Genomic DNA, 53,506 nt, shown 5'->3' with positions numbered 1-53,506 from the left:
CGGCGTTCGCGTTCTGCGCCCGGCCCGACGCGCACGCGGCGGCCATGTCGCTCGCGGCCGCGTACCTCGTGGGTTCCGGTGGTGTGCCCGTAGGCGCGGAGCTGACCGCGGAGTCCTCGCGCCGCGCCCGTGGCTTCGCGGTCTGGGCGGGCCTGCGGGAGCTGGGCCGCGACGGCGTCGCCGCGCTGGTGGAGCGGTGTTGCGCGCTAGCCCGGCGGTTCGCCGACGGGCTGAGCGCGGCCGGGTTCGAGGTGGTGAACGACGTGGTGCTCAACCAGGTGCTTGTCGGGTTCGGCGACGACGCGCGCACCGACCGGGTGGTGGCCGCGGTGCAGGCCGACGGGACGTGCTGGGCCGGTGGGACGACGTGGCGGGGACGGCGGCTGATGCGGATCTCGGTGTCGAACGCGACCACCACTGAGGCCGACGTGGACCGTTCCGTGGCGGCTATCGCCCGGCTGGCCCGCTGAGCGGCGTCAGCCGGGCAGACGCAGCAGGTGCCGCCCGGGGAACGGGCCGCCGTGCTCCCGCTCCCAGGTGGCGAGGTGGCGCTTCTTCTCCTCGGGCGAGGGGGCGAGGAAGTCGAAGTAGGTGAGGATCACGGTGCGGGCCTCGTCGACCGTGTACGACGCTCCCGACGGCACCGGGCCGAGGCTGTCCACGCTGACGCCGGTCGGCGTGCAACGCACCACTGCGGAGTTGCCCTCGTACTCCTCGTAGTCCGAGCGCCCGGACATCACGTCGTCGATGCACTGCAGCAGCTCGAGGCAGTCCGGGGCGTACGTCTGGATGTCGCTGACGAGCTGGGAGGCGAAGGGGCGGAAACGCGCGTCACCGCTGGTCATGGTGGGCGCGCCGTTCTGATTGCGCCCGAACTGGATGTCACCCACAGCTAGCGTCCCCCCACCGGCCAAGCCGAGTACCACGTCGTACCACCGGGATTGTAGAAGCCCTCGACGAGCAGCCCGTTCGCCCTCCCCTGCCATTTGTTCGGGTCGTCCGGGTGCGGGCCGCCGGACCGGAACGCGCCCTCGATCGTCTCGTCGACCCGCTGCGGCGTCCAGTTGTCCGGGAAGAAGGTGCTCGAACCGCGCTTCTGGCGCCAGACACCGCCGTCGTCCTGCACGTCGACGCGGGCCCGGTAGGTACCGTCGGCGTGCCGTTCGAGGATCATCTCGCGGCCGTCCGCGTCGACCCGGACCCGGGCACCCGGCGGGTTCTCCCCCATGAACCGGTGGTGGAAGCCGGTGCCCCGGGGCGGAGTGGCGTTGGTGTTCACGTGGCCGCGGAAGATGTGCGCGTAGCGGCGGTGCCGCATCCGGGCCCGGAGCCATTTCTCCACCGGCGTGAAGAGACCGGCCTTTCCCCGCTTACCCACCGAGCACCGCTTCGGTGGCCATGGTGAGCAGCTGGTCGAGGAGGACACCGGTGATGAGCTTGAAGATCGGGATCTCCAGCAGGGAGGCACCGAACGTGACAGCGGCGGTGGCGACTGCCTGCGCGATCTGAATCGCGAGGAGCGTCAGCTGCACGATCACGTTGATCTTCAACGCGAGGACGATCCCGGCGCACACCATGAGCCCGGTGCCGATGAGCGCCGCCGCGGACGCGCCGTCGTCCAGGTTGGTCTTCGCCGAGTCGGCGGCCTGCCAGCTCGTCTGGAAACGTTCGATGGCGTCGTCGCGGTTCTGGGTCCACATCTGCTGCGCCGACCGGTCGGCGTCGGCCACCGGAGTCCGGAGCCGGTCCGGGAAGGCGAGCCACGCCTGACCCATCTCCAGCAGCTTCGTCTCGTCGGCCTCGGGCCAGGTGTAGCCGAGCATGCCGAGAAGCGACACCAGCTCGCCGGGCAGGGTCATTCCCATGTCAGCCGAGCACCTCACGGAAGCGGCCGAGACTCTCGGTGATCATGCGTTCGGTCTCCTGGTAGTTGAGGCCCATCACCCGGCTCAGCTTCCCGATGTCCTCGATCTCGACGAGGTTCGCGTCGTAGCTCTCCAGCGCCAGGTCGCGGATCGTCTCGTACACCATCCCGATGAGCGAGCCGAGGTCGTCGTTGCCCCACGGGGCGCCGAAGGCCGCCAGCTCGGCGTCGAACGCGGACAGTGCGGCGCGCATACGCTGCGCCGAGGCGACGATGTCGTCACCCGCACCGATGATCGACTCGGGATCGATCTCGATCTCGCGGGCCATCAGCGCTCCCCTCCGTCGGTCATCGTCCCGGTTCCCGGATGGTCTGCATCACGCCGGTCAGTGCGCCGGTGAGCGCGGACATCTGGCGGACGCTGGCCTCCTGCAGCTCGCGCAGCCGCGCGTCGAGCGCGGCCGAGCCGAGCCCCTGCGGCGCCGCCGCCGGGGGGATCTGCTCCAGCGCGCGGTTGACCGCGACCACCACCGACTCGCCCAGCTCCGCCGAGGACAGCCGGCGGGGTGGGCGGGTGACCTCCAGCCGGGTCAGCCGGGCCGAGCCGTCGACCTCCGCGCGCACGGTCCCGGCGTCATCGGACCCAGTCCACCGCTCGTCCCCGCCGTCGTCGGGCGGCGTCCCGCCGGTTGCGGTGCCCAGCACGTCCAGGACCTGGTGCAGGAGGTCCGCCGGGCCGTTCGCCGGGACGTCCCCGCCGAGCCCGGTCGCCGGTCCGGCGGTGGCGACGGCGTCAGCGATCGCGCCGTGGAGCCGGCGCATCGCCGCCTCGCTCTCGGCCAGGACGGCCCCGAGGCTTCCGGTCAGCGCGGACAGGTCGGGCACCGGTTCGCTGCCCGCCAGACTGCTGCGGGACGCGGTCAGCGCGTCGTTCACCGCCTGCTCGACCAGGGGGCCCAGCTCGTCCTCGGACAGCCGCATCAACGGCGCGGCCAGCTCGACGGAGCGCAGCCGCCCGTCCACCGCCGTCACCTCGACCTGGCCGTCGGCGGCCCGGCCGCGCGCCTCGGCGGTCACCCCGCCGGCGGTGTGACCGTCGGCGGTTACGCCGCCAGCGGGGTGCACGCCGGCGCGCAGGGCCGCCAGCTCCTCGCGGTAGCCGGAGACGCGCAGCGCGTAGTCCTCGGCCGCGGCGTCCTGTGTCATCCCGTTGCCTCCCCGTCACGGTCAACCAGACCCTAGCAACGCCCGGCACGCGGAGACGTCCCTCCACAGGGGAGCATGTTCGTCACCGGGCCGTCACGGGGCCCACACTCAGCGCGACCGGTTGCTACCGTGTCGGGCACCGTTGTCCTCTGGGGAGGGTCGTCATGTGGGCGGACGAAGCCGCGCTGGACGCGGCGGCACGACGGCTCGACGAGTGGGAGTCGTCGCTGACCGACCGGGCGGCACGTGCCCGTGACCTGTCCGCCCGCACGCAGGCGTTGACCGGCACCGCCCGCAGCGCCGACGGGCTGGTCGAGGTCACCGTCGACGCGTCCGGGCTGCTCACCGGCCTGCGGCTCGACGAACGCGTCCGGCGGCACTCCGCCGCACACACCGCCCGGCAGATCCTGGCGGTCACCCGGGACGCCCGCGCCGACCTGCTGCGACAGCTCACCGAGGCCACCACCGAGACGCTCGGCGCGGACGACCCGGCCGCGCGGGCGATCGTCGAGTCCCACCAACGGCGGCTCGGCCCCGACCCGGACGCGCCGGATGCCGCCCGGTGACGGCCTCCGGGTCGACCCGGACGACCTGACCGCGCACGCCGCCCACCTCGGGCGCTGCGCCGACAGCATCGACGCCGCGCGGCAGGCCGGCCGGCACGTCCGGCTGAGCGCCGACACGTACGGGCAGCTCTGCGCGATCATGCCGGTCCTGCTCGACGGTCTCCAGCGGACGCTCACCGACGGCATCGGCACCGCCGCCACCTCGGTCCGGGACACCGCCGGGAAGCTGCGGTCCAGCGCCGAGCACTACCGCGCCTCCGACGCGCACGCCGCGCACCTGCTCGACCGGGTACGACAGCGTCGGTGACCACGAACCCGCTGGTCGCCGCCGCCTCGGACACCGCGCCGAGCGCCTGGGCGGGCGTGTGGATCTGCGAGGACATCGAACTCATCGCCGAGGGCGTACGCACCGGCAGCTGGATCGACGGCAGCCTCGGCGTCGTCAGCGCCGGCCTCGACGCGCTAGCCCTGGTGTCCGACCCGGCCGGGGTGCTCCTCCAGTACGGCATCGCCTGGCTCATCGAGCACGTCAAGCCGCTCAGCGAGGCCCTCGACGGGCTGGCCGGTGACCCCGCCGAGATCACCGCGCACGCGCAGACCTGGCGCAACGTCGCCACGTCGCTGCGCGAGGACGCCGCCGAGCTGGCCCACGCCGTGCGTACCGAGGTCGCCGGGTGGACCGGCACCGCCGCCACCGGCTACCGCCGCTGGGCGGCCGAGCAGCAGCAGGCCGTCACCGGGCTGGCGCAGGGCGCCGAGGCGATGGCCGCGATCACCGAGGGCGCCGCCGGGCTGGTCGCGGCCGTGCGGCTGCTGGTCCGCGACGCCATCGCCGCCTGCGTGTCCCGCCTGATCGTGTACGCGGCCGAACTGGTCGCCACGGCGGGATTGGCGACGCCGCTGGTGGTGGAGCAGGTGACGACGACCGTGGCGTCGTGGGCGGCGCGGATCGCGCGGTTGTTGCGGGGGTTGCTGGCGAGTCTGCGGCGGCTGATGCCGGAGATGCGGCGGCTCGGCGACCTGATCGGCAAGCTGAAGGAGGCGCTGAGCCGCCTCTCGTCCGCCGGACCGGAGAAGACTGCTGGCAGCGGTGGCCCCGGGCGCCATAACGGTCACCCGACGAGGCCCCCGGACTTCGACCCGGGCAAGCAGCATGGTCCCCTCGGCGCCGACTTCCGGCCCGAGGTGAATGACCCTCGCGGCTTGTTCGACGATAAGGAAAGAGCGGTCGGTGACCGCCTCGCCGAGGAAGGGGACATGGTCCATCCACGGGAACGTGACAACAGCCTGTACAAGCTCAAGAATCCGGACTCGATGGTGCGGTCTGGTCCAGACGATCCCGGCGTGGTGACCGAATTCAAGACCCTCGACCGCTCCAGCAGCGAAGCCGTACGCCGTAACATCATGGCCGCCGGCAAGCAGGTCGACCAGACCGGCGGCGGCAACGCGGTCATCGACGGACGCCCGGTAAACCTGAGCGAGGAGGAGGCCCGGCGGGGTTTCGCACGAGCGCTGGGTCAGCACAGACAGCACGGCAGCGCCATGCCCGGCCAGGTCCGAATCATCCTCGGCGACAACCGAATAATCACGCTTCCCGACTAGTCTGGTGTCGCACATGTCGACTTTGGAACACATTTTTTTCCACGCTGCGGAGGAGCCGAAAGCGGTGGCCGACAGGATTGCTTCGGCGATCGGGTTGCGAGCTTCGATCGGTCCTGAGGGAGGAATTTATTTGAGCCGTCCCGCGCAGTGCAGCCCAGACGGGGAGGTCGGCGGCGAGGTTGCCCGCAACTATCTCGCCTATCCCTCCGACGTTCCGGAGGAGCAGTCGCTCCTGGACGCCTATGAGATCCTCTGGGATTTCGGGTACACGGGCAGAGACCGGGATGTCCAACTGCGTGAAGCCCGCCGCGTCTTCGAACAGCTCTCCGCGGCGCGGCTGTGGCCGGCTGTGCTGGTGGCGGGTCTCGACACGCTGATCGCCGCCTGGGATCCGGATCTCGGGTCCACCTGGTTTCCCTCGGGGACGTCACCGGACGCGGTCGATCGGGACGCCTGGCAGGCGTATCTCGCCCGTCTCCGCCACTGATCGTGGACCCGTACGAGCTGGTAGAACTCAGGGATGCCGTGCCTGAGGAGAATCTCCCCGCCGGAGCGGTCGGTGCCATCGTGCACGTGTTCCACCGCCCCGACCTCGCCTATGAGGTGGAGTTCGCCGATCAGGACGGCCGGCCCCTCAGTGCTGTGGCCCTGACGCCGGACAAGAGCCAGAAGGTCGACACCACGGGTGGCGACGGACAGTCGGCAGCACAGTAGTGGCCGGCCTCGTCGTTCTGCGGCCCGGGGTCGACTGGACAGCGACCGGAGGGTTATTCGACTGGACCTTGGAGTTCCTGATCGCTCGGCTCACTGGCAGAGACGCCGCAGCGCATCTTCAAGAGATCGTCGACAACAACCTCGGTTCATTCCGGTTGGATGACCTGTCGCCGGAAGCCCAGCGCGAGGTCGTCGCCCATTTGCGCGAGGGTCTGGTCGCGGCGGGTGAACAGCATCTGCCGGAGACAGCCCAGAAATCTGTTGTGGTGGCACATCTCCGAGAACTCGTCGCCGCGACTCACAGCTTGCCGGTGGAGTAAGGATGGTCGGAAAGGGGCGACATGGGAATGATGGTGGCCGCCCGTCGGATCGAGGCTCCGGCGGACGAGGTGCGGTATGCGTTTGGTTTTGAGGACAGGTTCGATCGTATCGTCGTCATCGACCCGCAGACGTTGCAGGCACGAGTCGAGGACGACGACTTCAACGCCGCTGCCAGCGCCATCACCGCCAAAATCGTCAATGCCTGGCGCGACCGGGGCGACTTCCCGGAACGCATGCTCGTCGCGAGTTAGCTGGGAACCCACCACTCAGACCGGAGGAGTAGCTGGTGGCTTCATTCGACGAGTGGCTCGACGCGTACGAAATCGTCTACCGCACCCTGCCGGCCGAGTCCGACCACCAGTGCCCGAACTGCGGTCACCGGACCCTGCGCATGGTGTTCACCACGCCGCCCGGCGCCGGGTACGGCTACGTCTCGTTCTGGTGCGACACCTGCCTGGAGGGCATCCACGTCTCGCGGGCTCCGGTTCCCGCCGGAGTGACCGCCCTGTCCACTGCCGCACCGATCGAGGAACGCACCAGGGGCATTCCCAACTACCGCCTGGTGACGTAGCTGAACCCGTCCGGTGATCGGCTATGAGCCGAGGATCCCGCACTGCAACCGGACGGTGACCCGCTCGGTCACCACGTCCACCCCGCCGAGAGCGTCGCGCACGTCGGCGGCGAGCGCCGCGCGTTGTTGCAGGGTAGGCAACCGTTCGGCGGACATGGCGGAGAGGACGCCGCCCACCATGTCGTCGACCGTCAGCGGGGCGTCGTACCGCACCGACGTCTCCTCGTACCGGTAACCGGCACGGACGAGCGCCTCCCGGTTGCGCCGGCGCCCGTCCTCGTCGGTCTGGCATCTCCCCGTGACGGGGTGGCCGAGCATCCGTTCCAGGCATCCCCGCAGCGCGCGTGACCATTCGGTGTCCTGCATCCACAGGGGTTCGCCGTTCGTGACGACGGCGATGCCACCTCCGGGGCGCACCAACGGCTGGGCCGCCTGGAACAGGGTGTCGCGGTCCATGAAGTGAATGGCGACGGCGACGGTCAGCGCACCGACACTCCCCCCGCCGAGCAGCCGGGACAACGCGGGCACATCACTGTCGCCGCCGAGCACCCACGTGGCGTTGGCGGTCCCCCGGTCCACTGCGGTGCGCCGGGCGATCACCAGCATGTCCGGTTCCGGGTCCATGCCGATGACCGCGCCCACCCGGTCCGCGAGCGGAATGCTCAACTGACCGGTACCGCAGCCGAGGTCGACCACCGTGTCGTCGGCGCCGAGGCGGAAGGCTGCCGCCAGCGCGTCGAGCACCTGGGGCGGGTAGCCGCGCCGATGCCGTGCGTAGTAGGTCGCCACCTCACCGCCGAAGCCCGTCGCCATGCCGGCAGCCTGCCCGCCGCGACCGTCCCGAGGCCAGCAGTTCTGCTCAAGGCACGCCCCCACCGCCGGACCGGCGACGGCTTCGTCGTCCGGGGGCGGACCCCACCGGGAGCGCGTCGTGACCACGCCGATCCGGGTGCTGGCCTGCGACGACCAGGCTCTGATCCGTACCGGATTCACCACCGTCATCGACGCGCAGCCGGACATGGCTGCGGGAGTCGGAGGTGCTGCGGCTGATCGCCGACGGGGTGTCTATTAGCGAGATCGCGGCGCGGCTGGTGATCAGCCAGGAGACGGTGAAGGCGTACGTGTCGCGGATCCTCACGAAGCTGGACCTGCGTGACCGGGGGCAGGCGGTGGTGTACGCGTACCGCACCGGCCTGGTCACCTGAGCGCGTGTCAGACTGCCCGCGTGGACGAGTTGACGGCCCGCGTACGGGCGTTCGCGGAGGAACGTGACTGGCAGCAGTTCCACACGCCGAAGAACCTCGCGATGGCACTCGCCGGCGAGGTCGGGGAACTGGTCGCCGAGTTCCAGTGGCTGACCCCGGAGCAGGCCGCCACGGTGATGGACGACCGCGAGGCGGGCGCACGCGTGCGAGCGGAGATCGGCGACGTCATGATCTACCTGACGAGGCTGGCGGACGTCCTCGGCATCGACCTGACGGAGGCCGCCCTCACCAAGTTGACCGAGGTCGCCGTCCGCTATCCCGCCGAGGATGTCAGGGGCTCCGCGGCCAAGCGGTAGCAGGGCGTGCCATGCGGATGATCTCTCCGCTACAGTCCACCCGTACAAGCGCGTAACGACGGGCTTCCGGTCGTCGCCGGACACGCCCCCCATGCGCACGATCATTTCGTGCTGCCCGGGGGCAAGTCGTGTCAGCCTTTCGCACCTCCGCCGACGGACTGCTGCGCTACGCGGCCGGTGGCGCCCTCGCCGACCGGATCGCGGAGCACGTCGGGCACAACGTGAGCGCCTCCGAACGGCGGTCCTGGGAGCGGAGCCTGCCGGTGCTCGCCCAGGACCTCGCCGACGCGGGTCTCAGGCAGGTCGAGATGCTGGTGGAGTACCAGCTCCCGCTGACCAGCAAGCGGATCGACGTCGTCCTCGCCGGAACACATCCGAAGACGGCCGAGGACTCCTGCGTCGTCGTGGAGTTGAAGCAGTGGTCCCGGGTCGAGTCGTACGAGGGATCCGAGAGCCTGGTCCTGGTCGAGCACGCCGCCACCCCTCGGCTGCATCCGGGCGTACAGGTCGAGGACTACTGCGAATACCTCGCGGACTTCCTCGGGGTGCTCGCCCATTCGCGTAACCCGATCGTCGGGGCCGCCTACCTGCACAACGCCGTCGACCGCGACATCGACGACCTCTTCGCCCGGCGGGCGACGGAGCAGAGCCGGATCTTCACCAAGCAGCGCCGCGGCGGGTTCCTCGACTATCTGCGCAGCCACCTGGCCCCCGGCTCCGGCGCGGCCGCCGCGGATCGCTTCCTCACCAGTTCGGTACGCCCCAGCAAGCACCTGCTGTCCTACGCCGCCGCGGAGCTGAAGGACCGGTCCCACTTCACCCTGCTCGACGAGCAGCGCCTGGCGTACGAGCTGGTGCTGCACGCCGTGGAGCGCGCACGCAGCGCCGACCGCAAATCGGTAGTGGTGGTGGCTGGCGGGCCGGGCAGCGGCAAGAGCGTCATCGCACTCTCGGTGCTCGGTGAACTCGCCCGGCAGCAGCGCTCGGTCATGCACGCCACGGGCTCCCGCTCGTTCACCCAGACGCTGCGGCGTTACGCGGGCAAGGGCTCCACCCGGTTGAAGAACCTGTTCGGGTACTTCAACAGCTTCATGACCGCCGAGCGGAACGGCCTCGACGTGCTGATCTGCGACGAGGCGCACCGGATCAGGGAGACGTCGGTCAACCGGTTCACCCCGAAGGGGAAGCGGGACCGTGCCCGGCCGCAGATCGACGAACTCATCGCCGCGGCCCGGGTACCGGTCTTCCTCCTCGACGAGCACCAGGTGGTCAAGCCGGGCGAGCTGGGGAACGTCGACGTCATCTCCACGTACGCGAGACAGCTCAATCTGGACATCGAGGTGGTGTCGCTGCACGACCAGTTCCGGTGCGGCGGCAGTGAGGCGTACGAGCAGTGGGTCGTCGACCTGCTCGGCCTCGACGGCGGCAAGCCGTCGGTGTGGGCCGGAGACGGGCGCTTCGACCTACGGCTGGCGGATTCGCCGGAGGAGATGGAGGCGTTCCTGGCCGCGAAGCAGGAAGCCGGGGAGACGGCGCGCATGTCGGCCGGCTACTGCTGGCCGTGGAGCGATCCACGGCCGGACGACTCGCTGGTGGCCGACGTACGGATCGGTGGTTGGGCGCGTCCCTGGAACGTCAAGAGCGACCGCAGCGTCGGCGACGCGCCGGGCAGCGCGTTCTGGGCAACCGATCCGCACGGTTTCGGCCAGGTCGGTTGCGTGTACACCGCACAGGGCTTCGAGTACGAGTGGTCCGGTGTCATCCTCGGACCCGACCTGGTCGCCCGGGACGGACGGCTCGTCACCCAGCGGGCGGAGTCGAAGGATCCGGCTTTCCGTAGCCGCAAGTCGCTCAGTGACGCGGAGGCGGACCGCCTGATCCGCAACACCTACAAGGTGCTGATGACGCGCGGCATGCGCGGCACCATCCTCTACTCCACAGACGCCGAGACGAGGGAGTGGCTCGGATCGCTCATCCGGGTACGGCGCGGTCTGGAGACGGTCTACGAGTCGAAGACGGGCTGAGAGTCCCGGCGGCGATCAGCCACGACGGCAGCGGTCGCGAAGCTCGGCGAGGAGTGCCTTCTCGCCGACGTTGACGTCGCCGTCCACGGTGGCCACCCGATCGGCCATCTCGATGATGTCAGCGAGGTCCCCGGCTCGGCGTCCAAACGTCGCCACACCTCGGACGCGTCGATGTCGACGAGCTGCTCGAGCCGCCCATCGATCACCTGGTGCCGGTCCCGGACCAGCCTCACCAGGTGCCGGATCAAAAGCGCCTCATCGTCGGCGATCCCGTGGTCCGCCATGACGACGAGCCACGCGACCCACAGCATCGACTGGGGGTGACGAGTGCGCTCACTCAGCCCTTCGGCTAGTTCGATCACCCGCGCCTCGTTCCGGAAAACGGCTCGCGCATGTCGTCCGGCGAGCAGCGTCGTGTACCGGTTCATCACCACCGCGAGTGGAACACCGACCACAGGGATGCCGATCTTGATGATGTTGCGCTGCAGGAGAAACCGTCCGACGAACGGGAGTCCCCTGGCCGCGTTCAGCACCGCTCCGGAGTAGAAGCGCTTGATCAGGGGCCACATCATGATCGGGACCGCCTTGGCCACGCCTTCCCGGGCCATCTCTCCGCCCTTGATCGTGAAGGCCACGCGACTGAGCTTCCACATGTCTTCGGGATCGGACAGGTCCAGCGGGACTCGATAGAGGACGGCCACATCGTAGGCCAGGCGAAGCTGGATGCGCGTGATGAACGCGACGTCGACCATCATGGTCGCGACGGCGGCGGGGACGGTCGCCGGCGACGCACCACCGAGGCTGCCGACCGTGGCCGTGTAGGCCCCGGCGGAGAGTCCACCCTCGAGTGCGGCATATCGAGCCGCCATCTTGATCCGTTGATCCACGACGGCGTCCGCAGGTACGCCTGTATATCGCTCCTGGAAGTACTGCCAGTCGACCTTGTCGGTGTAGGAGCGCAGGCCCTGGGCGACGAGCTTCGTGAACCAGCCGCCCGATTTGATGTCGTCCGGGCTCAGCCCTTTGATGAAGTCCCGCAGCTCGGCCCGCTCGTGCTCGACGAGCTTCCGGTCACCGTCGTCGACAGCGTCGATCGCAGCTTCGGTCATGATGAATCCTCTGAGGCGGTGCAGCGATCACAAGGTTGTCAGGTGTTGGGATCCCGCTGACCCGCCACCCGCGGAGTCTCCCTCGGCCCTTCGGACTGATTCGTGGTCATCGAGGCCTGAAGTTCGGTTAGCCGGGATCTCCCTGCGGTGATTGTCGGTGTTTCCCGCACGTTCGGAGTGTGTCACACCCGCCAAACATAATTCTTGTTGACACAGTTCACGGACGATGCTCTTATTGACGTCGCCACGTTCACAGCAGGAGGAAAACGATGCGCAAGACCACCACGCTCGCCCTGATCGCCGGCGCCCTCGTCGCCCTGGGCTGCGGCGCCGGCACCACCGGCGACACCACCGGCAGCAAGGCCGATTCCGGCACCGAGGCGGCCGCCGGCGACACCGACGGCGGCAAGGCCGACACGGGCAAGAGCGACGACAAGCCGAAGACCGCGAAGATCGGCCAGCCGGCCCGTGACGGCAAGTTCGAGTTCACCGTCAAGTCCGCCAAGTGCGGCGTCAGCAAGGTCGGCTCGTCGGCGTTCGGTGCCAAGGCGCAGGGCCAGTTCTGCCTGGTCACGCTCAACGTGAAGAACATCGGCAAGGAGTCGCAGATGTTCGACGGCAGCAGCCAGAAGGCGTACGCCGCCAACGGCACCGAGTACTCCGCCGACGGCTCGGCCGCCATCTACGCCAACAAGAACGCCGAGACGTTCCTCAACGACATCAACCCCGGCAACCAGGTCACCGGCGTGGTCGTCTTCGACATCCCGAAGAACGTCAAGCTCGCCCGCCTGGAGCTGCACGACTCGCCGTTCTCCGGCGGCGTGACCGTCTCCCTGAGCTGACCTGACCTGCGCCGGCCGGGGCGGGATCCGCGAACCCCGCCCCCCGGCGCCACTCCGCCGCACCACCGCCAGCCCGATTCTCTACGCGAGGAGATCGACATGCGCAGTGCGAACAATCCGGACGAGTCACCGCTGGCCGACGACGGGCAGCCGCTGTCCGGCATCTACCCGACGACTGTCTACCGTCTCACCGTTCCGGCCACCGAAGACGGCATACGTTCCGCGCTCAATGTGGACTACCTGCGGCGGCACGACTTCGAGCCCACCCCGCACCGGGTCCTCGACGCACCGGCGCTACTGGTGCACGGCAGCGCGCCACGAGACCGGGCCGAATGGTGCGGCGTCCTGTCCGGCCTGGTCGGCAGTGACGTGACAATCGGCTACAGCAGCGGCGGCGGCGCCCTGCTGCTGGCGGTCGACAAGCGGGCGTACGCCCTGACCTTCGGCACCCTGGGCCGGTTCATGATCGAGCTGGAAAAGGTGGACCCGACGTTCGGTGTCTCCTTCGCCGTGCGGACGCTTCACCCCGACGGGATCCGCCACGTTCGCCGCCGGGTGGTGGGTGCCAGCGGCCGGGTGGACCGCAGCCTGGTTCCGGGCGGCCAGCCCATCTGGAGGTACGGCATCGACAAGTGGGGGGAGATCGTCGGCCAGGTGTGCGGCCGCGTCGACAACCCGAACCTGACGGCGTGCCAGGGTACGCGCGGTGCGGCGAGGGTCGAGGGCAGCGACGCGCTGCGCATCCCTCTCGGCGTCTCCCCCGGGCGGCTGCTCGCCGATCTGCGGGAGATCGACCGGGTGTGCCGGCAGGAGTCGCCGCTCGCCGACCTGGAGTTCATCGAGCAGATCCGGCCGCTGCGCCCCAACGATTCCCGGCACCCGGTGCTGATCGAGGTTCTCGACCGGCGGCTGGGCCTGCCCGACCCTCCGGATCTCGGCATAGCGGTGCCGGGCAGCCTGGTGGCCGACGTCGAGCACGTCGCTTCGTACCGGGTTCGCGTGCCCCGCTCCGGGCGACGCCCGATCCTGACCACGGATCTGGACCTGTCGACCATCCTGTCGCACACCGTCCACGCCCTCGACGGTGACCGGTGGACCGGGCTGCGCAACGGCACGCTGACGCTCTACGGCGACGCCGCCGGTACCGAGGAGATGACATCGACGCCGGTGTCCCGGTGGATAACCGCCGAGGTCGCCGTCGGTGGCAGCCACATGCTGCTGCACGAGGGTCAGTGGTACGAGATCGGCGACCGCCACCGCGAGTTCCTGCGCCAAGAGGTGGCTCGCATCCTGAATCGGCCGTCCAGCGTCGTGTTGCCGCCGTGGACGGAGGATCTGGCAAACGAGGACTGCTACAACCGCGAGGCAGCAAAGAAGCATCCGGGCCTGGTGCTGCTGGACAAGAAGCTCCTCCGCACCCGGCAGCATCCCCGGGGGATCGAGGCGTGCGACCTGCTCGGGCCGAACGGTGAGCTGATCCACGTCAAGCGGGCGTCGGGCAGCTCGCCGCTCAGTCACCTCTTCGCGCAGGGCGTCACGTCGTTCGACGCGTTGCGCTACGACAAGCAGGCGCGTAACCGGTTCCGCGACCTGGTGCGCGCGCAGCCGGGCGGGCCGGACCTGCCCGAGGACTTCCGCCCGCGCACCGTGGTCTACGCCATCGCCCTGAGTGCCGGCCGCACCGTCACCGTGGACTCGTTGTTCACGTTCGCGCAGGTCGCGCTCTACCAGGCGGTGAAGACGCTGCGCACGGAGGGCGTCGACGTCGAGATCGTCGCCATCCCGCCCGCCTGACCGGCACCGCTTTCGGACCCGACCGGCGCACCGCGCGCCTGCCTGCCGCCGCGCGATCGACAACCCAGGAGGAACGATGCGACCCGACGAGTTCCGCCATGCCCTGAGCCTGCTCCCCGCTCCCCTGCGCGCCCACGCCCTTCCGCTGGGCCGGTGTGCCTTCCACACCGCCTGCCCGCAGTGCCAGCGCGTCGGCGACGCTGTCACGCTCGCGCTCACCGCGGCCCACTACGGCCGGGTCGCCTCGGCCGGGCACCTCCTCGACAACGCCGTCCGGCTCGCCGAGGAACACGGCACCATTCGTCCCCCGCAACCCGATCCGTCACCCGGCCACGGCCTGCCCGTCCAGTGGACGGCGGTGCCCGCGCCGGTCGTCGCCAGGACTGGCGCCAGGCGGCGGCGCCGCACGGGTGGCATCGGGTACGCGACCGGACGGTGGACCCGCCGGTCACCAGTCGCGGGCCCAGTCCGGCGGCGGTACGACGGCGAGCTGCGGCTCCCCGCTGATCGGTTCGAGCGCGTGCACGATCCGCAGGTCCCCGTCGGCGGCTGCGTCGGGGTCGGTCAGCACCCGGCCGCTGCTGCCGTCGGTGCTCACCAGCACCCACCGGTCGGGGTGGATGCCGCCGTCGTCGACGAGCGCCCGTACGCCGAACGCGCGGGCGAGGGTGACCGCGAGGTCATGTTCGCGCAGGCCGGTGGCGTCGGCCAGTTCGGTGTCACCGGTGAGGATCCAGCCGAATCCCTCGTCCGCGTCGGGCGGGGTGAGCATCGCCACCGGCCGTGGGTCGTCGACGGCCCGGTCCTCGATCCGCCCGACGAACACGCTCTCCGGCGCGACGCCGTACTCCGTCAGCAGGAACGCACGCACGGCGTCCGTCGGCAGCTCGGCCTCGAAGTGGATCCGATACCGCACCCCTACCCCTCTCCGAAGCCGAGCCCGATCCGCCACAGTCTCTTGCCCCGGCGGCCCGCCGGGGAGTTGGCTGTCGCGTATGGCCCGCATCGCGTACCACGACGCCGACGCCGAGGCGTTCGCCGCGACCCGGCACCTCACCGACGACGGTCTCACGGCCTGGCGGGCCGCCGTCGCCCGCCATCTCACCCCGCGCCCGGGGATGCGACTGCTCGACCTGGGTGCCGGGACCGGTAGCTGGGCGCGCGCGTTCACCGACTGGTTCCCCGGCGTCGAGGTGGTCGCCGTCGAGCCGTCGGCGGCGATGCGCGCCCGCTGCGTGTTCGCGCCGCTCGTCGCAGGCGATGCCGGGCACATCCCGCTCGCCGATGACAGCGTCGACGGCGCGTGGCTGTCCACTGTCATCCACCACGTGCCCGACCTGGCCGCGACGGCACGCGAGCTGCGCCGGGTGCTGCGGCCCGGCGCCCCGGTGCTCATCCGGTCCGCGTTCGCCGGACGGCACGAGGCGATCACGCTGTTCGACTACTTCCCCGAGGCGGTCCGCGTGCTGGACACGTACCCGAGCATCGCCGACGTCGAGGGCGCCTTCGCCGCCGCCGGCTTCGCCACCGCGGCGGTCGAGGCAGTCCCGCAGGTCACCGCAGCCTCGCTGCGGGAGGCGGCGGCCGGCCTGCGCCGGGAGGCGCACACGCCGCTTCAGCTCATCACCGACGCGGAGTACGCCGCCGGCGTCGAGCGGTTGCGGGAGGCAGCAAGGACGGTCGACGGCCCGGTCGTCGACGCCCTCGATCTGCTCGTGCTGCGCTGACACACGCGGTTAGGGTGGGGCGATGGGTCATCGTCAGTGGACGGTCGTCGGAGCGCCGTCGAGCGCCGGTGCCCACACCCCCGGCATCGAGCGCGCACCCGCCGCCCTGCGCGCCGCGGGCCTGCTCGACCTGCTGGGCGCCGACGCCGAGGACGCCGGTGACGTGCCGGGCTTCCGGTGGCGGCCGGATCCGGCGTACCCCAGGGGTCAGAACGCGGGCGCGGTGGCCGCCGTCGCCTCGGCGGTGGCCGATCGGGTCGCGGCGGCGCTGGGCCGGGGGCGCGCGCCGCTGGTGCTCGGCGGCGACTGCACGGTGACTGTCGGCCTCGTCGCGGGTTGCGCGCGGGCCGGGCTGTCTCCCGCGCTGGTGTACGTGGACGGCGGGCCGGATCTCTACACGCCGGAGACCCGCGCGAACGGCAACCTTGATGCGATGGGGCTGGCGCACATGCTCGGCCTGCCGGGGACGCTGCCCGAGGTGGCGGGTGTCGGGCCGGATGTGCCGCTGCTGTCACCGGAGCGCGTGGTGGTGTACGGGGACTCGCTGCCCCGGGGTGACCACGAGCGGGAGCTGGTGGCGGAGCTGGGGCTGGCGTACGTGCCTGCTGACGAGGTGCACGCCGACGCGGGGGCGGCGGCGCGCCGGGCCCGGTCGGTGGCCGAGGGCGCGGCCGATCGGTTCGTGGTGCACGTCGACGTGGACGTGCTGAGTTTCGTGGACACGCCGCTGGCGGACGTGCCGGAGCCGTTCGGGCTCAGCCTCGGCGAGGCGGCGGCGACGCTGGCGGAGCTGGTGGCGAGCCCGCGGTTCGCCGGGTTGTCGGTCACCGAGATCAACCCGGATCATCTGCCGGACGACGAGTTGCTCCCCCGGTTCGCGGGCGTGCTGGCCGGGGCGCTGACCGGGCGTTAGGCGGTCTCCGCGAGGTGCAGCGGCAGCACCTTCTCGGCGCTCACCGCCAGCTCGCGGTCGAGCACCTGGTCGCGGGGCACGAAGACCATCGCCTGTCCCTCGCCGAGTACCACGTCCTCCTGCCGGGCGTCGGTGGCGCCGCGGAAGACGTACACGGTGACGGTGTGCGGAAAGCCGTCCTCGTGCGGGCGGGGGCCGCTCCACAGCAGGTGCAGGTCACCGGCGGTCAGCCCGGTCTCCTCGCGTAGCTCGCGCCGGGCGGCCTGCTCCGGTGTCTCGCCGGGCTCGATGCTGCCGCCGGGCAGGCTCCACTGGTACGGCGACACCGGCGCGTTGCCGTCGCGGTGCTGCATGAGGATCGCGCCGGTCGGGTCGACGAGCAGGACGAGGGCGACGTCGTATGCGGCCACGTCCTGAGCCTGCCACGGGGCACCGGCGACGCGCAGCCCCCACTTTCCGCCACGCCGACGGAAAGTTCGATTCGGAGCACCGAAAGCCATAGACATAACGACATGGCTTTTGTAGCGTCGGCGCACAGGCGACGAAGGAGTGTGACCATGTGCTACGGACATGACGGACACGCCGCGCTGCAACAGTCACTGGACCGGCGTGGCCTGCTGCGCGGCTCCCTGGCCGCGCTCGCCGGGATCGGGCTCGCCACCGGGCTCGCCACCGGGCTCGGCGCGACTGCCGCCCAGGCCGGTGGGCATCACCACGGCCGGCGCCCGGTGCCGAAGGAACTGATCAGCCTCCAGCTCTGGACGGTCCGCGACGCGCTCAACGGCTCGCCCGGATACGACGCTACGCTGGCGCACCTGGCCCGCATCGGCTACCCCCGGGTCGAGCTGGCGCTCGGCTACTTCGGCCGCACCGCGCGGGAGCTGCGCCGGCTCCTGGACGGCATCGGCATCAAGGCCAGCTCCAGCCACGACGGCATCGCCGCCGACGCCGCCGCGCTGGAGCAGAAGATCGCGAACGCTCGGGCGCTGGGCCAGCGGTTCATGGTGGTGCCGTACCTGAACTCCGACCGCGAGGACGACTGGAAGCGCTGGGCGGAGCAGATGAACGTCGAGGCCGCCGCCGCGCGCAGGGCGGGCCTGCGGTACGGCTACCACAACCACGCGCACGAGTTCACCATCGACTTCGGCAACGGCCGGCGGCCGTGGGACGTGCTGACCGAGGAACTCGACCCGCGCCTGGTCCACCTGGAGATCGACATCTACTGGGCGGTCACCGGCGGCATCACCTCCGGCGAGGGCGTCGAGAACCCGGAGGGCTTCACGCTCGACGTGATCCGCTCGGCGCCGCAGCGGGTGTTGCAGTACCACGTCAAGGACCGCGACCCGGCCACCGGCGACATGGCCGACCTGGGCACCGGGATGATCGACTTCGCGCGGATCTTCCGGGGGCACCAGGTGATGGAGTACATCGTGGAGAACGACACCCCTGATGTGACGCCGCAGCAGACCGCCGCCGTCGGCTACCGGTACCTGCGCCACCTGCGGTTCTGACCTCCGGCGGGGGCACTGATCGCCGTCGGACGTGACACGCTCGGGGGTGGCCGCGCCGACCGAGGGGGTACGCGATGACCGACGAGCCGGACGACGTCCACTACGACCGCCTCTACCGCGACGCCGAGCGGCCGCCCTGGGAGATCGGCGGCCCGCAGCCGGCGCTCGCCGAAGTCCTGGACACCGGGGTACGCGGCCCGCGCGTGCTCGACGTCGGCTGCGGCACTGGTGAGCTCGCGCTCGCGCTGGCCCGCCGCGGCCACGACGTGACAGGCGTCGACATCTCACCGGTGGCGATCGGCCAGGCCCGGGCCAAGGCCACCGCGGCGGGCCTGCCGGTGCGGTTCGAGGTGTGCGACGCGACGGCGATCCCGGTGCCGCCGGTGCCGTACGACTCGGTGTTCGACTCCGGCCTGCTGCACTCGCTCGACCGGCGGGGCGCTGCCGTACGCGACTATCTGGCGTTACTGCCGCGCCTGACCGCGCCGGGCGGAGCGGTGTTCGTGCTGGCGGTGTCACCGGACGCGGGCGAGGGCTGGGGCCTGGACGCCGGCACGCTGCGCGCGGCCTTTCCCGAGCCGCTCTGGACGCAGGTGACTGTCGAGCCGATCGACGTGCTCGCCCGGGTCGGCGGCGCGGACCTGCGGCTGGCCGGCAACCTGTTGCGCGCCACCCGCTCCCCCGCCGGTCCGTAGCGCGCCCGCCGCGACGCCACCGCAAGGACGGCGAGCGGCGTCAGCGACGCCAGTGCTGGCGTGGGGCGTAGCCCTCGCGGCGCAGCCAGTGTTCGGTGTAGACGATCCGGTCGGCCTCGATCACGACGAGCGGGTCCGCGGGCGGCTCGGACAGCGACCGGCCCCGCTCGGCGTGTTCGTTCTCCCAGCGGAACGCGGCCCAGTGGCGGGCCCGGTCGGGGTGCTCCGGGCCGAGTACCCGGGCGGTGCCGAACACCTGCGCGCCGCGGCTGCTGGCCAGGCCGACAAGCGGCGCGAAGACGCCGACCGACACGCGCGGGTCGGCGGCGATGTTGCGCATCTTCGGTGAGCGCGGCGCGGCGGTGAACATCAGGGTGAAGTCGAGCGGGTAGTAGCGCACCGGCGTGGCGAGCGGCCCGTCCGGTCCGGCGGTGGCGAGCACGCACATGTTCTGCGACGACAGCAGGTTGAGGATGCGTTCCTCCAGGCGGTCCCGGTCGAGCTTCCTCGTCGGCGTCGGTCCGGTCAGCCAGGGGTTCGTCAGCGGCACGGCGCGTCCTCGATCATGACGGCACCCTACCGGCCGGGTTCAGGCCACAGGCGCGGTGCTGGCCCGCAGCACCACCTCGCCGGACAGGCGCACGATCCGGCGGCGGCGACCGGTGTTCTCGGTCAGGGCCAGCTTCATCGCCTCCTCGCCGAGCCGGTGCAGCGGCAGCGCCACTGTGGTCAGCGGCGGGGTGAGGTCGCGCACGACCGGGATGTCGTCGAAGCCGGCGACCGAGACGTCGCCGGGCACCGACAGCCCTCTGTCGCGCAGCGCCGCGTACGCGCCGACGGCCATCACGTCGGTGCACGCGAACACGCAGGTGGCGTCGAGCCCGCGGTCGAGCAGGTCGGTCATCGCCCGGTAGCCGCCGTCGCGGGTGAACGCCGCCTCGGCCACCGCGCCCGGGTCGAGCGGCACACCGGCGGCGGCCAGCTCGTCGCGGAACCCGCCGAGCCGGTCGGCGACAGTGGTCAGCTCGGGCGGGCCGGACAGCACCGCGAAGCGGCGGTGCCCCAGGCCCAGCAGCGTGCGCGCCAGCTCGGCGGCACCGGCCCGGTTCTCCGGCAGCACGCTGTCGACCTTCAGGGTGCGGTGCCGGCTGACCACCGCGACCCGGCCGCCGCCGTCGAGGTAGGGCGCCAGCTCGGCGGCCATCGCCCGCTCCCAGCGGGGATCCTCGAAGCCGGAGCCGATGAGCAGGATCGCCGGGGCGCGTTCGGCGCGCAGCATCGACACGTACGCGATCTCGCGTTCCGGGTCGCGGAAGGTGCTGGCGAGCATGACCAGCAGGTCGTTGTCGGCGGCGACCCGCATGACGCCGCCGGCGACGGCGGCGAAGTAGGGGTCGGTGACGTCGTGGCAGACCACGCCGACGCTGCGCCGGGACGCGCCGGCCAGCGCGCGGGCGTGGGCGTTCGGGGTGTACGCGAGCCGCGCGGCGGCGGCCAGCACACGGTCGTGCAGGTGCGGCGTGACGCGCCGCCCGTTGAGCGCCCGGGAGGCGGTGGCCAGGGAGACGTCGGCCGCTCTGGCCACGTCTTCCAGCGTCACGTGCGACATCGATGCGTCTCCCTGCGGAACGTCTTGACCCGGTGTTCCGGCGTGGCTACGGTAGCACCCTGAAAGCGCTTACTGAAAGCGCATTCACCTGCGGGGAGGCCCAGTGGAACGCACGTCCGTCGGCATCATCCTCAACGGCGTCACCGGCCGGATGGGCTACCGGCAGCACCTCGTCCGGTCCCTGCTCGCCATCCGGGACCAGGGCGGCGTGCCGGCCCGCGACGGCAGCCGCATCTGGCCCGAGCTGACCCTCGTCGGCCGCGACGAGAACCGGCTCGCCGCCATCGCCGCCCGGCACGAACTGACGGCGTACACGACGGACCTGGACGCGGCGCTCGCCGACGACGCCCACCAGATCTACTTCGACGCGCAGGTGACCACCCAGCGGGAGAAGGCGATCCGGGCCGCGATCGAGGCCGGCAAGCACGTCTACACCGAGAAGCCGCTCGCCGAGGGGTTCCTCGCCTCGCTGGAGCTGGCCCGGTTCGCCGCCGCCAAGGGCGTCCGCAACGGCGTCGTGCAGGACAAGCTGTTCCTGCCCGGCCTGCGCAAACTCAAGCGGCTCGTGGACGGCGGCTTCTTCGGCCGGATCCTGTCCGTGCGCGGCGAGTTCGGCTACTGGGTGTTCGAGGGCGACTGGCAGGCCGCCCAGCGTCCGAGCTGGAACTACCGCGCCGAGGACGGCGGCGGCATCACGCTGGACATGTTCCCGCACTGGCACTACGTGCTGGAGCAGATCATCGCCCCGGTCACCGCCGTCACCGCCGTGACCGCCACGCACATCCCCGAACGCGTCGACGAGTCCGGCACCCGCTACCGGGCCACCGCCGACGACGCCGCGTACGGCATCTTCGAGCTGGCCGGTGGGATCGTCGCGCAGGTCAACTCCTCCTGGGCGGTCCGGGTGCACCGGGACGAACTGGTCGAGTTCCAGGTCGACGGCACGCACGGCAGTGCCGTGGCCGGGCTGCGCGACTGCCGCATCCAGCACCGGGGCGCCACGCCGATGCCGGTGTGGAACCCCGACCTGCCGGTCACCGAGCCGTTCCGCGCGCAGTGGCAGACCGTGCCGGACAACGGCGAGCACGACAACGCGTTCAAGGTGCAGTGGGAGGCGTTCCTGCGCCACGTCGTCGACGACGAGCCGTTCCCGTGGGACTTCCTCGCCGGTGCGCGCGGCGTGCAACTCGCCGAGGCCGGGCTGCGCTCGGCCCGCGAGGGGCGGCGGGTGACGATCGAGGAGATCCCCCGGTGAGCGCACGCATCACGCTGCCGACGCCGGGCGGCGGCACCGAGAAGCTGACGCTGCGCGAACCGCCCGCCTGGCACCGGCCGTCCGCGCCGCCGGCGCGCCGGATCGCGTACGCGGCCGCACACGTCGTCGCCGACCCGTACGCCGACAACTCCCCCGGCCGCCCGGCGGGGCTGGACTGGGACGCGACGCTCGCGGTGCGGCGTGACCTGTGGTCGTGGGGCCTCGGTGTGGCCGAGGCGATGGACACGGCGCAGCGCGGGATGGGGCTGGACTGGGCGGCCACGCGGGAGCTGATCCGGCGCAGCGCCGCCGAGGCCGCCGCCTGCGGCGGACGCATCGTCGCCGGGGCCGGCACCGACCAGCTCACCGGCACGCCGCGCACGCTCGACGAGGTGGTCGCCGCGTACACCGAGCAGGTCGCCGTGGTCCAGGAGTGCGGCGCCACGCCGGTGCTGATGGCCAGCCGGCACCTCGCCGCGCTCGCCACCGGCCCGGACGACTACCTGCGCGTCTACGAGCGGGTGCTGCGGGAGGCCGGCTCGCCCGTGGTGCTGCACTGGCTCGGCGAGATGTTCGACCCGGCGCTGTCCGGCTACTGGGGCTCGACCGACCTGGACGAGGCCACGGCGACGTTCGCCGCGCTGGTGCACGCCCACGCCGACCTGGTCGACGGCGTGAAGGTGTCGCTGCTGGACGCCGGTCGGGAGGTGCGGCTGCGGGAACTGCTGCCGCCGGCCGTGCGGGTCTACACCGGCGACGACTACCACTACCCGGAGCTGATCGAGGGCGACGGGAAGCGGTTCAGCCATGCGCTGCTCGGCGCGTTCGCGGCGATCGCCCCGGCCGCGTCGGCCGCGCTGGGCCGGCTCGACGCGGACGACCGGGCCGGGTTCCGGGCGATCCTCGACCCGACGGTGCCGCTGTCCCGGCACCTGTTCGCCCCGCCCACGCCGTACTACAAGACCGGCGTCGCGTTCCTGTCCTGGCTGAACGGACGGCAACCGGGCTTCACCATGGTCGGCGGCCTGCACGGCGGGCGCGGCGTCCCGCACCTGGTCCAGGCGTTCCGGCTGGCGGACGCCGCCGGGCTGCTGGGCGACCCGGATCTGGCGGCGCGGCGGATGCGCGCGTACCTGGACGTCGCGGGCGTGCCCGGATGACCGCCGACCCGCGGCTGGCGCGGCTGTCGCTCAACCAGCGCACCACGCAGCGCTGGTCGGTGGCGCAGGCGGTCGACGGCTGTGTGCGCGCCGGCATCCCGGCGATCGGGCTGTGGCGCGAGCCGGTGGCCGAGATCGGCGTACCGGCCGCGGCGCGGCTCGCCGCCGACGCCGGGCTGCGGGTGTCGTCGCTGTGCCGGGGCGGGTTCCTCACCGCCGCCGACGAGGCCGGACGGGCCGCGGCGCTCGCGGACAACCGGCGCGCGATCGACGAGGCGGCCGAGCTGCGTGCCGCCTGCCTGGTGCTCGTCGTCGGCGGCCTGCCGCCCGGCTCCCGCGACCTGGCGGGCGCGCGGCAGCGGGTCGCCGACGCGCTGGCCGAGCTGGCGCCGTACGCCACTGCGCGCGGGGTACGCCTCGCGCTGGAGCCGCTGCACCCGATGTACTGCGCCGACCGGGCGGTGCTGTCCACGCTCGGGCAGGCGCTCGACCTGGCCGAGGCGTTCCCGGCCGAGCAGGTCGGCGTCGTGGTGGACACGTTCCACGTCTGGTGGGATCCGGACGTGTGGCGGCAGATCGCCCGCGCCGGGGCACGGATCGCGAGCTTCCAGGTCTGCGACTTCCTCACCCCGCTGCCGGCCGACGTGCTGCTCGGGCGCGGCATGATGGGCGACGGGCACATCGACTTCCCGCCGCTGCGCCGCGCGGTGGAGGCCGCCGGATACACCGGTGACGTCGAGGTGGAGATCTTCAACGCCGAGGTGTGGGCCACCGACCCGGACCTGGTCCTCACCACCATGATCGCCCGGTACGCGGAGCGCGTGCTCACCGACTGACCCCAGCGTCACGAATCAGGCCTGTCGGATGAATCGGGTGGCCGCTCCCCCGGATCCGGGGGCAGGATCGGGATCATGGCATCCCCGCACCTCACCACCCCGATCACCACCGACCTGCTGCGCGGCGCGCTCGACCTGGAACAGACAGCGGACGGGGTGCTGCCGCACCGGCTGCCCGCGTGGGCCCGGGCGCAGAACACCGACCCGCAGCTGACGATGGCCGAGGCGATGCCGTCCGGCGTACGGCTGGTGTTCCGGACCCGCGCCACCACCGTCGAGCTGGACGTCCTGCCGACGAAGATGGTCTACCGCGGCACCGGGCCGCGCCCCGACGGCCGCTACGACCTGGTCGTCGACGGCCGCCTCGCCGGTCAGGCCACCGCCGACGGCGGCAGGGTGCTCACCGTCGACCTCGCCACCGGCGCGGCCGGCGTCGAGCCGGGTCCGGTCGCCACGGTGCGCTTCGCCGGCCTGCCCGCCACCGACAAGGAGGTGGTGATCTGGCTGCCGCAGCGGGAGATCACCGAGCTGGTGGCGCTGCGCACCGACGCGCCGGTCAAGCCGGCCGGTACGGGCGGCCGCCGGGTGTGGCTGCACCACGGCAGCTCGATCAGCCACGGCTCGGACGCGGAGAGCCCCACCGGCACCTGGCCGGCGATTGCCGCCACGCTCGCCGGCGTGGAGCTGGTCAACCTCGGGTTCAGCGGCAGCGCCCTGCTCGACCCGTTCACCGCCCGCGCGATGCGCGACACTCCGGCCGACCTGGTCAGCGTCAAGATCGGCATCAACGTGGTGAACAGCGACCTGATGCGGCTGCGCGCGTTCGGTCCCGCCGTGCACGGCTTCCTGGACACCATCCGCGAGGGGCACCCGCAGACCCCGCTGCTGGTCGTGTCGTCGATCCTGTGCCCGGTCCAGGAGGACACGCCGGGACCGGGCGCGGTCGACCTCGTCAACGGCCGGGTGCGGTTCCGGGCCACCGGCGACCCCGCCGAGCGGGCCACCGGCCGGCTCACGCTGCGCGTCATCCGCGCCGAGCTGGCCCGGATCGTGGCGTCCCGGGCCGGGGCGGACCCGAACCTGCACTACCTCGACGGGCTGGAGCTGTACGGCGAGGCCGACTACGCCGAGCTGCCGCTGCCCGACGAGCTGCACCCCGGCCCGGCCGCCGACCGGCGCATCGGCGAGCGGTTCGCCGCGCTGGCGTTCGGCCCGAAGGGACCGTTCGCCGCGGCGGAGTGACGGACACCTCCCCACGGCGCGGTGTGACCCAGGTCACGCCGCGCCGTGATCCGTCCGGGGTGCCGTGCACGACCATCTAGGCGTGGGAGGAAGCCAACAGGACGAGGAGCGGCTGCTGCGGCGGGTCGCACGCGCCGACCTGGACGCGTTCGACGAGCTGTACCGGCGTACGTCGCCGTGGCTCGCGATCCGGCTGCGGCGGCGGTGCGCCGACGACGGCATCGTCGCCGAGGTCCTCCAGGACACGTACCTCACGGTGTGGCGGGCCGCCGGCTCGTTCAGCGGGCTGCGGCGCTCCGGGGGCGCGGACGCGCCGGGTGGCTCGGCCGCCGGCTGGATCTGGACCATCGCGGCCCGGCGCCTGGTCGACGCGCTGCGCCGCCGCGCCCGGGTGCGGGAGGTGCCGACCGACGTCCTTCCGGTCCGCAGCACGCCGGCCGCCGAGGACGAGGCGCTGGCCGGGTCGTTCGGCTCGGAGGTGGGAGCCGCGCTGGACGCGCTGGCCCCGGAACTACGGGCGGTGCTCGCCGCGATGGTCCTGGACGGGCTGACCGTCCGGGAGACCTCCGTCCTGCTGGGGGTGCCCGAGGGCACCGTGAAGAGCCGGGCGCGGCGTGCCCGCAACGCGCTACGGGAGGCACTGGCATGACCGCTCACGTTCCCCCGCCGGCCCTGGCCGCGTACGCGGCGGGCGGCCCTGACGACGCCACCACCTGGACGATCGAGGTGCACCTGGAGGGCTGCGCCGAGTGCCGCGACCGGCTCGGCGAGCTGGCCGCCCCGCCACTGCGGGCGCTGCTCGGCGACGCCCGGGAGACGATCCTGGAACAGGCCCGCACCGGGCCGCAGCCGGTGCGCCGGCGCCCGCTGCGACGGTGGTGGCTGCGCTGGACCGACTGGTCGCTGCTGGCCTGGGCGGCCATGACGGGCACGGCGATCCTCGCCGCGGTACTGCTGGACCGCAACTACCCGGAGCAGCCCTCGGCGGTGCTGCTGCTCGCGCCGGTGGCGCCGCTGGCAGGGCTCGCGGTGGCCTGGTCCCGTCGCGCCAACCCGAACTGGGAGGTGGTCGCCGGCACCGCCCGCGCCGGGCTGGACCTGCTGCTTCGCCGTACCCTCGCGGTTCTGCTCCTGGTCGCGCCGGTGCTCGCGGCGGCCGGGCTGGCAGTCGGCCGCAACCCCGCGCTGTGGCTGCTGCCCTGCCTGACGTTCACCGCGGCGACGCTGCTGCTCGGCAGCCGCGTCGGCGTGCCGGTGGCCGCCGCCGTCCTCGGCGGCGGCTGGCTCACCGCGGTCGCGGCCGTGCCGTACACCGGCACCGCCGACGCGGCCCGCGCCGCCGCCGCGACCGAGGCCCTGCTCCGGCCCGCCACCATGCCCGCCTGGGCGGCGGCCGCCGTCGTGCTCACTCTGCTGACCGCGCTGCGCGCCGAGCACCTGCGGCGGCCCGCCGGCTGACGCCGGCCCCCGGAACCACGCCACGGCGCCCCGCCGGCGCCGCGGACCACCCTGCCCCGAGAAGGAGACGACATTGGTACGCGCAGTGAGCGCCGACGAGGTGGCGCCGACCCGGCACGCCTGGCGGATCGAGGCGGTGGAACTGTCGGTGAAGGCCGGACGGCACCTGGCCGTCGACAACCTCGGGCTGACACTCGGCGCCGGCGTGCACGGGCTGCTCGGCCCCAACGGCGCCGGCAAGAGCACCCTGATGCGTGCGCTCGCCACTGTGGTCAAGCCGCACGCCGGTGTGCTGCGGCTGCTCGGCGCGGACGCCACCGCCTCCCGCGAGCTGCGGCCGGTGCGCCGCCGGCTCGGCTACCTGCCGCAGCAGTTCGGCTACTACCCCCGGTTCACCGTCCGGGAGTACGTCGAGTACGTGGCCTGGCTACGGGAGATGCCCGCCTCGGCGGTGCCGGGCGCGGCCCAGCGGGCCATCGACCGGGTACGCCTCACCGACCGGGCCGACGCCAAGCTCAAGTCGCTGTCCGGCGGCATGCTGCGCCGGGCCGGCATCGCCCAGGCGATCGTGAACGAACCGGACCTGCTGCTGCTCGACGAACCGACAGTCGGCCTGGACCCGGAACAGCGGGTCGAGTTCCGGGAGCTGATCCGGGAACTCGGCGCGGACGCCTGCGTGCTGGTCTCCACCCACCTGGTGGAGGACGTGGTGGCGGCCTGCTCCGACGTCATCCTGATGGACCAGGGCACCCGCGTGTTCCAGGGCCTGCCCGCCGACCTGGTCCGCCACGGCGAGACCGGCGGCGTCGGCGACAGCGCCGCCGAGCGCGGCTACTCGTACCTCCTCCAGCAGCACCGGAGCGCCTGATGATCCGACAGGTACGCGTCGAACTGCGCCGCTCCAACGCGCCGGTCGTGACGGTGCTGCTGCTCGCCGTCGGCGTCCTCGGCACGGCCAGCATGTACCGCTTCTGGCAGGGACAGTGGCTGCGGCTGGGCTACGTGCACGCCTCCGACGTGTTCCTCCTGATGCCGCTCGCGCTCGCCGGTGGCGCGGTGCTGGGCCGCCGGGACCGGCGTACCCGCGCCGACGAGCTGATGAACAGCACCGGCCGGCCCCGCTGGCAGCGCGCGCTGCCCGCGATGACAGCGCTCGGCGTCGCCGTCGCGGCCGCGCACCTGCTCGTGGTCGCCGCCAGCGCGGCGGTGGTCGCCTCCGGCGGCGCCTACCTCGGCGTACGCGGATTCGCCGGCCCCCTGATCGACGTGCTGGTGCTGGTGGGCGCGGCCTGGGTCGGCGTGGCGGTCGGCCGGCTGTGGTCCTCGCCCCTGCTGCCGCCGCTGCTGGCCGCCGCCGGACTGGTCGCGCAGGAGGGCACCGCCATGCTCGGCGGGTCGGACAGCCGGCTGGCGAACGCGTCCCTGATGATCTCCTGGCCGCCGGACACACCGTGGGAGACGCTGTCCGACCGGCTGCTGCTCAGCCGCCTCGTCCTGGGGGCCGGCCTGGTCCTCGCCGGCCTGCTGCTGGCGGCGGGCAGGTCGTGGCCGGTCCGGGCCGGCGCGGCGGCGAGCCTCGCCGGTGGCGTCGCGGGTCTCCTGCTGATCGGCGTACCGGGCCCCGCCGGCATCTGGCAGCTCGATCCGGAAGCGCGCCGCTACGTCTGCGCCGACGGCACGCCGCAGGTGTGCGTCACCGCCGTCAACGCGCACCTGCTGCCGCAGATCACTCCCGAGGCCCGCCGTGGACTGCGCGCGCTGGCGAAGCTGCCGGACGCGCCTACCCGCGTGGTGGAAGTGCGGCTGGACACCATCGGCAGCAACGACAGCGAGCAGTGGCACCGGCCCAAGCCGGCACCCGGCACCGTGCAGTTCCTCCTGGAGGTCGACCCGGACACCGGCCTGGCCGCGGACGTGGCCGAGCGCGTCGCCCTCGGCGGCGGCACCACGTGGTACGGCTGCGGGCGCAGCGGCGACGACATCGCCCCGGCGATCGCCGCGGCCTGGCTGCTGGACACCGAGACGGTACGACTGTGGGACTCCTGGACCGGCTACCGGTACGCCGACACGAAGCAGGAGGAGATCCGGGCCGGGGTGCGGCAGTTGCGCGCGCTGCCCGAGCCGGAGCAGCTGCGGCGGGTCACCGCGCTGCGGGACGCGGCCGCGCGGTGCGAGCCGGACCTGATGCCGGCGCTCACCGGACGGGCCGCGCCGTGACCCGCTGGCTGCCGCTGTACGTGCGGTCCCGCCGGATACCCGCCGCCCTGGCCGGATCCGCGGTCGCGGTCGCCGTGATGGCCGTCGCCTGGTCCGCCTTCGCCGACCGCCCCGAGGTGCCCGCCGGGCTCGCCGTCCTCACCACAGCGATGGCGGTGGCGCCGCTCGGGCCTACGCTCGCCGGCACCGATCCGGCGCTGGAGAGGACCGCCGCGTGGCAGTGGGCGCCGCGCCGGGCCGGGCACCTGCTCGGGTACGGCGCGGTGGTGGTCGGGCTGCTGGCCGCCGCCCGCGTGCTCGGCGCCGACTTCGGGCCGCTGTCCGTGCTGGCCCGCGACACGGCCGGGCTGACCGGGCTGGTCGGACTCGGGGCCGCGCTGGCCGGCGCCCGGGCCGCCTGGCAGGTGCCGACCGCCTGGGCCGCGCTGGGGGCGTTGCTGGCCGTGCCGGGCGGGCCGGAGTGGCGGCAGGTGGCGCTGTGGATGGCGCAGGAGCCGGGCAACCGGATCGCCGCCGTCACCGCCACGACGTTCCTCCTCGGCGGCGTCGTCGCGTACGCGCTGCGGGTGGGACCGCAGGTCGCGGCGGCCGAGGCGGCGCTGGAACAGTGACGTGCCGGACCTCGTCGCGCGCCCACGCGCGCGGCGAGGTCCGGCCGGTGTCAGGTCAGCGGCACCCAGGCCAAGGTGGTCATGCCGGCCAGGGCGGTCGCCTTGAGACCGGCGTCGGAGACCGTCCACAGCACGCCGTCGATCATCAGCGAGCGGCGGATCGACGCCCACTCACCGCCGTCGACCAGCGCGCCCGGGTGGTCGACGGCGCCGGCCACGGTGAAGCCCCTGTCGCCGACGCGCAGCGCCAGCACACCGCCCGACGGCGCGCGTCTGGTGCCGTCGGCGCGGTCGGTGACCACGCCCGGCTGCTGCACCGGGAGCACCACCAGGCGCTCCGGCTCCCAGTACAGGAACGCGTGCGGGTCGTGCTCCGCCTCGGACCAGCCGCCGGGGACGTGGTGCTGGGCGATGCGCGCCGGCCGGGCCGGGTCGGCCACGTCGAACAGCGACACCTGGGTGCCGGTCACCCGGCCCTGGCCGGTCGCGTCCTGGCCGACGCCGATCAGGCGGCCGTCGCCGGCCGGATGCAGGTACGCCGAGTACCCGTTGATCTTCAGCTCGCCGGTGACCCGGGGTGCGGCCGGGTCGCGCAGGTCCACGCCGTACAGCGGATCGGTCTGCCGGAACGTGACCATGTATCCGGTGCCGCCGACGAACCGCACCGCGAAGATCTGCTCGCCCTTGCCGAGGCCGGTGACCGCACCGACCCGCTTCAGTGTGGCCCCGTCGGCGCGCAGCACGTAGACGCCGGACTGGGAGGACCTCTGCCGCACCCACGTGTCGCCGGTGGTGGTGGCGACCCGCAGGTGACCGTCCCACTCGGACAGCGCGTACTGGTTGATCAGCCAGCCGGGCACGGACCCGGCGGCGACGAAGCGTGGCGTGCCCGCCTCGGTGTCGAACTGGTAGATCTCGGTGCCGGTGTCACGTGTCCCGGACGGTCCGCCACGCCACGTCCGCCAGCGGTCGTCGTTGGCGACGTAGAGGCGTGCGCCGTTGCTGTAGACGGTGTCGCCGTCGGCGAACACGGTGACCGGGTCACCGGCGCCGAGCGCGGACGCACCCAGATCGAAGCTGAGCACCGTGACCATCGACGCGCCGGAGAAGCCGGCCGGCCGGTTGACCCGGTCGCAGCCCACCCGTCCGGTGCCGACGGTCCGCACGTCGTCGCGGATCTCGTAGCGGGGCAGCCAGTCGTCGAGCGTGGCCTTGTCGATGACCGCGCGGTTGGCGGCGATCCGCTGGGCGTCGGGACGGCGGCCGGGCAGGTAGGGGAAGTCGAGCCGGGGCGCGGACCGGATCACCACACGGGCGGTCGTACCGGACTGCCGGGCGTCGACCAGGAGGCCGTCGATCCGGTACTCCCCGACCACGCGGGGCGCTCCGGCGAGGTCCAGCAGGACCAGCCGGGCCTGCGGGGTCCTGCCCGGGCGGGTCTGCCCGCCCGGCACCGGGCCCTTGACGGTCCGACCCGCGTGCAGCAGCACGAGCGCCCGGTCACCGTGCAGCAGCAGGCTCCCCTCGTCGCCGGCGAACCGCTCGGCGCCGGGATCGAGCGCGAGCCGGCCGGTCACGCGGCGGCTCGCCGCGTCGACCACCGACAGCACGCCCCCGGTGACAGTGACGATCCGCCGCCCGTCGGTCTTGACCAGGTCCGGTTCGTCCACACCGGCCTCGTGCACGTTGGTGCCGGAGAAGTCCGGCGCGGACGCCGGCGTCGCGCCCTCGGCGGCGCCACCGACCGCCGCCCGCTTCGCGTCGAACTGCCGCATGTAGCCGCCCGGGCCGAGACCCCACGGGCCGACCGCCGCCTTCGCGGCCGTACGGAGCTGCCGCAGCGCCTCGTCGCAGCCGTCGAACGCCACCAGCCGCAGCCCGCCGGCCGGCACGACCTGCCCGGCGGGCGGCGGGCCGGCGGCCGGCGGGTCGGCGGCCGGCGGTGACGCGGTGCAGCCGGCGAGAGCCAGCGCGGCGGCCATCGTCCATCCAAGCGTCCGGGGTACGTGACCTGTCATGCCGGTCAGACGTGGCGGTGACGGGCGCGGTTCCCGGCCGTGCCGCGCAACCGCCGATCGTGCCGCGCAACACCCGATCGCGCGGCGCGACCGCGTGCCGTGCCGCTCAGCCGCCGGCCATCGCGCCGAGCACGATGAACGGCTCCTTGCCGGCGACCACCTCCGCCGGCAACGGCGCGTCCGGGGACTCGTTGGACAGGTCCAGTTCGCAGGCGTAGAAGCGGACGAACGGCCGGCGCTTCCCGCTGTGCCGGTCGCGGATCGTGCCGAGCAGCATCGGGTACGCGGTCTCCAGCGCGTCGAGCACCTCCCGCTGGGTGGGCGGCCCGGCCACCTCGACGCGTACCTCGCCGGCGACGTGCGCCAGGTTCTTCAGGTGCGCCGGCAGCACCACCCGGATCACGGCAGCACCTGGACCTCGACCGAGAGCACGGCCGGCAGATCGCGCACGATCGGCGCCCAGGTGTCGCCGCCGTCGGCCGAGTGGTAGACCTGACCGCCGGTGGTGCCGAAGTAGACGCCGCACGGGTCGAGCGTGTCCACGGCCATCGCGTCGCGCAGCACGTTGACGTAGCAGTGCGACTGCGGCAGCCCCTCGGTCAGCGGCTCCCAGTGCTCGCCGCCGGTACGGCTGCGGTAGACGCGCAGCCTGCCCTCCGGCGGGTAGTGCAGCGAGTCGCTGGTGATCGGCACCACGTAGACCGTCTCCGGTTCGTGCGCGTGCACCGCGATCGGGAAGCCGAAGTCAGTCGGCAGGTCGCCGCTGACCTCCCGCCAGCTCGCGCCCGCGTCGTCGGTGCGCATGACGTCCCAGTGCTTCTGCATGAACAGCGTGTCCGGCCGGGACGGGTGCTGCGCGAGGCGGTGCACGCAGTGCCCGACCTCGGAGTCGGTGTCGGGGATCTCGCCCGAGCGCAGCCCCTTGTTGATCGGCAGCCAGCTCGCGCCGCCGTCGTCGCTGCGGAACGCGCCCGCCGCCGAGATCGCCACGTAGATCCGGTCCCGGTCGGCCGGGTCGAGCAGGATCGTGTGCAGGCACATCCCGCCCGCGCCGGGCTGCCAGGACGGGCCGGTCGGGTGCTGCCGCAGGGCGGTCAGCTCGGACCACTTCTGACCGCCGTCGGTGGTCAGGTAGAGGGCGGCGTCCTCGCCGCCCGCGTACACCGTGTCGGGGTCGTGGCGGGACGGCTCCAGGTGCCAGATCCGCTTGAACTCCCACGGCCGTGGGGTGCCGTCGTACCAGAGGTGCTGCCCCACCTCGCCGCTGTAGGCGAAGTCGTTGCCGGCCGTCGTCCACGTCCGGCCGCCGTCGTCCGAGCGCTGGATCAGCTGCCCGAACCAGCCGCCGGACTGGGACGCGTACAGCCGGTCCGGTTCGACGGGTGAACCTGTCAGGTGGTAGATCTCCCAGCCGCCGAAGTGCGGACCGTCGACGGTCCAGTCGTCGCGCTTGCCGTCCGAGGTCAGGATGAACGCGCCCTTGCGCGTGCCGACAAGTACTCGTATGCCGCTCATGTCTCGTCCTCTCGTCCGAGGGGGTTCTCCCGGCAATGACCGTGCGGCTCGCCGAAACTCATCGCTGTCGTACTCCCCGGCTACGACATTTCCTGGTCGGACGGCCTGTGGCGGGGTCGCCACGCCGGTGCGGCCGGAATGTCGGGGGCTGCGGCTAGCCTGCGCGCATGACCGGCCCCGGAGACGTCCCACCCGAGCACCTCGACCGCCTGCGGCCGATCTGTCTCGGCCTGCCGGAGACCTACGAGGAAGCGGCCTGGGTGGGCGTGCGGTGGCGGATCCGCGGCCGCACGTTCGCGCACGTGCTCACCGTCGACCCGGGCCACCAGGCGGCGTACGCGCGGGCCGCGGCCACCGACGAGCCGGTCTGCGTGATGACGTTCCGCTCCCCCGGCGACGAGATCGCCGGGCTGCTCGCGGCCGGGCCGCACTTCTTCAAGCCGGACTGGGCCGCCGACGTGGTGGGCCTGCGGCTGGACGCGGACACGGACTGGACCGAGGTCGCCGAGCTGCTCACCGAGAGCTACTGCGTGCTGGCCCCGAAGAAGCTGGTCGCGCTCGTCGACCGGCCCGGCTGAGTCAGCCGAGCTTCTTGCGCAGTGTCTCGAACGCCAGGTCCGGCCGCAGCGGCACACCGAACCGCTCGTCGCCGTACGGGAACGGGCTCAGCTCGCCGGTACGGATGTAGCCGCGCCGCTCGTACCAGGCGATCAGGTCGTCGCGCTGGACGATCACTGTCATCCGCATCTCACCGGCGTGCCACTGCTCGGCCGCGTAGCGCTCGGCCTCGGCCAGCAGCTCCCGGCCCACGCCGCCGCCCTGCCGGCCGGGCGCGACGGCGAACATGCCGAAGTAGACGTGGTCGTCGCGGCGTTCCAGCTGGCAGCAGGCCACCAGGTCGCCGTCCTGCTCGGCGATCAGCACCACGCCGCCGGGGCCGGTGACGGCGGCGGTCACCATCTCCGGGTCGGTGCGCTGCCCGGCCAGCAGGTCCGCTTCGTGGGTCCAGCCCTGCCGGCTGCGCTCACCCCGGTACGCCGACTCGATCAGGTCGACGAGGGCTGCCGCGTCCTCGGGGCGGGCGACCCGGACGGTACGGGATGCGGGGCTGGTCATGGCGGTTCTCCACGGTCGCGGCGACGTACCTGGTCAGCGTACGCACGCGGGTGTCCCGGACGGCGGCCGGGACCACCGGGCGGGACGGTTCGTGGTTCACTGCCCGGCATGGAGACGACGGTCGGCGCGGCAGGACTGCCCGCGGTTCTCGACCTGCCGGCCGGGCCGGTACGCGGCGGCCTGGTGGTGCTGCACGGCTCGCACGCCGAGCAGCGGTCCTACTTCCTCTACGAACACCTGGCCCGTCTGTTGCCTCCGGCCGGGGTCGCGGTGCTGCGCTACGACCGCCGTCCCCGGGTCGACGGGCACGACGTGCCGCTGGCCGACCAGGCCGACGACGCGTCCGCCGCGCTCACCGAGCTGCGCCGGCACGTCGGGGCGGCGCCGGTCGGGCTCTGGGGTTTCAGCCAGGGCGCGTGGGCGGCGGCGCTGACCGCCGTCCGGCACCCGGTCGACTTCCTCGTCCTCGTCGGGTGCAGCGCGGTGAGCCCCGCGGTCCAGATGCGCCACGGCACCGCCGAGCAGCTCCGCCGCAACGGCTACGGGCCGGCCGACCTGGCCGAGCTGGCCGAGCTGCGCCGCGTCGCCGAGGGGTACCAGCGCGGCGAGGTGCCGCGCCCGGTGGCGCAGGCGGCGATCGACGCGGCGGCGCGGCGGCCGTGGTTCCCGCTGGCGTTCCTGCCCGAGCAGTTGCCCGCCACGCCCGGTACCTGGACCGACATGGACTACGACCCGGCGCCGGTGCTGGCGCGGCTGACCTGCCCGGTGCTGCTCTGCCACGGCGAGACGGACGCGTGGATCCCGATCGAGGACAGCCTCGCGGTGTGGCGGCGGGCGGCACGCGACGCCGAGCTGACGGTGGCCCGGCTGGCCGGCTGCGACCACGCCCCCACGCTCGGCGAGGGCGAGGAGCTGGACAGCGTCAGCCCGCAGTACGAGCGGGAGCTGCTGGACTGGCTCGGCCGGCGACTGCCGGGTGACGGCTGACCCCGGCCGTCAGTCCCGGGACCGCAGCCCGGCCAGCAGCAGGCCGACCAGCCGGCGCGCGTCGTAGCGGGGATCGCTGTCCGCGCCGATGCAGAGGTTCCCGACGCCGCGCAGCAGCTGGTACGCGTCGACGTCCCGGCGGATCTCGCCCGCCTCGGCCGCGGCGCCCAGCAGCTCGGCGCAGACCGGTACCAGCCGGTCGACGAAGTAGCCGTGCAGCGCGTCGAACTGCCCGCTGTCGGCGCGCAGCGCGGCGGCCAGCCCGTGCTTGGTGACCAGCAGGTCGACGAACTGGTCGATCCAGCGGGTGAGCGCCGCGTACCGGGTGGGCGCCTGCGCCAGGCAGACCGGGCCGGCCTCGGCGCACGCCTCGACCTGGTGCCGGTACACCGCCACCACGAGGTCGGCCCGGGTCGGGAAGTGCCGGTAGACCGTACCCACGCCGACACCGGCGGCGGCGGCGATGTCGCGGACCGGGGCCTCGACGCCGGAGCCGACGAAGACCGCGGCGGCGGCGTCGAGCAGCGAGCGCTGGTTGCGCCGCGCGTCGGCCCGGCGGCGGTCCGGCCCGGTGGTGTCGGTCACGTTCGGCGTCCTCTCCTCGACTGCGGTTGTCAACCGGAACAAGGTTCCGTATCGTTACCGGAGCAATGTTCCGCATAGCCATCATGCCAGGCGGGACGAGAGATCACCGAGTCAGGCCGCGCCGTCGCGGCCACCGGAGGGACACCCCATGCAGTACCGCACCCTGGGCCGCACCGGCGTACAGGTCAGCACGCTCGCGCTGGGCGCCATGAACCTCGGCCCGATCGGCGGCACCACCCAGGACGAGGCCACCGCGCTCGTCGGCGCCGCCCTCGACGCCGGGATCAACCTGATCGACACCGCCGACGCCTACGGCACCGGGATCTCCGAGGAGATGGTCGGCCGGGCGATCGCCGGCCGGCGCGACGACGTGGTCCTGGCGACGAAGGCCGCCCTGCCGATGGGCGAGGACCGCAACCGCCGCGGCGGCTCCCGGCGCTGGCTGGTCACCGCACTGGAGGACAGCCTGCGCCGGCTCGGCGTCGACCACGTGGACCTCTACCAGATCCACCGCTGGGATCCGGCCACCAGCGACGAGGAGACGCTGTCGGCGCTGACCGACCTGCGGCAGGCTGGCAAGATCCGCTACTTCGGCACCTCCACCTACCCGGCGCACCGCCTCGTCGAGGCGCAGTGGGCGGCCCGCGAGCACCACCTCGGCCGGTACGTCACCGAGCAGCCCAGCTACTCGATCCTGCAACGCGGCGTCGAGGCGCACGTCCTGCCGGTCACGCAACGGTACGGACTCGGCGTCCTGGTGTGGAGCCCGCTGGCCTCGGGCTGGCTCTCCGGAGCGATCCGGGCCGGCCGCGAGATCACCACCCACCGGTCCACGTTCATGCCGCAGCGCTTCGACCCCACGATCCCGGCCAACCGGGCCCGGCTCGACGCGGTGGAACGGCTGGCCGCCGTCGCCGACGACGCGGGCCTGACGCTGATCCAGCTCGCGCTCGGCTTCGTCACCGCGCACCCGGCCGTGACCAGCGCGATCATCGGACCGCGTACGCCGGAACACCTGCGCAGCCAACTCGCCGCCGCCGACACCGTGCTCACCGCCGACGTCCTGGACGCGATCGACGCGATCGTCGCCCCCGGCGTCGACCTGGCCCCGCAGGAGAAGAACGACACCCCGCCCGCGCTGCTCGACCCCGCGCTGCGCCGCCGCTGACGGCTACCCTGCCCGGCATGGACGCCGACCTGCCCACGTTCGAGTTCGCGTTCCCCGGCCCGCTGCGCGACCAGCTCGTCGCCGCGGTGCTCGACGGGAGCAAGACCACCACCACCGGGCTGCTCCAGGACTACGAGATCGACGGAGAGCCGCTGCCCGCCGCCGGCACCCGCTTCGCGGTGATCGACTCCGGCGGCCGGCCGGTGGCGGTGATCGAGCTGGTCGAGGTCCGCGTCGCCCGCCTCGGCGACGTCGACCTCGACCACGCCCGGGACGAGGGCGAAGGGTTCGAGACGGTCGCCACCTGGCGCGCCGGCCACGAACGGTTCTGGCACGGCGACGACTACCGCGGCTGGCTCGGCGACCCGGCGTTCACCGTCGACGACGACACAGCGGCCGTGCTGGAACGCTTCCGGCTGGTCGAGACGCTCTGACGGCGGCCGGGGCTGGTCACTCCGCGGCGAGCCAGGCGCGCAGTTCGGCGCCGTGCTCGTCCAGCTCCGGGGGCGGCAGATCGTAGCGGGGCGGCGCCCCGGACAGGCCGATCGGGTTCCGGATCCCCGGCACCCCGCCGATCGTCACCACCGGGTCCAGGCCGAGCCGGTGGGCCAGCGCCACCCCCTCGGCCACCGAGTTGATCGGGCTGCACGGCACGCCCGCGGCCCGCAGGTCGGCGAACCACTCCGCGCTTCCGCGCCGGGACAGCGCTGCCACCAGCAGCGGCCGCAGCTCGTCGCGGTGCGCGACCCGGTCGGCGTTGCGGCCGAACCGCGCGTCGCCGGCCAGCTGCGGCACGCCGAGAACCCGGCAGAGGGTACGGAACTGGCCGTCGTTCCCGGCGATCACCACCAGCTCGCCGTCGGCGGTGGGCAGCGGCTCGTACGGCACGATGCTCGGGTGCGCGTTGCCCATCCGGTGCGGTGCCGCCGCACCCGCGACGTACGCGCTGGTGTGGTTGACCAGCCCGGACAGCGCCGAGGAGAGCAGGTCCACCGTGACGTGCTGCCCGCGCCCGGTGGACTCCCGGTGCCGCAGCGCGGCCAGGATCCCGACCACCGCGTGCAGCCCGGCGATCACGTCGAACACCGCCACCCCGGCCTTGTAGGGCGGCCCGTCCGCGTCCCCGGTGAGGCTCATCAGCCCGGCCGCGGCCTGCACCATCAGGTCGTACCCGGGCAGGTCGGCGCCCCCGGCGTCGCCGAAGCCGCTGATCGAGGCGTACACCAGGCGGGCGTTGCGGGCGGTGACCGTGTCGTGGTCGAGGCCGAAGCGGCGCAGCGCGCCCGGGCGGAAGTTCTGGATCAGCACGTCCGCCCGGTCGGCCAGCCGGTGCGCGAGCGTCAGGTCGCCGGGATCGGTCAGGTCGAGCACCAGCGAACGCTTGTTGCGGTTGACCGCCAGGTAGTAGGTGGAGACGTCGTCGCGCACCGGGGGCCGCCAGCCGCGGGTGTCGTCGCCGCCGGGCGCCTCCACCTTGACCACGTCCGCGCCGAGGTCGGCCAGGAGCATCGTCGCGTACGGGCCGGCGAGGATCCGGGAGAAGTCGGCGACCAACACCCCGCGCAACGGACCCGACATGCCACCCTCCCTCGCCGCCGACCACGATGACACATACCCGACGGCACGCCCGGCAGGGGTGGCCGGCCCGGCTACGGTCGCGGTACCTCGGGCGGACATACCGGGAAGGGGTGCGCATGTCGCTGCTGAGCGGGCTCGCCGGGTCCACCGACGAACGCCCCGGCGCGGTCCGGGTGGGCGACCGATCGCTGTCCTGGGTGGAACTGCGCCGGGCGGCCACCGCCGTCGCCGACGACCTGCGCGGCGCGACCCGGGTCGCGGTGCCCGCCACCGCCGGCCTGGAGACGGTGGTCGGCATGGTCGGCGGGCTGCTCGCCGGCGCGGCGGTGGTGCCGGTGCCGCCCGACGCGGGCCCGATGGAACGCGACCACATCCTGCGCGACTCCGGCGCGGAACTGCTGCTCGCGCCACCCGGCACGCCGGTCACCGGCTCGCCGCCCGTCGTACCGCTGGACCTGGCCCGGCGCGCGGACACCACACACCCCGAACCGGACCCGGCGGCCACCGCGCTGATCCTCTACACCTCCGGCACCACCGGCGCGCCGAAGGGCGCGGTGCTGTCCCGCCGCGCGGTCGCCGCCTGCCTGGACGGGCTCGCCGACGCGTGGGCCTGGACCCCGGACGACCTGCTGGTGCACGGGCTGCCGCTGTTCCACGTGCACGGGCTGGTGCTGGGCGTGCTCGGCCCGCTGCGCGTCGGCAGCCGCCTGCGCCACGTCGGCCGGCCCCACCCCGAGCGGTACGCGGCAGCCGGCGGCTCGCTGTACTTCGGCGTACCCACGATCTGGTCGCGGATCGCGGCGCAACCCGCGGCGGCGCGGGCGCTGCGCGGTGCCCGACTGCTCGTGTCCGGCAGCGCGGCGCTGCCCGAGCCGGTCTTCGCGGCGCTGGCCGGGCTGACCGGGCACCGGCCGCTGGAGCGGTACGGGATGACCGAGACGCTCGTCACGGTGAGCGCCCGCGCCGACGGTCCCCGGCGGCCCGGCACGGTCGGCGTGCCGCTGCCCGGCGTGCACACGCGGGTGGTGGACGAGCACGGCGGCCCGCTGCCCGCCGACGGCGCCGCCATGGGTGAGCTGCAGGTACGCGGCGGCACGCTGTTCGACGGCTACCTGAACCGGCCGGACGCCGACGCGGCCAACCGCACCGGCGACGGCTGGTTCCGCACCGGCGACGTCGCCACTGTCGAACCGGACGGCGCGCACCGGATCGTCGGCCGGGCCGCCACCGACCTGATCAAGAGCGGCGGCTACCGGATCGGGGCCGGCGAGGTGGAGGACGCCCTCCTGGCCCACCCGGGCGTCCGGGAGGCGGCGGTGGTCGGCACACCCCACCCCGACCTGGGCCAGCAGGTGACCGCGTACGTGGTCGGCGACGGCGTGGCCGAGACCGAGCTGATCGACTTCGTGGCGCGGCACCTGTCCGCGCACAAGCGCCCCCGGCAGGTACGGCTGGTCGGCGCGCTGCCCCGCAACGCGATGGGCAAGGTGCAGAAATCCCGCCTGACCGAGGCGTGACGGGCCCTGTCAGCGGGCCGCAGCCGCCCGGCGGACCTGCCGGCGGGCCTCGTCCGGCGGCACGCCAGTGGCACGCAGCAGGTCGTTGGCGACGGTCCGCAACTGCGACACCACGACCGTGCCGGAGAAGCCGATGTCCTGCCGGTACGCCTCGCCCGCGTCGCGGACCGCGCACAGCACCCGCTCCCGGGCGGCGACCGGCTCCTCGGCGGCCAGGAACTCCCGGTGCAGCAGCCGGATCGCCTCGCTGAAGTGCTCGAGCGCGGCTGGCAGCTGCGGCGGCACCGGCTCCCGGTCCCGCAACGCGGTGCCGACCCGGCGAACCATGCCGCGGCTGTTGCGGAACGCCCGGTCCAGGTGCACGGCGCCGTGCCGGTACGCGGCCAGGGCCCGCCGTCGCCGCCAGCGCACCGGGGAGAACCGGACCACCTCGTCGGCGGCGGTGACCATCTCGTCGATCTGGTCCAGCTCCGTCTCGGCGGCGCGCATCCGGGCCAGCACCTCGTCGGCCGCGCGCACGTCGGCCCGCGCCAGCGCCTCCGCCGACGCGGTCATCTGGCACGCGAACGTGTCGAGCGCCGGGTCCGCGACGCGGCGGACCGCGCGCAGCGGGTTCAGCGGCGCGATCACCAGCACCACGAGCAGGCCGGAGACGCCGCCGACGAGCGCGTTGACGGTCCGGGGCAGCTCCAGGTCGGGCGACACCGGGGTCAGCGTGGCGACCAGTACCGCCGTACCGCCGGCCTGGGTGACGAGCGCGCCGGTGCCGCGGACGAGCACCGCCGCGGAGACGGCCAGGAACACGATCACGCCGGTCTGCCACGGCCCGGTGCCGAAGAGACGGATCAGCAGGTCGCCGACGACGATGCCGAGGACCACCCCGATCACCAGTTCCACGGTCCGCCGGGTGCGGTTGCCGAGCGAGGCGGCGATGACGCTCACCGCCGCGGCCGGCGCGAACGTCGGGTCGGGGTTGCCGAGCACCTCGCGGGCCACCGTCCAGGCCAGCGCGGCGGCCAGACCGGCCTGGACCGCCACGAGGAAGTACGTCCGCAGCCTCCGGTGGCCGGACCGGCCCGCGTCCCGTACCCGGTCGACGGCGTCCCGCATGCGCCGGGGTACCCGCGGTCGCCCGCTCGAACCTCATCCGGGGTACGCCATCGTGCCGGTCAGCGCCACCACGCCGGGCAGCCGGGTGTCCTGGCGCAGGAACTGCACCACCACCGGCACCGGGGAGCGCAGCACGCAGCCGTACGGGCGGTCCAGCCGCACCGCCTCCGGGTCGATCAGGTCGTTCACCCGTACGTGCCGGATGCGGCGCGCGCCGACCAGCAGCCGGTACGGCCCCACCGGCTCGGTGTCCTGGTAGTAGAAGTCCAGTTCCACAGCGGCGTCCCGGTAACCGGCGTTGAGCACGCAGAGCTGGTCGAAGGCGGTGAACGCCGGTTCCGGGCCGTGCGCGGGGAACGGCACGTGCCCGCCGGGCACCACCCACACCCGGGCGCCGACCGGCGCGGTCACGACTCCTCCAGCAGCCGGGCCAGGTCCGGGGTGAGGAACACCCCGTCCGGGTCGAGCCGGCGGCGCACCGCCTGGAAGTCGTCCCAGCGGGGATAGAGGGGACGCAGTTCCCGCGCGCCGAGCCAGTGCTTCTTGCCCCAGTGCGGGCGTCCGCCGTAGTGCCGGAACACCGCCTCCACGTCCCGGAAGTACTCCTCGTACGGCAGTGAGGTGTTCTGCAGGCAGGCGATCGTGGTGGTGGGCCGGCCGTAGGCGTTGCTGAGCCAGATGTCGTCGGCGGCGATGGTGCGGACGAGGACCCGCCAGGCGGCCACCCGGCGGTGCCGGTCGCGCACCCGGCGGCGTACCTCGGCGAAGCAGGCCGGGAACGCCTCCGACGGCAGCATGTACTCGATCTCCTCGAAGCGCAGCTCCCGGTCCCGGGGAATGGTGCGGTGGGTCGGCCCGACCTGGCTCTGCCGGGGCTCGCCGTCCGGCAGCCGGGACTGCGCCCGTTCCGGCGCGGCGTCCGTGTCGGTGCGGTTGATCACCCGGATCTGCGTCTGGTCGCTGCGCGGGTACCAGTAGAAGTCCATGTTGCGGTTGGTGTGCTGGAGTTCGGCGAGGTGGTCCAGGGTCCAGTCGAGGTGCGCGCACCAGGAACGGCGGTGCAGCTGGTAGGTCGGCTGCACGTCAAGCGTGATCCGGGTGACCACGCCCAGCGCACCGAGGGAGAGACGGACGGCGGGCAGCAGGTCCGGGTTGCGGCGCGCGTCCACGTCCAGCACGTCGCCGGTTCCGGTGACCAGGCGTACGCCGGTGACCTGGGTGCTCAGGTTCCCGAATCCGATGCCGGTGCCGTGGGTGCCGGTGGCGGTCGCCCCGGCGATCGACTGGTAGTCGACGTCACCCAGGTTGTCCATGGCCAGCCCGGCGTCGTAGAGCCCCTCGCCGAGCGCCCGGAGCTTGGTGCCGGCCCAAGCGGTCGCGAGCCGCCCGTCGTCGGAGATCACGCCGGACAGCCGGTCCAGGCTGAGTAAGATCCCGTCGGTCCGCACCAGCGGGCTGGACGAGTGCCCGGAGCCGACCGGCCGGACGGTGGCGCCGGCAGCCCGGGCACGGCGCACCAGGGCGCACACCTCGGCCTCGTCGGCCGGCTCGGCCCGGTCCGCCGGCTCGAAGCGGAGACTACCGGACCAGTTCACGAATTCGCGTGTCACAGCGGCCCCTCCCGGGCGGGCTTACCCGTACCCGCCGGGGGTAGTCGCCGGCACGTCCGACGCGCCGTGACCGTCGCCGCCGGGTGACGCGGCGTGACCCGCACCCCGCCGGGAACCAGCGCGGCTCTGGCGACGACTATCCCTACATGGTGTGTGAGCAGTGGCGGGAGATCCTGTCGGCACAGCTGGACGGTGAGGCGTCCGGCTCGGAGATCGAGGCGGCCGAGGCGCACCTGACCGGCTGCGCCGGCTGCCGCGGCTGGTTCGACTCGGCGGCGTCGGTGACCCGGCGGGCCCGTACGCAGCTCGCCCCGCGGGTGCCCGACCTGGTCGACGCGGTCCTGGCCGCCGCTCCCCCGCCCCGGCCCAGCCGCCGCCACCGGATCACGCTCGGCCTGCGCGGCGCGCTCGGCCTGCTCGGCGCGGTGCAACTCGTCCTCGGCCTGGCCCAGATCGGCCGGGAGGCGGTCGTCGAGCACGCGCACGCCTCCGGCCAGCACCTGTGGCACGAGTCGGCGGCGTGGAACGTCGCCGTCGGCGCCGGGTTCCTCTACGTGGCCGCGCGCCGGTCCGCCCCGTCCGGCCTGCTGCCGATGCTCAGCGCGTTCGTCGCCACGCTCGTACTGCTGTCCGTCAACGACCTCATCACCGGGCAGGTGGCGATGACCCGGCTGGTCAGCCACGGTTTCCTGCTTGTCGGCTGGGCCGTGATGCTGGTGCTGTCCCGCCTCGGCCGGCGCCCCGGCGACACCCCGCCCGGGCAACGCCGGTCGGAGGGCTCGCGGTGGGCGCTGCCGGCCGAGGAACCGGCCGCGCCGGCGCTGCGGCTGGTGCCGCCCGGCCCGTACCCCGCACAGGCCCGCGACCGGCGCGCCGCCTGACGGCCCGCCGCGCGGGTCTCCGGGTCGCGGCCTTCCCGGCCGGTCGTGGTCCCGGCAGGGCACGGTGGTCGTGGTGTCAGCGGGCCCGGCGGTCGCGGACGTCGCCGGACCAGGCGGCGACCAGATCCTCCCGGGCGCGGGCCACGCGGGAGCGGATGGTGCCCACCGGGCAGCCACACACCTCGGCCGCCTCGGCGTAGGACAGGCCGAGCACCTGGGTCGCCACGAACGCCTCCCGCCGGTCCGGTGCCAGCGTGGCGATGAGACCGCGCAGCACCACGCCGTCGTCCCCGCCGCCGGTCACCGCGCCGGCCGCCTCGGCGGCGGCCTGCCAGTCCGGCAGCGCGGCCACCCGGGGCCGGGCGGTCGCCGCCCGCACATGATCCACCGCGACGCGGCGGGCGATGGTGAAGATCCAGGTACGCGCCGACGACCGGCCCGCGAAGCCGGGCAGGCTGCGCAGCGCGCGCAGGAACGTCTCCTGGGTCAGGTCGTCGGCCTCGGCCGGCCCGGCCAGGTGGGCGAGGAAGCGCCACACCGGCGTCTGGAGGGCCCGCACGAACGCGGCAGCGGCCAGCTGGTCACCCCGGGCGGCGCGGCGCGCCCACCCGGTGACCTGCTCGTCGTCGGCGTCCGGGCTCATCCGCGGCCGGCCCGCCGGTCCGGCATGCTCATGCCGGACGGTACGGATGCGCGCCCCGCTCGGTTCATTCCGCGTCCCTCCTGACGGGGCCGCGGTGCCGCTCGCCCTCCGGTTGGTCGGCCGGCGGGCGGGGAAAGTTCCCTCGCTGTCGGTCGTCGACGGACACGGTGACCGGTCCGACCCGCAGCACGCCGTCGGTGAGCGGGGCACACCGGACGCCGCCGCGGCGGCGCATCGCCTTCCACGTACCGGGCGCGACCACCACGTCGAGCCAGGCGCAGGGCGGCGCGGCCCGATGCACGCGCAGTCTGACCGGGCCGTCGCCGGAGTCGAGCGTGAGCACGTGCCCGACCAGATCGTCCACCGGGATGCCCTCGGTCAGTACGTTGCGCCGCAGCTGGGTGAGGTCCGCGCCGGGCGGCAGCGACTCCCGCGCGATCAGCGTGACGCTCGCCTGCCGGTGCGCGGGACGGCCGAAGTAGCGGTCGCCGACGATGCCGAGCCCGGCGCGTAGCTCCACCCGGTCGACCAGTTCACCAGGTGGCGCGGGGGCGGGTCCGTCCGCCGGGCGGCCCACGTACCGGTGCACGGGCGAGGCCAGCAACTGCACGATCCGCGGCATGCCCCGAAGTCTAATCGCGGGCATACCACCGCCAACACGGACGATAGCCGCGCTCACGTATCCGGGTTCTCCGCAGGGCGTTGTACCAGGCGTGATGGCGAGGCGACCCGACGCGATCGGGGCTCATCCGCAGCGGCGACTGGCCTGGGCGCGGCGCGAGAACGAGCGCCGGCGCCAGGCGTACGAGGCGGCGGCCCGGACCTGGCGCCGCCGCGCCGACCACCTCGACCGGCTGTCGATGGAGGCGGCGGGCTTCCGCGGCTGCCCACTGCCCGGCACCGCGCTGCCGGTGCCGCTGGACGACGGCGAGGTCGTCTACCGCATCCTGCCTACGGTCGACCTGGTCGAGGCGACGGCTCGGCACCTGCCCGGGCTGCCGGTGCCGGGCCGCGCGCTCGCCGGTTGTCTCGACCCGGCCGACGGCCCGCTGCCGGCGGGACTGCGCGTGGTGGACAGTGGTGCCGCCGTGGTGACCGACCGGCGGGTGGCCTTCGCCGGGCCCGACGCCCGGCGGGACTGGCCCCTGCGGGATCTACGCGGCCTCGGGCACCACCCGGACCGTCCGGTCACCCTGCTGCACGACGCCGACGGCGGCGCTCCGGCGGGCCTGCGGATGCCGGCCCCGGGCGCGGCGAACGCCAGGTTCTACCTCACGCTGGCCCACGCCGACGCCACCGGTACGCGGGAGGCGTTCGTCGAGGACGTCGAGGCTCTGCGGTCCGCCCACCGGGCCGCCCGGCCCCGGCCATCCCGGCCGCTCGGCCCGTGGGACGCCCCGGCCGACCGGGCACTCCCCCAGCGGCTGGCCGCGGCGGGCGTCGCGGCGGTGGCCGTGCTGCTGGGCGTCACCTCCGCCGGCACCTGGACGGCGACAGCCGGGCAGACCGATCCGGCGCACGGACAGGCGACCGCGCCCGCCACCACGGCCGCGCCTCCCGCTCCCGGGGTGCCGCCCGTGACGAACCCGGTCGATCCGCCGTCGCCGACGGTCCGGCCGACCCGGCCCGCGCCGCCACCGAAGCGCCCCCCGAACGCGACCGTGGAGTCCGGGGCGCGGATCCTCACCACCGCACCGCCCGTCGCCGGGTCGCTGCCGGCACGCGTCGGGGAGCATCCGTCGACGCCCGCCGAACCGCCCAGCCCCCCTCCCGGCGACCAGGTGACTCCAGCGCCGACCGCGAGCCCGACCGGCGACCCGGACCCGACCGGGGAGCCCGGCCCGACCGGGGAGCCGAGCCCGAGCGTCTCGTCCGAGCCGGCCCTGTTGGACCAGGTGGGCCGACGGCTCGGCCTGGCGGTAAGGCTCGGCGCGACAGCCCAGGTAGACGCGGCCCTCTCCTGACCCCGCGGTGCCGAGTGCCAGCCGGGGATGACGGTGCCGCCATCCTCGACGTACCGGCCGAGGATGGCGAACGAGGTGGCCACGCCCAGGCTGCTGATCGGCGTGCCCGGACGGTTGCCGTGGCGGTCGCTTGATCGACACCATTACGCCGAGGTGGCGGCATCCGGCGGGCTCGGACCCCGCCACCTCGGCGAGCTGGCGTGGATCAAGCCGAGGTGTCCCCGAGTCTCGACGAGCGGGGTGAAGGGCGGGGCGGGCGGGGAGGACTCGGTCAGGGGGTCTGGGGAGTCAGGAGGTAGTCGCCGTCGTCCGGGCTCCAGCGCAACTTCACCGCGCCGCCCGTCGCGGCAGCCTTGCAGAACTGGAGGAAGCTGCGGTAGCCGAGCTTCTTCTCGCTGAAGTCGGGCCGCGCCCGCCGGAGCTGGTCCTTGAGGCCGGACAGCGCCACCGCGCCACCGTCCGCGGCGAGGTCCACCACCACGGAGCGCAGCAGCCCGAACGCGACCTCCCGGTCGCCCTGCTCGGGAAGGGACACCTCCGGATCGCCCTTTGCCGGCCCGGCGGCCAGCTCGACCACGTTGTGCGCCGCGAGGTGGCGCAGGAGCTCACCGAAGGTCCGGAAGCCGTAGTCGGACTCGCTGAACGTGGGGTCCTTGCGCAGCAGCGCGCGCTTGAGCGCGGAGGCGGTCACGTCACCGCTGGAGCTGCCCTGCATGCCTGCCACCGTCTGCACGAGCTGCACGGCGAGCGTGTCGACGTCGCGGGACGACTCCTCCTCGGCCGGTGCGGTCTCGACGGCGGGCTCGGGCGCCGGCTCCGCCGGTGAGGGCCGGGCCGGACGCGACCGGCGGGCGGCCGGTGGCGGTACGTCCACGCCTTCGAGCCGGTCGTAGTAGAGGAACTCGTCGCAGGCCGGCGGCAGCAGCGCGGAGGTGGACTTCTCCACCCCGACGCCGATCACCCGCTTGTTGAGTTCGCGCAGCTTGTGCACGAGCGGGGTGAAGTCGCTGTCCCCCGTGCAGATCACGAACGTGGAGATGTAGCCGCGCTCGAACGCCAGCTCGACCGCGTCCACCGCCATCTTGATGTCTGCGGCGTTCTTGCGCGAGGCGCCCATCCGCTGCGGGATCTCGATCAGCTCGACGTGTGAACGGGTGAGCATGCGCCGGTCCTCGTCGAAGTACGACCAGTCGGCGTACGCGCGGCGTACCACCACGCGTCCCCGCTCGGCGAGTGCGTCGGCGATCGGCCGGAAGTCGAACGGCCGGCCGCCGTGATGGTCCCGTACGCCGAGGGCCAGGTTCTCGTAGTCGAGGAACAGCGCAATCCGGTCTTCGTGATCCACACCGGCAGCCTAGCCCGGCCGGACCGCCCTACCGGTCAGCGCCGCTCGTCGCGGTAGACGGTCTCGCGGCGGGCCACCCGCTGGATCGCGTAGCTGGTGACCAGCAGTAACAACGCGAGCACCACCTCGACGCCGGCGACGGTGCCGGTGGCGACGGTGAGGCCGAGCAGCAGCAGGATCAGCCCGACGACGGCGAGCAGGCCCGCGAGCAGCAGCCGGTTACGCCGTCGCGCCGACCGCTGCGCGTCGTCTGCGCTCACGCTGGCCGCCTTCCTCCGGTTCCGTCTCCGATCCTAGGCGCCGGCCGTGGCGGGGGTGGCGGATCGCGGCGCCGCAGACGGCCCAGGGCCGGACGCATGTGCGTCCGGCCCTGGATCACGGCGGCGGTCAGTGGATCGGGACCGGCACCGGACGCTTGTCCTCGCCCGGGTCGCCGTCGAGCAGGTGCGAGGGCTCGCGGCGGCGGGGCAGGAACGCGGCCGGGATGAAGGTCAGCAACACCAGGCCGAAGGCGACCCAGAACGTGGTGGAGAAGGAGTTCGCCGCGTAGTCGAGCCCGCGCTCGATCAGCGACGGCGGCACCGGGAACTGCTGGATCAGCTCCGGCCGCTGCTGGGAGGCGATGGCGAGCTGGGCCTCGGTCAGCGGGGTGCCGGTGGCCGGGTCGGTGACGCCGGGGATCGGCCGCGAACCGTTCAGCTCGCTGGTGAGGATGACCGACATGACCGCGGCGCCGACCGAGCCGCCGATCTGCTGGAGGATGTTGACGAGCGTGGACCCGCGCGCCACCTCGGCCGCGCTGAGCGTCTTCAGCGCCGAGGTCATGATCGGCATCATCGTGCCGCCCATGCCGAGGCCCATCACGAACAGCGAGCCGCAGAGCAGCCAGTACGACGTGTCGGTGCCGAGCTGGGTGAAGGTGAAGAACCCGGCCGCGATGAGCACCAGCGCGAACGGCACCGTCCGGCCGACCGGCACGCGGTCGGCGAGCATGCCGGCGATCGGCATGGTCAGCATCGCGCCGATGCCCTGCGGCGCGATCAGCAGGCCCGCGGTCAGCGTCGTCTCGCCGCGCACCTGGAGGAAGTAGCTGGGGAACAGCAGGCCCGCGCCCATGAACGCGATGATGAACACGAACATGGTGACGGCGGCGATGGTCAGGTTGCGGTTGCGGAACAGCCGCAGGTCGAGCAGCGGGTGCCGGGGCCGGAACGAGTAGAGCACGAAGGCGACCACGAGCGCGCCGCCGGCGAGCATCGGCAGCCAGACCTTGGTGTCGGCGACGGTGCCGGTCTCGGGCAGCGTGGAGATGCCGTAGAGGAACAGCGCGAGACCCGGCGAGAGCATGAGCATGCCGAGGAAGTCGAACGACTCGGACGGCTCGGCGTTGTCCTTGGGCAGGGCGAGCTGGGCGTAGACCAGGGCGACCACGCCGATCGGCAGGTTGATCAGGAAGATCCAGTGCCAGCTCGCGACGTCGATCAGCCAGCCGCCGAGGATCGGGCCGGTGATCGGGCCGAGCAGCATCGGGATGCCGAGCACGGCCATCAGGCGGCCGATGCGGTGCGGGCCGGCGGCCCGGGTCATGATCGTCATGCCGAGCGGCATGAGCATGCCGCCACCGAGGCCCTGGACGACCCGCCAGGCGATCAGCTCGCCGATCGAGTCGGCCGTGGCGCACAGCCCGGAGCCGATGGTGAACAGCGCCAGCGCCACCATGTAGAGGCGTTTCGTGCCGAACCGGTCGGCGGCCCAGCCGCTGAGCGGGATCACCGTGGCGAGCGCGAGCGTGTAGCCGGTCATGGTCCACGCGACGCGGGCGTACGTGGCGTCGAACTCGCTCTGGAACGTCGGCAGCGCCACGCTGACGACTGTCACGTCGAGGATCGACATGATCGCACCGAGCACGACGACGCCGGCCACCTTGAGTACGGCGGCGTCGAGTGTCGTCGACGTCGCTACGGGTTGCTGGGTCACTGACGGTCTCCTGGATCCGGTCCGGCACTGGGAGGCGGTGGCGGCGCCGCGCGCCGTCTGCGGAGCGCGGGCGGAACGCGCGGCGGGCGACGTCCGGGCGACAGCGTAGCCATGACCTGGGACGAGAGGCGGCCGGTTTTGCCGACGGGAGAACCGCGGCGACACCCGAACCGGCCGCGCCACCGGCCCCGATCTGCCCGGGCGGCTCACGGAAAGGGCTGGTGCGCGCCGATTCGCCGGCCTTGTCGGAGCGCGGCCGGCGGGCGCGACCGTGACGAAGGTCATGTCCGTCCGGACGAATCCAGGACGTCCATGGGCCCGCCGCTCAGCCCAGGCCGGCCATCAGCTCGACCTCGGCCGTGCGGGAGCGGTCGACGCGGCGGGCGAGGTCGCGTACCCGCTCGCTGGTCCCGGCGGCGACCTGGGCGCGGGCGAGGTCGGCAGCGGTGCGCTGGTGCCGGGTGAGCACGTCGAGCAGCACCCGGTCGGCGTCGGCGGGCGCGGCGGCGCGCAGCCGGGCCAGTCCGGCGGTGGCGTCGCTGTGCCCGGAGTGGTCGTGCCGGGCGGCCGCGGCGGCAGCCGACGGGCCTGCTTCGCGCAGCCAGCCGCGCATGGTGGCCAGTTCGTCGGTCTCGGTGGACCGGACGGCGGCGATGAGCGTGCGGACGCGCGGGTCGCCGGCGCGGTCGAGGCCGAGCCGGACGATCTCCAGCGTCTGCTCGGTGTGCGCCACCATCATGGCCAGGAACAGCGCGTCGATCCCACTGATCGTGGTGTCCGCGCCGGCCGGGACCGGGGCCGTGGCGGACGGGACCGGCGGGGACGGATCGGCGGTCGGCGGGCCGCCGCACCCGGTCAGGGCCAGCATCACCGTGAGTAGCGCCGTGGCGGGGCGGGCGGACGCGCGGCGGAGCCGGGGACCGGCCGGCTCCGCCGCGCGGGTACGCGGGCTCAGATCTGCTGCCACAGCGCCGGTACGTTCGGCGGCTCCCAGCCGGCGATGGCGGTGTGCGCCTGGCGGCAGCGGTAGCTGCGGCCGTCGTAGGTGACCGTGTCACCGACCTGGTAGGCCCGCCCGGCGGTCCACGTGCCGCCCGGCGCCGGGGTGCTGGTCCGGGTGGGCGAGGGCGCGGGCGTGGTGGGCGCAACGGTCGGGGTGGGCGCAGCCGTCGGGGTGGGTGACGGGGTGGGGTTGCCGCCTCCGCCGCCGATCTGGAGGTCGACGCAGGAGTAGAACGCGTTGGCGGTGTCGGAGATGTTCCAGATGGCGAGCAGCTTCTGCCGGCCGGAGAAGCCGCCGAGGTTGACGGTGTGCGACACGGTCGCGCCGGGCTGGCGGCCGCCGCCGTCGACCACGGCGACCCGGGTGCCGCCGATCCAGTACTCCCAGTTGGCGGTGGCGTGGCGGGCGGTGTTGACCCAGGTGAACGTGACGGTGCTGCCGACCGATGTGGCCGGCCAGTTGCGGCTGTCGTCGTTGAGGACCGCGAACTGGGCGATGCCGGCGTGGCAGCTGCGCAGGCCCTTGGGGCCTTCGACGCTCTGCGGCTCGTACTTGATCTGACCGCAGTCGGGCACCCGGTTCTGCGCGCAGAGCGCCTGCCGGCTCGGCGGCGAGGAGACGTAGCCGTGGGCCTGGGCGGGCGCGGCGAGCGCCAGCGTCCCGGTGACGGCACCGGCGGTGAGCAGCGGGAGGGTGATTCTTCGGCGCATGGTGGCAACTCCTTCGGGGGGAACGGAAGGTGCCCCGAACATAAATTAAACATTGTTAACAGTAAAGACTCCTGTCTATAAATTAAGCCCTGCACTCCCCCGCGCCGGGCGTATGATCCTCATCGATGGCTCGCCGCGCGGAGCCGATCGTCGTTCGTGGGCACCCGCCGCCGTCACGGCTCCGGGAGGACGACGCAGACCGGGCATCGCCTCGTCGTCCCACTCCGAAGGACACCCCCGCATGAGGAGAACCACCGCGTTCGCGGCCAGCCTGCTGCTGCTCGCCACCGCGCTCAGCACCGTCGGCGGGCCGGTCGCCGCCGCCGACCCCACCGACCCGGTCACCGTCACCGTGAACACCCGCGCCGGGCTGGCCACCGTCCCGGCCACCGCGCTCGGCGTCAACCACGCCATCTGGGACTCGCAGCTCGGCAGCGCCGAGACGTCCGACCTGCTCAAGGCCGCGGGCGTGAAGATGCTGCGCTACCCCGGCGGCTCGTACGCCGACATCTACCACTGGGAGACGCACACCGCGCCCGGCGGCTACGTCGCGCCGAACACCGACTTCGACACGTTCATGGCCGGCGCCCGCCGCGTCGGCGCCGAGCCGATGATCATCGCGAACTACGGCACCGGCACGCCCGCCGAGGCGGCGGCGTGGGTCCGCTACGCCAACGTCACAAAGGGCTACGGCGCCAAGTGGTGGACCGTCGGCAACGAGAACTACGGCAACGGCCACTACGGCTCGGCCTGGGAGGCCGACGACCACCCGGACAAGAGCGCCGCCCAGTACGCGCGGCTGGTGGTCGAGTACGCCGACGCGATGAAGGCGGTCGACCCGAGCATCAAGGTCGGCGCGGTGCTCACCATGCCCGGCAACTGGCCGGACGGCATCACCGCCGGATCGGATCCGGGGCCGTGGAACCAGACCGTGCTGTCCATCGCCGGCCCGAAGATCGACTTCGTGGACGTGCACTGGTACCCGGGCGGCAGCGCCGCCGACTCACTGGCCCGCACCAACCATCTGCCCGACGCGGCCTGGCTGCTGCGCCAGCAGATCGCCCGGCACGCCGGCCCCGGTGCGGACCGGATCGGGATCAGCTTCACCGAGCTGAACGTGGACGCCGGCCGCACCACCGCGCCGGGCGCGCTGTTCCTGGCCGACGCCTACAGCGGCCTGCTGGAGCAGGGCGTGTTCACGGTGCAGTGGTGGAACGTGCACAACGGCATCGGCACCGTCTCCGAGGTGGCCGGGCAGACCGACTACGGCGACTTCGGACTGCTGTCCAGCGGCAACTGCACCAGTGACGGTGAGGTGTGCCAGCCGGCGTTCAACACCCCGTTCGCGCCGTACCACGCGTTGTCCATGATGAACCTGTTCGTCCGGCCCGGTGACCAGCTCGTCCGCGCCGGGACCGACCAGCCGCTGGTCGCCGCGCACGCGGTCCGCCGGCCGGACGGCAGCGTCGCGGTCCTGCTGCTCAACAAGGATCCGGACACCGCGTACCCGGTGGCGCTCGACTACGCCGGGTTCACCCCGGCCGACGAGGCGCCGACGGTGCACACGTTCACCAACGGCGCGACCGCGATCAGCACCGCCCGTTCCGGCAACGCGGCCGCGCGGACGCTGCCGCCGTACTCGCTGACCACGCTCGTGCTGCGACCTGCCAGCAGCTCGGCCGGGCGGCCCGGTGCCCCGGGCCGGCCGACGGCGAGCGCGGTGACCGACCGCGCGGCGACCATCTCCTGGCCGGCGGCCACGCCGGGCGCCTCGCCGATCGCCAAGTACGAGGTGCACAGGCAGTACGGCGCGGTGAGCGAGCAGCTCGGCGAGACCGCAGGCACGTCGCTCACCGTGGGCAACCTCGAACCGGGCGCCCGCTACACGGTCAACGTGCTGGCCCGGGACACCGCCGGGCGGGTCTCGTGGTCGTCGCCGCCGTTGACGTTCGCCACCGGCAGCCCCGCCGAGAGTTCCTGCGCGGTGCGGTTCAACGACGACAACGACTGGGGCAACGGGTACGTGGCGAACGTCGAGGTCATCAACACGGGTGCGAAGGCCGTCGACGGCTGGACGCTGACCTGGACCTGGCCGACGGCCTGGCAGCAGGTGAGCAGCGGGTGGAGCGCCACCTGGGACCAGCAGGGCCGCGACGTCCGGGTGACGCCGACCGCCGACAACCGGCGGCTCGCCGCCGACGGCGGGAGCACGACAGTGGGCTTCGTCGGCGCGTACAGCGGGCCGAACGTGCCGCCGGGGGCGTTCCGCCTCAACGGCACGGTCTGCACGCTGCGCTGAGGATCCCTCAGCCGCGGCCGGGTGGCCGCAGCCGTACGTCTGTCCGGTTGCGCCGATCGTCGCGAAGCGTCC

At 73.3% G+C, this 53,506-nt stretch carries 60 protein-coding genes and 2 pseudogenes (1 of these 62 cut by a window edge); 35 read left to right on the top strand and 27 right to left on the bottom strand.

All coding sequences use genetic code 11. The annotated features are described in order from the left end of the window. Positions 1 to 470, top strand: the 3' end of a protein-coding gene (locus ACPCK6_RS11490) for a pyridoxal phosphate-dependent decarboxylase family protein (protein WP_423481091.1). It extends 898 nt beyond the left edge of the window; only the last 470 of its 1,368 coding nucleotides appear in the window; its start codon lies off the left edge, out of view; its stop codon occupies positions 468 to 470. A 6-nt stretch (positions 471 to 476) separates the two neighbouring features. Here ACPCK6_RS11490 and ACPCK6_RS11485 read toward each other — a convergent pair whose 3' ends face one another. The 5 genes from ACPCK6_RS11485 to ACPCK6_RS11465 are packed head-to-tail and all read right to left on the bottom strand — an operon-like array spanning position 477 to position 3,070. After that, complete coding sequence (locus ACPCK6_RS11485) at positions 477 to 890, bottom strand: hypothetical protein (protein ID WP_396883062.1); 414 nt, start codon at positions 888 to 890, stop codon at positions 477 to 479. A 2-nt stretch (positions 891 to 892) separates the two neighbouring features. Next, positions 893 to 1,342, bottom strand: coding sequence for an EndoU domain-containing protein (locus tag ACPCK6_RS11480; protein WP_139135500.1), 450 nt, complete (start codon positions 1,340 to 1,342; stop codon positions 893 to 895). 28 nt (positions 1,343 to 1,370) lie between these two features. Next, positions 1,371 to 1,865, bottom strand: coding sequence for a WXG100-like domain-containing protein (locus ACPCK6_RS11475; RefSeq protein WP_396883063.1), 495 nt, complete (start codon positions 1,863 to 1,865; stop codon positions 1,371 to 1,373). Between the two features lies 1 nt (position 1,866). Further along, complete coding sequence (locus ACPCK6_RS11470; protein WP_151499447.1) at positions 1,867 to 2,193, bottom strand: hypothetical protein; 327 nt, start codon at positions 2,191 to 2,193, stop codon at positions 1,867 to 1,869. 19 nt (positions 2,194 to 2,212) lie between these two features. Next, entirely contained in the window at positions 2,213 to 3,070 is an 858-nt protein-coding gene (locus ACPCK6_RS11465) for a hypothetical protein (RefSeq protein ID WP_423481090.1), read from the bottom strand. A 164-nt stretch (positions 3,071 to 3,234) separates the two neighbouring features. Between ACPCK6_RS11465 and ACPCK6_RS11460 the strand changes: the two genes are divergently transcribed. The 8 genes from ACPCK6_RS11460 to ACPCK6_RS11425 are packed head-to-tail and all read left to right on the top strand — an operon-like array spanning position 3,235 to position 6,844. Further along, positions 3,235 to 3,636 carry a YbaB/EbfC family nucleoid-associated protein gene (locus tag ACPCK6_RS11460; RefSeq protein WP_423481089.1) on the top strand — a complete coding sequence of 134 codons (402 nt, stop codon included), beginning with the start codon at positions 3,235 to 3,237 and terminating at the stop codon, positions 3,634 to 3,636. After that, the gene (locus ACPCK6_RS11455; protein WP_423481088.1) at positions 3,623 to 3,943 is read left to right on the top strand and encodes a type VII secretion target; all 321 of its coding nucleotides are present in this window, start codon (positions 3,623 to 3,625) and stop codon (positions 3,941 to 3,943) included. The genes ACPCK6_RS11460 and ACPCK6_RS11455 overlap by 14 nt, the downstream gene beginning before the upstream one ends. Further along, positions 3,940 to 5,238, top strand: coding sequence for a hypothetical protein (locus ACPCK6_RS11450; protein WP_423481087.1), 1,299 nt, complete (start codon positions 3,940 to 3,942; stop codon positions 5,236 to 5,238). The genes ACPCK6_RS11455 and ACPCK6_RS11450 overlap by 4 nt, the downstream gene beginning before the upstream one ends. Positions 5,239 to 5,251: 13 nt before the next feature. Further along, positions 5,252 to 5,725: a hypothetical protein gene (locus tag ACPCK6_RS11445; protein WP_423481086.1), complete on the top strand. Its 474-nt coding sequence runs from the start codon at positions 5,252 to 5,254 to the stop codon at positions 5,723 to 5,725. A 2-nt stretch (positions 5,726 to 5,727) separates the two neighbouring features. Beyond that, positions 5,728 to 5,952, top strand: coding sequence for a DUF4926 domain-containing protein (locus tag ACPCK6_RS11440; protein ID WP_423481085.1), 225 nt, complete (start codon positions 5,728 to 5,730; stop codon positions 5,950 to 5,952). Further along, a complete protein-coding gene (locus tag ACPCK6_RS11435) occupies positions 5,952 to 6,272 on the top strand; it encodes a hypothetical protein (protein ID WP_423481084.1) in 321 nt (106 codons plus the stop codon). Before ACPCK6_RS11440 ends, ACPCK6_RS11435 begins: the two co-directional genes overlap by 1 nt. A 21-nt stretch (positions 6,273 to 6,293) precedes the next feature. Continuing rightward, positions 6,294 to 6,524, top strand: a complete 231-nt coding sequence (locus ACPCK6_RS11430) for a hypothetical protein (protein ID WP_423481083.1) — start codon at positions 6,294 to 6,296, stop codon at positions 6,522 to 6,524. 35 nt (positions 6,525 to 6,559) lie between these two features. Then, a complete protein-coding gene (locus ACPCK6_RS11425) occupies positions 6,560 to 6,844 on the top strand; it encodes a hypothetical protein (RefSeq protein ID WP_423481082.1) in 285 nt (94 codons plus the stop codon). A 21-nt stretch (positions 6,845 to 6,865) separates the two neighbouring features. Here the strand turns inward: ACPCK6_RS11425 and ACPCK6_RS11420 are convergent, their stop codons facing one another. After that, positions 6,866 to 7,657 (bottom strand): class I SAM-dependent methyltransferase, encoded by a 792-nt coding sequence (locus ACPCK6_RS11420; protein WP_423481081.1) that lies wholly within the window; start codon positions 7,655 to 7,657, stop codon positions 6,866 to 6,868. Positions 7,658 to 7,869: 212 nt separating this feature from the next. On the opposite strand from ACPCK6_RS11420, the pseudogene ACPCK6_RS11415 reads away from it, so the two are divergent. The 3 genes and pseudogenes from ACPCK6_RS11415 to ACPCK6_RS11405 all read left to right on the top strand — a co-directional run. Next, positions 7,870 to 8,049: pseudogene (locus ACPCK6_RS11415) on the top strand (response regulator transcription factor); the annotation flags it as partial. Between the two features lie 20 nt (positions 8,050 to 8,069). Beyond that, the gene (locus ACPCK6_RS11410) at positions 8,070 to 8,405 is read left to right on the top strand and encodes a nucleotide pyrophosphohydrolase (RefSeq protein ID WP_423481080.1); all 336 of its coding nucleotides are present in this window, start codon (positions 8,070 to 8,072) and stop codon (positions 8,403 to 8,405) included. Between the two features lie 128 nt (positions 8,406 to 8,533). Then, a complete protein-coding gene (locus ACPCK6_RS11405; RefSeq protein ID WP_423481079.1) occupies positions 8,534 to 10,429 on the top strand; it encodes a DNA/RNA helicase domain-containing protein in 1,896 nt (631 codons plus the stop codon). Here ACPCK6_RS11405 and ACPCK6_RS11400 read toward each other — a convergent pair. Further along, positions 10,408 to 11,538: a hypothetical protein gene (locus ACPCK6_RS11400; protein WP_423481078.1), complete on the bottom strand. Its 1,131-nt coding sequence runs from the start codon at positions 11,536 to 11,538 to the stop codon at positions 10,408 to 10,410. The genes ACPCK6_RS11405 and ACPCK6_RS11400 overlap by 22 nt on opposite strands. A gap of 269 nt (positions 11,539 to 11,807) precedes the next feature. Here ACPCK6_RS11400 and ACPCK6_RS11395 point away from each other — a divergent pair, with 269 nt between their 5' ends. Both ACPCK6_RS11395 and ACPCK6_RS11390 read left to right on the top strand, forming a co-directional pair. Next, on the top strand, positions 11,808 to 12,380 hold the full coding sequence (locus ACPCK6_RS11395) for a DUF4352 domain-containing protein (RefSeq protein WP_423481077.1): 573 nt from the start codon (positions 11,808 to 11,810) through the stop codon (positions 12,378 to 12,380). 99 nt (positions 12,381 to 12,479) lie between these two features. Continuing rightward, positions 12,480 to 14,174 (top strand): DUF6119 family protein, encoded by a 1,695-nt coding sequence (locus ACPCK6_RS11390; RefSeq protein WP_423481076.1) that lies wholly within the window; start codon positions 12,480 to 12,482, stop codon positions 14,172 to 14,174. Between the two features lie 448 nt (positions 14,175 to 14,622). On the opposite strand, the gene ACPCK6_RS11385 is transcribed toward ACPCK6_RS11390, so the two are convergent. Continuing rightward, positions 14,623 to 15,090: a hypothetical protein gene (locus tag ACPCK6_RS11385; RefSeq protein ID WP_423481075.1), complete on the bottom strand. Its 468-nt coding sequence runs from the start codon at positions 15,088 to 15,090 to the stop codon at positions 14,623 to 14,625. Positions 15,091 to 15,169: 79 nt separating this feature from the next. Between ACPCK6_RS11385 and ACPCK6_RS11380 the strand changes: the two genes are divergently transcribed. Both ACPCK6_RS11380 and ACPCK6_RS11375 read left to right on the top strand, forming a co-directional pair. Beyond that, complete coding sequence (locus ACPCK6_RS11380) at positions 15,170 to 15,901, top strand: class I SAM-dependent methyltransferase (RefSeq protein ID WP_423481074.1); 732 nt, start codon at positions 15,170 to 15,172, stop codon at positions 15,899 to 15,901. Positions 15,902 to 15,923: 22 nt separating this feature from the next. Continuing rightward, on the top strand, positions 15,924 to 16,814 hold the full coding sequence (locus ACPCK6_RS11375; RefSeq protein ID WP_423481073.1) for an arginase family protein: 891 nt from the start codon (positions 15,924 to 15,926) through the stop codon (positions 16,812 to 16,814). Here the strand turns inward: ACPCK6_RS11375 and ACPCK6_RS11370 are convergent. After that, entirely contained in the window at positions 16,811 to 17,224 is a 414-nt protein-coding gene (locus ACPCK6_RS11370; RefSeq protein WP_423481072.1) for an NUDIX hydrolase, read from the bottom strand. The two genes, ACPCK6_RS11375 and ACPCK6_RS11370, sit on opposite strands and share 4 nt — an antisense overlap. A gap of 147 nt (positions 17,225 to 17,371) precedes the next feature. Here ACPCK6_RS11370 and ACPCK6_RS11365 point away from each other — a divergent pair, with 147 nt between their 5' ends. Next, complete coding sequence (locus ACPCK6_RS11365; protein WP_423481071.1) at positions 17,372 to 18,325, top strand: sugar phosphate isomerase/epimerase family protein; 954 nt, start codon at positions 17,372 to 17,374, stop codon at positions 18,323 to 18,325. Between the two features lie 74 nt (positions 18,326 to 18,399). Beyond that, entirely contained in the window at positions 18,400 to 19,020 is a 621-nt protein-coding gene (locus ACPCK6_RS11360) for a class I SAM-dependent methyltransferase (protein ID WP_396883095.1), read from the top strand. Positions 19,021 to 19,060: 40 nt separating this feature from the next. On the opposite strand, the gene ACPCK6_RS11355 is transcribed toward ACPCK6_RS11360, so the two are convergent. Together ACPCK6_RS11355 and ACPCK6_RS11350 are read right to left on the bottom strand one after the other, a co-directional pair. Further along, entirely contained in the window at positions 19,061 to 19,570 is a 510-nt protein-coding gene (locus ACPCK6_RS11355; RefSeq protein ID WP_396883096.1) for a pyridoxamine 5'-phosphate oxidase family protein, read from the bottom strand. A gap of 39 nt (positions 19,571 to 19,609) precedes the next feature. Further along, complete coding sequence (locus ACPCK6_RS11350) at positions 19,610 to 20,629, bottom strand: LacI family DNA-binding transcriptional regulator (RefSeq protein ID WP_396883097.1); 1,020 nt, start codon at positions 20,627 to 20,629, stop codon at positions 19,610 to 19,612. A 103-nt stretch (positions 20,630 to 20,732) separates the two neighbouring features. Between ACPCK6_RS11350 and ACPCK6_RS11345 the strand changes: the two genes are divergently transcribed. The 9 genes from ACPCK6_RS11345 to ACPCK6_RS11305 all read left to right on the top strand — a co-directional run bounded on the left by ACPCK6_RS11345 (position 20,733) and on the right by ACPCK6_RS11305 (position 29,408). Then, the gene (locus tag ACPCK6_RS11345; protein ID WP_423481070.1) at positions 20,733 to 21,884 is read left to right on the top strand and encodes a Gfo/Idh/MocA family protein; all 1,152 of its coding nucleotides are present in this window, start codon (positions 20,733 to 20,735) and stop codon (positions 21,882 to 21,884) included. Beyond that, positions 21,881 to 23,044, top strand: a complete 1,164-nt coding sequence (locus ACPCK6_RS11340; protein ID WP_423481069.1) for a dihydrodipicolinate synthase family protein — start codon at positions 21,881 to 21,883, stop codon at positions 23,042 to 23,044. Before ACPCK6_RS11345 ends, ACPCK6_RS11340 begins: the two co-directional genes overlap by 4 nt. Then, on the top strand, positions 23,041 to 23,880 hold the full coding sequence (locus ACPCK6_RS11335) for a sugar phosphate isomerase/epimerase family protein (protein ID WP_423481068.1): 840 nt from the start codon (positions 23,041 to 23,043) through the stop codon (positions 23,878 to 23,880). The genes ACPCK6_RS11340 and ACPCK6_RS11335 overlap by 4 nt, the downstream gene beginning before the upstream one ends. A 75-nt stretch (positions 23,881 to 23,955) precedes the next feature. Beyond that, the gene (locus ACPCK6_RS11330; protein ID WP_423481067.1) at positions 23,956 to 25,122 is read left to right on the top strand and encodes an SGNH/GDSL hydrolase family protein; all 1,167 of its coding nucleotides are present in this window, start codon (positions 23,956 to 23,958) and stop codon (positions 25,120 to 25,122) included. A gap of 64 nt (positions 25,123 to 25,186) precedes the next feature. Then, complete coding sequence (locus tag ACPCK6_RS11325) at positions 25,187 to 25,771, top strand: RNA polymerase sigma factor (RefSeq protein ID WP_396883104.1); 585 nt, start codon at positions 25,187 to 25,189, stop codon at positions 25,769 to 25,771. Continuing rightward, entirely contained in the window at positions 25,768 to 26,580 is an 813-nt protein-coding gene (locus ACPCK6_RS11320; RefSeq protein WP_423481066.1) for a zf-HC2 domain-containing protein, read from the top strand. Before ACPCK6_RS11325 ends, ACPCK6_RS11320 begins: the two co-directional genes overlap by 4 nt. Positions 26,581 to 26,653: 73 nt before the next feature. Beyond that, on the top strand, positions 26,654 to 27,448 hold the full coding sequence (locus ACPCK6_RS11315; RefSeq protein ID WP_423481065.1) for an ABC transporter ATP-binding protein: 795 nt from the start codon (positions 26,654 to 26,656) through the stop codon (positions 27,446 to 27,448). Continuing rightward, positions 27,448 to 28,797, top strand: coding sequence for a hypothetical protein (locus ACPCK6_RS11310; protein ID WP_423481064.1), 1,350 nt, complete (start codon positions 27,448 to 27,450; stop codon positions 28,795 to 28,797). Before ACPCK6_RS11315 ends, ACPCK6_RS11310 begins: the two co-directional genes overlap by 1 nt. Next, entirely contained in the window at positions 28,794 to 29,408 is a 615-nt protein-coding gene (locus ACPCK6_RS11305) for a hypothetical protein (RefSeq protein ID WP_423481063.1), read from the top strand. The genes ACPCK6_RS11310 and ACPCK6_RS11305 overlap by 4 nt, the downstream gene beginning before the upstream one ends. 50 nt (positions 29,409 to 29,458) lie before the next feature. Here the strand turns inward: ACPCK6_RS11305 and ACPCK6_RS11300 are convergent, their stop codons facing one another. The 3 genes from ACPCK6_RS11300 to ACPCK6_RS11290 form a co-directional block, all read right to left on the bottom strand. After that, positions 29,459 to 31,390, bottom strand: a complete 1,932-nt coding sequence (locus ACPCK6_RS11300) for a beta-propeller domain-containing protein (protein WP_423481062.1) — start codon at positions 31,388 to 31,390, stop codon at positions 29,459 to 29,461. Positions 31,391 to 31,532: 142 nt separating this feature from the next. Next, complete coding sequence (locus ACPCK6_RS11295; protein WP_318332665.1) at positions 31,533 to 31,829, bottom strand: MoaD/ThiS family protein; 297 nt, start codon at positions 31,827 to 31,829, stop codon at positions 31,533 to 31,535. Continuing rightward, positions 31,826 to 32,941, bottom strand: coding sequence for a WD40/YVTN/BNR-like repeat-containing protein (locus tag ACPCK6_RS11290; RefSeq protein WP_396883113.1), 1,116 nt, complete (start codon positions 32,939 to 32,941; stop codon positions 31,826 to 31,828). The genes ACPCK6_RS11295 and ACPCK6_RS11290 overlap by 4 nt, the downstream gene beginning before the upstream one ends. A 167-nt stretch (positions 32,942 to 33,108) precedes the next feature. On the opposite strand from ACPCK6_RS11290, the gene ACPCK6_RS11285 reads away from it, so the two are divergent. Further along, entirely contained in the window at positions 33,109 to 33,519 is a 411-nt protein-coding gene (locus tag ACPCK6_RS11285) for an MmcQ/YjbR family DNA-binding protein (RefSeq protein ID WP_423481061.1), read from the top strand. A 1-nt stretch (position 33,520) separates the two neighbouring features. Here ACPCK6_RS11285 and ACPCK6_RS11280 read toward each other — a convergent pair whose 3' ends face one another. Further along, positions 33,521 to 34,057 carry a GNAT family N-acetyltransferase gene (locus tag ACPCK6_RS11280; protein ID WP_396883115.1) on the bottom strand — a complete coding sequence of 179 codons (537 nt, stop codon included), beginning with the start codon at positions 34,055 to 34,057 and terminating at the stop codon, positions 33,521 to 33,523. A gap of 108 nt (positions 34,058 to 34,165) precedes the next feature. Between ACPCK6_RS11280 and ACPCK6_RS11275 the strand changes: the two genes are divergently transcribed. Continuing rightward, a complete protein-coding gene (locus ACPCK6_RS11275; RefSeq protein ID WP_423481060.1) occupies positions 34,166 to 35,044 on the top strand; it encodes an alpha/beta hydrolase family protein in 879 nt (292 codons plus the stop codon). Between the two features lie 9 nt (positions 35,045 to 35,053). On the opposite strand, the gene ACPCK6_RS11270 is transcribed toward ACPCK6_RS11275, so the two are convergent. Further along, positions 35,054 to 35,629 (bottom strand): TetR/AcrR family transcriptional regulator, encoded by a 576-nt coding sequence (locus ACPCK6_RS11270; RefSeq protein WP_423481059.1) that lies wholly within the window; start codon positions 35,627 to 35,629, stop codon positions 35,054 to 35,056. 148 nt (positions 35,630 to 35,777) lie between these two features. On the opposite strand from ACPCK6_RS11270, the gene ACPCK6_RS11265 reads away from it, so the two are divergent. Then, positions 35,778 to 36,797, top strand: coding sequence for an aldo/keto reductase (locus ACPCK6_RS11265; protein WP_423481058.1), 1,020 nt, complete (start codon positions 35,778 to 35,780; stop codon positions 36,795 to 36,797). Positions 36,798 to 36,814: 17 nt separating this feature from the next. Beyond that, a complete protein-coding gene (locus tag ACPCK6_RS11260; RefSeq protein WP_423481057.1) occupies positions 36,815 to 37,231 on the top strand; it encodes an ASCH domain-containing protein in 417 nt (138 codons plus the stop codon). 16 nt (positions 37,232 to 37,247) lie between these two features. Here ACPCK6_RS11260 and ACPCK6_RS11255 read toward each other — a convergent pair whose 3' ends face one another. Continuing rightward, positions 37,248 to 38,375 carry a CaiB/BaiF CoA transferase family protein gene (locus tag ACPCK6_RS11255; protein WP_423481056.1) on the bottom strand — a complete coding sequence of 376 codons (1,128 nt, stop codon included), beginning with the start codon at positions 38,373 to 38,375 and terminating at the stop codon, positions 37,248 to 37,250. A gap of 116 nt (positions 38,376 to 38,491) precedes the next feature. Here ACPCK6_RS11255 and ACPCK6_RS11250 point away from each other — a divergent pair, with 116 nt between their 5' ends. After that, positions 38,492 to 39,892 carry an acyl-CoA synthetase gene (locus tag ACPCK6_RS11250; protein ID WP_423481055.1) on the top strand — a complete coding sequence of 467 codons (1,401 nt, stop codon included), beginning with the start codon at positions 38,492 to 38,494 and terminating at the stop codon, positions 39,890 to 39,892. A gap of 9 nt (positions 39,893 to 39,901) precedes the next feature. Here the strand turns inward: ACPCK6_RS11250 and ACPCK6_RS11245 are convergent, their stop codons facing one another. The 3 genes from ACPCK6_RS11245 to ACPCK6_RS11235 are packed head-to-tail and all read right to left on the bottom strand — an operon-like array spanning position 39,902 to position 42,612. Further along, a complete protein-coding gene (locus ACPCK6_RS11245) occupies positions 39,902 to 41,002 on the bottom strand; it encodes an FUSC family protein (protein ID WP_423481054.1) in 1,101 nt (366 codons plus the stop codon). Positions 41,003 to 41,035: 33 nt separating this feature from the next. Next, complete coding sequence (locus ACPCK6_RS11240; protein WP_396883124.1) at positions 41,036 to 41,413, bottom strand: sensory rhodopsin transducer; 378 nt, start codon at positions 41,411 to 41,413, stop codon at positions 41,036 to 41,038. Next, complete coding sequence (locus tag ACPCK6_RS11235) at positions 41,410 to 42,612, bottom strand: D-arabinono-1,4-lactone oxidase (RefSeq protein ID WP_423481053.1); 1,203 nt, start codon at positions 42,610 to 42,612, stop codon at positions 41,410 to 41,412. The genes ACPCK6_RS11240 and ACPCK6_RS11235 overlap by 4 nt, the downstream gene beginning before the upstream one ends. Before the next feature lie 146 nt (positions 42,613 to 42,758). On the opposite strand from ACPCK6_RS11235, the gene ACPCK6_RS11230 reads away from it, so the two are divergent. After that, positions 42,759 to 43,493 (top strand): zf-HC2 domain-containing protein, encoded by a 735-nt coding sequence (locus ACPCK6_RS11230; protein WP_318332650.1) that lies wholly within the window; start codon positions 42,759 to 42,761, stop codon positions 43,491 to 43,493. A 76-nt stretch (positions 43,494 to 43,569) separates the two neighbouring features. Here ACPCK6_RS11230 and ACPCK6_RS11225 read toward each other — a convergent pair whose 3' ends face one another. Together ACPCK6_RS11225 and ACPCK6_RS11220 are read right to left on the bottom strand one after the other, a co-directional pair. Then, positions 43,570 to 44,136 carry a sigma-70 family RNA polymerase sigma factor gene (locus ACPCK6_RS11225; protein WP_396883126.1) on the bottom strand — a complete coding sequence of 189 codons (567 nt, stop codon included), beginning with the start codon at positions 44,134 to 44,136 and terminating at the stop codon, positions 43,570 to 43,572. A 151-nt stretch (positions 44,137 to 44,287) separates the two neighbouring features. After that, positions 44,288 to 44,758: pseudogene (locus ACPCK6_RS11220) on the bottom strand (molybdenum cofactor biosysynthesis protein); the annotation flags it as partial. Positions 44,759 to 44,852: 94 nt separating this feature from the next. Between ACPCK6_RS11220 and ACPCK6_RS11215 the strand changes: the two are divergent. Beyond that, complete coding sequence (locus ACPCK6_RS11215; RefSeq protein WP_423481052.1) at positions 44,853 to 46,100, top strand: hypothetical protein; 1,248 nt, start codon at positions 44,853 to 44,855, stop codon at positions 46,098 to 46,100. Between the two features lie 271 nt (positions 46,101 to 46,371). On the opposite strand, the gene ACPCK6_RS11210 is transcribed toward ACPCK6_RS11215, so the two are convergent. The 5 genes from ACPCK6_RS11210 to ACPCK6_RS11190 form a co-directional block, all read right to left on the bottom strand. Further along, positions 46,372 to 47,445 (bottom strand): NYN domain-containing protein, encoded by a 1,074-nt coding sequence (locus ACPCK6_RS11210; protein WP_396883129.1) that lies wholly within the window; start codon positions 47,443 to 47,445, stop codon positions 46,372 to 46,374. Positions 47,446 to 47,480: 35 nt separating this feature from the next. Further along, on the bottom strand, positions 47,481 to 47,705 hold the full coding sequence (locus ACPCK6_RS11205) for a hypothetical protein (protein WP_013286169.1): 225 nt from the start codon (positions 47,703 to 47,705) through the stop codon (positions 47,481 to 47,483). A 127-nt stretch (positions 47,706 to 47,832) separates the two neighbouring features. Beyond that, a complete protein-coding gene (locus ACPCK6_RS11200) occupies positions 47,833 to 49,422 on the bottom strand; it encodes a DHA2 family efflux MFS transporter permease subunit (RefSeq protein WP_423481051.1) in 1,590 nt (529 codons plus the stop codon). A gap of 325 nt (positions 49,423 to 49,747) precedes the next feature. Next, positions 49,748 to 50,389: a DUF305 domain-containing protein gene (locus tag ACPCK6_RS11195; RefSeq protein WP_423481050.1), complete on the bottom strand. Its 642-nt coding sequence runs from the start codon at positions 50,387 to 50,389 to the stop codon at positions 49,748 to 49,750. Then, entirely contained in the window at positions 50,374 to 51,135 is a 762-nt protein-coding gene (locus ACPCK6_RS11190) for a lytic polysaccharide monooxygenase (protein WP_396883132.1), read from the bottom strand. Before ACPCK6_RS11190 ends, ACPCK6_RS11195 begins: the two co-directional genes overlap by 16 nt. Before the next feature lie 241 nt (positions 51,136 to 51,376). On the opposite strand from ACPCK6_RS11190, the gene ACPCK6_RS11185 reads away from it, so the two are divergent. Further along, positions 51,377 to 53,434, top strand: a complete 2,058-nt coding sequence (locus ACPCK6_RS11185) for a cellulose binding domain-containing protein (RefSeq protein ID WP_423481049.1) — start codon at positions 51,377 to 51,379, stop codon at positions 53,432 to 53,434. Positions 53,435 to 53,506: the final 72 nt, after the last annotated feature.

Source organism: Micromonospora sp. AB353 (genome assembly GCF_049538395.1).
Taxonomy (GTDB): Bacteria; Actinomycetota; Actinomycetes; order Mycobacteriales; family Micromonosporaceae; genus Micromonospora; species Micromonospora aurantiaca.
The sequence above is the reverse complement of the archived record's forward strand: the minus strand, read 5'-3'. Positions and strand labels throughout refer to the sequence as shown.

What these genes read in the sequence shown, in the direction of transcription:
- ACPCK6_RS11215 (WP_423481052.1), top strand. Translation starts at nt 44,853, where the DNA reads ATGGCGAGGCGACCCGACGCGATCGGGGCTCATCCGCAGCGGCGACTG.
- ACPCK6_RS11245 (WP_423481054.1), bottom strand. Translation starts at nt 41,002, where the DNA reads ATGCGGGACGCCGTCGACCGGGTACGGGACGCGGGCCGGTCCGGCCAC.
- ACPCK6_RS11310 (WP_423481064.1), top strand. Translation starts at nt 27,448, where the DNA reads ATGATCCGACAGGTACGCGTCGAACTGCGCCGCTCCAACGCGCCGGTC.
- ACPCK6_RS11380 (WP_423481074.1), top strand. Translation starts at nt 15,170, where the DNA reads ATGGCCCGCATCGCGTACCACGACGCCGACGCCGAGGCGTTCGCCGCG.
- ACPCK6_RS11390 (WP_423481076.1), top strand. Translation starts at nt 12,480, where the DNA reads ATGCGCAGTGCGAACAATCCGGACGAGTCACCGCTGGCCGACGACGGG.
- ACPCK6_RS11395 (WP_423481077.1), top strand. Translation starts at nt 11,808, where the DNA reads ATGCGCAAGACCACCACGCTCGCCCTGATCGCCGGCGCCCTCGTCGCC.
- ACPCK6_RS11460 (WP_423481089.1), top strand. Translation starts at nt 3,235, where the DNA reads ATGTGGGCGGACGAAGCCGCGCTGGACGCGGCGGCACGACGGCTCGAC.
- ACPCK6_RS11455 (WP_423481088.1), top strand. Translation starts at nt 3,623, where the DNA reads ATGCCGCCCGGTGACGGCCTCCGGGTCGACCCGGACGACCTGACCGCG.
- ACPCK6_RS11420 (WP_423481081.1), bottom strand. Translation starts at nt 7,657, where the DNA reads ATGGCGACGGGCTTCGGCGGTGAGGTGGCGACCTACTACGCACGGCAT.
- ACPCK6_RS11375 (WP_423481073.1), top strand. Translation starts at nt 15,924, where the DNA reads ATGGGTCATCGTCAGTGGACGGTCGTCGGAGCGCCGTCGAGCGCCGGT.
- ACPCK6_RS11445 (WP_423481086.1), top strand. Translation starts at nt 5,252, where the DNA reads ATGTCGACTTTGGAACACATTTTTTTCCACGCTGCGGAGGAGCCGAAA.
- ACPCK6_RS11265 (WP_423481058.1), top strand. Translation starts at nt 35,778, where the DNA reads ATGCAGTACCGCACCCTGGGCCGCACCGGCGTACAGGTCAGCACGCTC.
- ACPCK6_RS11290 (WP_396883113.1), bottom strand. Translation starts at nt 32,941, where the DNA reads ATGAGCGGCATACGAGTACTTGTCGGCACGCGCAAGGGCGCGTTCATC.
- ACPCK6_RS11300 (WP_423481062.1), bottom strand. Translation starts at nt 31,390, where the DNA reads ATGGCCGCCGCGCTGGCTCTCGCCGGCTGCACCGCGTCACCGCCGGCC.
- ACPCK6_RS11470 (WP_151499447.1), bottom strand. Translation starts at nt 2,193, where the DNA reads ATGGCCCGCGAGATCGAGATCGATCCCGAGTCGATCATCGGTGCGGGT.
- ACPCK6_RS11330 (WP_423481067.1), top strand. Translation starts at nt 23,956, where the DNA reads ATGGCATCCCCGCACCTCACCACCCCGATCACCACCGACCTGCTGCGC.
- ACPCK6_RS11255 (WP_423481056.1), bottom strand. Translation starts at nt 38,375, where the DNA reads ATGTCGGGTCCGTTGCGCGGGGTGTTGGTCGCCGACTTCTCCCGGATC.
- ACPCK6_RS11190 (WP_396883132.1), bottom strand. Translation starts at nt 51,135, where the DNA reads ATGCGCCGAAGAATCACCCTCCCGCTGCTCACCGCCGGTGCCGTCACC.
- ACPCK6_RS11320 (WP_423481066.1), top strand. Translation starts at nt 25,768, where the DNA reads ATGACCGCTCACGTTCCCCCGCCGGCCCTGGCCGCGTACGCGGCGGGC.
- ACPCK6_RS11360 (WP_396883095.1), top strand. Translation starts at nt 18,400, where the DNA reads ATGACCGACGAGCCGGACGACGTCCACTACGACCGCCTCTACCGCGAC.
- ACPCK6_RS11465 (WP_423481090.1), bottom strand. Translation starts at nt 3,070, where the DNA reads ATGACACAGGACGCCGCGGCCGAGGACTACGCGCTGCGCGTCTCCGGC.
- ACPCK6_RS11285 (WP_423481061.1), top strand. Translation starts at nt 33,109, where the DNA reads ATGACCGGCCCCGGAGACGTCCCACCCGAGCACCTCGACCGCCTGCGG.
- ACPCK6_RS11365 (WP_423481071.1), top strand. Translation starts at nt 17,372, where the DNA reads ATGTGCTACGGACATGACGGACACGCCGCGCTGCAACAGTCACTGGAC.
- ACPCK6_RS11225 (WP_396883126.1), bottom strand. Translation starts at nt 44,136, where the DNA reads ATGAGCCCGGACGCCGACGACGAGCAGGTCACCGGGTGGGCGCGCCGC.
- ACPCK6_RS11430 (WP_423481083.1), top strand. Translation starts at nt 6,294, where the DNA reads ATGGGAATGATGGTGGCCGCCCGTCGGATCGAGGCTCCGGCGGACGAG.
- ACPCK6_RS11275 (WP_423481060.1), top strand. Translation starts at nt 34,166, where the DNA reads ATGGAGACGACGGTCGGCGCGGCAGGACTGCCCGCGGTTCTCGACCTG.
- ACPCK6_RS11260 (WP_423481057.1), top strand. Translation starts at nt 36,815, where the DNA reads ATGGACGCCGACCTGCCCACGTTCGAGTTCGCGTTCCCCGGCCCGCTG.
- ACPCK6_RS11335 (WP_423481068.1), top strand. Translation starts at nt 23,041, where the DNA reads ATGACCGCCGACCCGCGGCTGGCGCGGCTGTCGCTCAACCAGCGCACC.
- ACPCK6_RS11280 (WP_396883115.1), bottom strand. Translation starts at nt 34,057, where the DNA reads ATGACCAGCCCCGCATCCCGTACCGTCCGGGTCGCCCGCCCCGAGGAC.
- ACPCK6_RS11185 (WP_423481049.1), top strand. Translation starts at nt 51,377, where the DNA reads ATGAGGAGAACCACCGCGTTCGCGGCCAGCCTGCTGCTGCTCGCCACC.
- ACPCK6_RS11475 (WP_396883063.1), bottom strand. Translation starts at nt 1,865, where the DNA reads ATGGGAATGACCCTGCCCGGCGAGCTGGTGTCGCTTCTCGGCATGCTC.
- ACPCK6_RS11230 (WP_318332650.1), top strand. Translation starts at nt 42,759, where the DNA reads ATGGTGTGTGAGCAGTGGCGGGAGATCCTGTCGGCACAGCTGGACGGT.
- ACPCK6_RS11250 (WP_423481055.1), top strand. Translation starts at nt 38,492, where the DNA reads ATGTCGCTGCTGAGCGGGCTCGCCGGGTCCACCGACGAACGCCCCGGC.
- ACPCK6_RS11400 (WP_423481078.1), bottom strand. Translation starts at nt 11,538, where the DNA reads ATGACCGAAGCTGCGATCGACGCTGTCGACGACGGTGACCGGAAGCTC.
- ACPCK6_RS11350 (WP_396883097.1), bottom strand. Translation starts at nt 20,629, where the DNA reads ATGTCGCACGTGACGCTGGAAGACGTGGCCAGAGCGGCCGACGTCTCC.